General features: G+C 69.8%; 58 protein-coding genes and 1 pseudogene (2 of these 59 cut by a window edge). 44 read left to right on the top strand and 15 right to left on the bottom strand.

Annotation, left to right across the window (positions count from 1 at the left end):
• On the top strand, window positions 1–547 hold the 3' portion of the coding sequence (locus tag OO71_RS25755; protein ID WP_033292460.1) for a PadR family transcriptional regulator. Its footprint begins 35 nt before the window's first position; the window shows 547 of its 582 coding nt (coding positions 36–582); its start codon lies off the left edge, out of view; its stop codon occupies window positions 545–547.
• Between the two features lies 1 nt (window position 548).
• Here OO71_RS25755 and OO71_RS25750 read toward each other — a convergent pair whose 3' ends face one another.
• Window positions 549–1049 (bottom strand): flavin reductase, encoded by a 501-nt coding sequence (locus OO71_RS25750; RefSeq protein WP_033292459.1) that lies wholly within the window; start codon window positions 1047–1049, stop codon window positions 549–551.
• A 183-nt stretch (window positions 1050–1232) separates the two neighbouring features.
• On the opposite strand from OO71_RS25750, the gene OO71_RS25745 reads away from it, so the two are divergent.
• The 23 genes from OO71_RS25745 to OO71_RS25635 all read left to right on the top strand — a co-directional run bounded on the left by OO71_RS25745 (window position 1233) and on the right by OO71_RS25635 (window position 26425).
• Window positions 1233–1667, top strand: coding sequence for a nuclear transport factor 2 family protein (locus OO71_RS25745; RefSeq protein ID WP_033292458.1), 435 nt, complete (start codon window positions 1233–1235; stop codon window positions 1665–1667).
• The gene (locus tag OO71_RS25740; protein WP_033292457.1) at window positions 1664–1921 is read left to right on the top strand and encodes a hypothetical protein; all 258 of its coding nucleotides are present in this window, start codon (window positions 1664–1666) and stop codon (window positions 1919–1921) included. Before OO71_RS25745 ends, OO71_RS25740 begins: the two co-directional genes overlap by 4 nt.
• Window positions 1918–2574: a response regulator transcription factor gene (locus OO71_RS25735; protein WP_245633772.1), complete on the top strand. Its 657-nt coding sequence runs from the start codon at window positions 1918–1920 to the stop codon at window positions 2572–2574. The genes OO71_RS25740 and OO71_RS25735 overlap by 4 nt, the downstream gene beginning before the upstream one ends.
• 9 nt (window positions 2575–2583) lie before the next feature.
• Complete coding sequence (locus tag OO71_RS25730) at window positions 2584–4077, top strand: PAS domain S-box protein (RefSeq protein ID WP_033292456.1); 1494 nt, start codon at window positions 2584–2586, stop codon at window positions 4075–4077.
• Between the two features lie 107 nt (window positions 4078–4184).
• On the top strand, window positions 4185–5297 hold the full coding sequence (locus tag OO71_RS25725) for an acyl-CoA dehydrogenase family protein (RefSeq protein ID WP_051792116.1): 1113 nt from the start codon (window positions 4185–4187) through the stop codon (window positions 5295–5297).
• 25 nt (window positions 5298–5322) lie between these two features.
• Complete coding sequence (locus OO71_RS25720; RefSeq protein WP_033292454.1) at window positions 5323–5676, top strand: hypothetical protein; 354 nt, start codon at window positions 5323–5325, stop codon at window positions 5674–5676.
• A complete protein-coding gene (locus OO71_RS25715) occupies window positions 5673–6917 on the top strand; it encodes an aromatic ring-hydroxylating oxygenase subunit alpha (RefSeq protein ID WP_033292453.1) in 1245 nt (414 codons plus the stop codon). Before OO71_RS25720 ends, OO71_RS25715 begins: the two co-directional genes overlap by 4 nt.
• Window positions 6907–7407, top strand: coding sequence for an aromatic-ring-hydroxylating dioxygenase subunit beta (locus tag OO71_RS25710; protein ID WP_033292452.1), 501 nt, complete (start codon window positions 6907–6909; stop codon window positions 7405–7407). The genes OO71_RS25715 and OO71_RS25710 overlap by 11 nt, the downstream gene beginning before the upstream one ends.
• Window positions 7404–8147, top strand: a complete 744-nt coding sequence (locus tag OO71_RS25705; RefSeq protein ID WP_033292451.1) for an SDR family NAD(P)-dependent oxidoreductase — start codon at window positions 7404–7406, stop codon at window positions 8145–8147. The genes OO71_RS25710 and OO71_RS25705 overlap by 4 nt, the downstream gene beginning before the upstream one ends.
• A gap of 7 nt (window positions 8148–8154) precedes the next feature.
• Window positions 8155–9093, top strand: a complete 939-nt coding sequence (locus tag OO71_RS25700; RefSeq protein ID WP_033292450.1) for a PDR/VanB family oxidoreductase — start codon at window positions 8155–8157, stop codon at window positions 9091–9093.
• The gene (locus OO71_RS25695; RefSeq protein ID WP_033292449.1) at window positions 9090–10280 is read left to right on the top strand and encodes an amidase; all 1191 of its coding nucleotides are present in this window, start codon (window positions 9090–9092) and stop codon (window positions 10278–10280) included. The genes OO71_RS25700 and OO71_RS25695 overlap by 4 nt, the downstream gene beginning before the upstream one ends.
• A gap of 105 nt (window positions 10281–10385) precedes the next feature.
• Window positions 10386–11231: an alpha/beta fold hydrolase gene (locus OO71_RS25690; RefSeq protein ID WP_033292448.1), complete on the top strand. Its 846-nt coding sequence runs from the start codon at window positions 10386–10388 to the stop codon at window positions 11229–11231.
• 18 nt (window positions 11232–11249) lie between these two features.
• A complete protein-coding gene (locus OO71_RS25685) occupies window positions 11250–12125 on the top strand; it encodes a VOC family protein (RefSeq protein WP_033292447.1) in 876 nt (291 codons plus the stop codon).
• The gene (locus OO71_RS25680) at window positions 12118–13722 is read left to right on the top strand and encodes an acyl-CoA synthetase (protein WP_033292446.1); all 1605 of its coding nucleotides are present in this window, start codon (window positions 12118–12120) and stop codon (window positions 13720–13722) included. Before OO71_RS25685 ends, OO71_RS25680 begins: the two co-directional genes overlap by 8 nt.
• A 37-nt stretch (window positions 13723–13759) precedes the next feature.
• Window positions 13760–15421 carry an alpha-keto acid decarboxylase family protein gene (locus OO71_RS25675; protein WP_033292445.1) on the top strand — a complete coding sequence of 554 codons (1662 nt, stop codon included), beginning with the start codon at window positions 13760–13762 and terminating at the stop codon, window positions 15419–15421.
• A 41-nt stretch (window positions 15422–15462) separates the two neighbouring features.
• Entirely contained in the window at window positions 15463–16803 is a 1341-nt protein-coding gene (locus OO71_RS25670) for a purine-cytosine permease family protein (RefSeq protein WP_033292444.1), read from the top strand.
• A gap of 17 nt (window positions 16804–16820) precedes the next feature.
• Window positions 16821–18383, top strand: coding sequence for a hydantoinase/oxoprolinase N-terminal domain-containing protein (locus OO71_RS25665; RefSeq protein WP_033292443.1), 1563 nt, complete (start codon window positions 16821–16823; stop codon window positions 18381–18383).
• Complete coding sequence (locus tag OO71_RS25660; RefSeq protein ID WP_033292442.1) at window positions 18376–19440, top strand: S-methyl thiohydantoin desulfurase family protein; 1065 nt, start codon at window positions 18376–18378, stop codon at window positions 19438–19440. The genes OO71_RS25665 and OO71_RS25660 overlap by 8 nt, the downstream gene beginning before the upstream one ends.
• Window positions 19441–19470: 30 nt before the next feature.
• Window positions 19471–20526, top strand: a complete 1056-nt coding sequence (gene hisC / locus OO71_RS25655; protein WP_425388704.1) for a histidinol-phosphate transaminase — start codon at window positions 19471–19473, stop codon at window positions 20524–20526.
• 13 nt (window positions 20527–20539) lie between these two features.
• A complete protein-coding gene (locus OO71_RS25650; RefSeq protein WP_033292440.1) occupies window positions 20540–21967 on the top strand; it encodes an aldehyde dehydrogenase family protein in 1428 nt (475 codons plus the stop codon).
• Window positions 21968–22005: 38 nt separating this feature from the next.
• Window positions 22006–24021: a molybdopterin-containing oxidoreductase family protein gene (locus OO71_RS25645; RefSeq protein ID WP_033292439.1), complete on the top strand. Its 2016-nt coding sequence runs from the start codon at window positions 22006–22008 to the stop codon at window positions 24019–24021.
• A 21-nt stretch (window positions 24022–24042) separates the two neighbouring features.
• Window positions 24043–25461 (top strand): M20/M25/M40 family metallo-hydrolase, encoded by a 1419-nt coding sequence (locus tag OO71_RS25640; protein WP_033292438.1) that lies wholly within the window; start codon window positions 24043–24045, stop codon window positions 25459–25461.
• Window positions 25448–26425 carry a threonine/serine dehydratase family protein gene (locus tag OO71_RS25635; RefSeq protein WP_084145276.1) on the top strand — a complete coding sequence of 326 codons (978 nt, stop codon included), beginning with the start codon at window positions 25448–25450 and terminating at the stop codon, window positions 26423–26425. The genes OO71_RS25640 and OO71_RS25635 overlap by 14 nt, the downstream gene beginning before the upstream one ends.
• Window positions 26426–26494: 69 nt before the next feature.
• On the opposite strand, the gene OO71_RS25630 is transcribed toward OO71_RS25635, so the two are convergent.
• Both OO71_RS25630 and OO71_RS25625 read right to left on the bottom strand, forming a co-directional pair.
• Window positions 26495–27052 (bottom strand): VOC family protein, encoded by a 558-nt coding sequence (locus OO71_RS25630; RefSeq protein WP_033292437.1) that lies wholly within the window; start codon window positions 27050–27052, stop codon window positions 26495–26497.
• Between the two features lies 1 nt (window position 27053).
• Window positions 27054–27731, bottom strand: coding sequence for a polysaccharide deacetylase family protein (locus OO71_RS25625; RefSeq protein ID WP_033292436.1), 678 nt, complete (start codon window positions 27729–27731; stop codon window positions 27054–27056).
• A gap of 162 nt (window positions 27732–27893) precedes the next feature.
• Here OO71_RS25625 and OO71_RS25620 point away from each other — a divergent pair, with 162 nt between their 5' ends.
• The 8 genes from OO71_RS25620 (at window position 27894) to OO71_RS25585 (ending at window position 35879) form a co-directional block, all read left to right on the top strand.
• Window positions 27894–28631: a GntR family transcriptional regulator gene (locus tag OO71_RS25620; protein ID WP_156096531.1), complete on the top strand. Its 738-nt coding sequence runs from the start codon at window positions 27894–27896 to the stop codon at window positions 28629–28631.
• 25 nt (window positions 28632–28656) lie between these two features.
• Window positions 28657–29502 (top strand): fumarylacetoacetate hydrolase family protein, encoded by an 846-nt coding sequence (locus OO71_RS25615; RefSeq protein ID WP_033292435.1) that lies wholly within the window; start codon window positions 28657–28659, stop codon window positions 29500–29502.
• 13 nt (window positions 29503–29515) lie between these two features.
• Window positions 29516–30445, top strand: a complete 930-nt coding sequence (gene kce / locus OO71_RS25610) for a 3,5-dioxohexanoate:acetyl-CoA acetone transferase (RefSeq protein ID WP_033292434.1) — start codon at window positions 29516–29518, stop codon at window positions 30443–30445.
• A 29-nt stretch (window positions 30446–30474) separates the two neighbouring features.
• The gene (locus OO71_RS25605; protein ID WP_033292433.1) at window positions 30475–31413 is read left to right on the top strand and encodes a VOC family protein; all 939 of its coding nucleotides are present in this window, start codon (window positions 30475–30477) and stop codon (window positions 31411–31413) included.
• A 13-nt stretch (window positions 31414–31426) separates the two neighbouring features.
• Window positions 31427–32827 (top strand): amidohydrolase family protein, encoded by a 1401-nt coding sequence (locus OO71_RS25600; RefSeq protein ID WP_033292432.1) that lies wholly within the window; start codon window positions 31427–31429, stop codon window positions 32825–32827.
• Between the two features lie 71 nt (window positions 32828–32898).
• Window positions 32899–33894: an aldo/keto reductase gene (locus OO71_RS25595; protein WP_033292431.1), complete on the top strand. Its 996-nt coding sequence runs from the start codon at window positions 32899–32901 to the stop codon at window positions 33892–33894.
• Window positions 33895–33907: 13 nt separating this feature from the next.
• Window positions 33908–34429, top strand: a complete 522-nt coding sequence (locus OO71_RS25590; RefSeq protein WP_033292430.1) for a VOC family protein — start codon at window positions 33908–33910, stop codon at window positions 34427–34429.
• A 76-nt stretch (window positions 34430–34505) separates the two neighbouring features.
• Window positions 34506–35879, top strand: coding sequence for a sugar porter family MFS transporter (locus OO71_RS25585; RefSeq protein ID WP_051792109.1), 1374 nt, complete (start codon window positions 34506–34508; stop codon window positions 35877–35879).
• Between the two features lies 1 nt (window position 35880).
• Here the strand turns inward: OO71_RS25585 and OO71_RS25580 are convergent, their stop codons facing one another.
• Complete coding sequence (locus tag OO71_RS25580) at window positions 35881–36408, bottom strand: cytochrome b (protein WP_033292429.1); 528 nt, start codon at window positions 36406–36408, stop codon at window positions 35881–35883.
• Window positions 36405–37451 (bottom strand): catalase family peroxidase, encoded by a 1047-nt coding sequence (locus tag OO71_RS25575; RefSeq protein WP_033292428.1) that lies wholly within the window; start codon window positions 37449–37451, stop codon window positions 36405–36407. The genes OO71_RS25580 and OO71_RS25575 overlap by 4 nt, the downstream gene beginning before the upstream one ends.
• Before the next feature lie 161 nt (window positions 37452–37612).
• On the opposite strand from OO71_RS25575, the gene OO71_RS25570 reads away from it, so the two are divergent.
• The 6 genes from OO71_RS25570 to OO71_RS25545 all read left to right on the top strand — a co-directional run bounded on the left by OO71_RS25570 (window position 37613) and on the right by OO71_RS25545 (window position 43066).
• Window positions 37613–38137 (top strand): sigma-70 family RNA polymerase sigma factor, encoded by a 525-nt coding sequence (locus OO71_RS25570; RefSeq protein ID WP_245633771.1) that lies wholly within the window; start codon window positions 37613–37615, stop codon window positions 38135–38137.
• Entirely contained in the window at window positions 38134–38760 is a 627-nt protein-coding gene (locus OO71_RS25565) for a hypothetical protein (RefSeq protein ID WP_156096530.1), read from the top strand. Before OO71_RS25570 ends, OO71_RS25565 begins: the two co-directional genes overlap by 4 nt.
• 169 nt (window positions 38761–38929) lie before the next feature.
• On the top strand, window positions 38930–40087 hold the full coding sequence (locus tag OO71_RS52380) for an ABC transporter substrate-binding protein (RefSeq protein ID WP_245633770.1): 1158 nt from the start codon (window positions 38930–38932) through the stop codon (window positions 40085–40087).
• Window positions 40084–41073: a FecCD family ABC transporter permease gene (locus tag OO71_RS25555; RefSeq protein WP_033292425.1), complete on the top strand. Its 990-nt coding sequence runs from the start codon at window positions 40084–40086 to the stop codon at window positions 41071–41073. The genes OO71_RS52380 and OO71_RS25555 overlap by 4 nt, the downstream gene beginning before the upstream one ends.
• Window positions 41074–41164: 91 nt before the next feature.
• On the top strand, window positions 41165–41971 hold the full coding sequence (locus OO71_RS25550) for an ABC transporter ATP-binding protein (RefSeq protein ID WP_051792107.1): 807 nt from the start codon (window positions 41165–41167) through the stop codon (window positions 41969–41971).
• 45 nt (window positions 41972–42016) lie between these two features.
• Window positions 42017–43066: a YncE family protein gene (locus tag OO71_RS25545; protein ID WP_051792104.1), complete on the top strand. Its 1050-nt coding sequence runs from the start codon at window positions 42017–42019 to the stop codon at window positions 43064–43066.
• A 4-nt stretch (window positions 43067–43070) separates the two neighbouring features.
• Here the strand turns inward: OO71_RS25545 and OO71_RS25540 are convergent, their stop codons facing one another.
• The gene (locus OO71_RS25540) at window positions 43071–44090 is read right to left on the bottom strand and encodes a bile acid:sodium symporter family protein (RefSeq protein WP_169776569.1); all 1020 of its coding nucleotides are present in this window, start codon (window positions 44088–44090) and stop codon (window positions 43071–43073) included.
• Between the two features lie 96 nt (window positions 44091–44186).
• Between OO71_RS25540 and OO71_RS25535 the strand changes: the two genes are divergently transcribed.
• A complete protein-coding gene (locus OO71_RS25535) occupies window positions 44187–45059 on the top strand; it encodes a LysR substrate-binding domain-containing protein (protein ID WP_033292424.1) in 873 nt (290 codons plus the stop codon).
• Here the strand turns inward: OO71_RS25535 and shbA are convergent.
• Together shbA and OO71_RS52970 are read right to left on the bottom strand one after the other, a co-directional pair.
• Window positions 45033–45719 carry an RNA polymerase sigma factor ShbA gene (gene shbA, locus OO71_RS52375; RefSeq protein ID WP_245633774.1) on the bottom strand — a complete coding sequence of 229 codons (687 nt, stop codon included), beginning with the start codon at window positions 45717–45719 and terminating at the stop codon, window positions 45033–45035. The two genes, OO71_RS25535 and shbA, sit on opposite strands and share 27 nt — an antisense overlap.
• 51 nt (window positions 45720–45770) lie before the next feature.
• A pseudogene (locus OO71_RS52970) lies at window positions 45771–45926 on the bottom strand (sigma factor-like helix-turn-helix DNA-binding protein); the annotation flags it as partial.
• A 712-nt stretch (window positions 45927–46638) separates the two neighbouring features.
• Between OO71_RS52970 and OO71_RS25525 the strand changes: the two are divergent.
• Window positions 46639–46908, top strand: a complete 270-nt coding sequence (locus OO71_RS25525) for a WhiB family transcriptional regulator (RefSeq protein ID WP_033292423.1) — start codon at window positions 46639–46641, stop codon at window positions 46906–46908.
• 197 nt (window positions 46909–47105) lie between these two features.
• Here the strand turns inward: OO71_RS25525 and OO71_RS25520 are convergent, their stop codons facing one another.
• Both OO71_RS25520 and OO71_RS25515 read right to left on the bottom strand, forming a co-directional pair.
• On the bottom strand, window positions 47106–48614 hold the full coding sequence (locus OO71_RS25520; protein ID WP_156096539.1) for an MDR family MFS transporter: 1509 nt from the start codon (window positions 48612–48614) through the stop codon (window positions 47106–47108).
• An 82-nt stretch (window positions 48615–48696) separates the two neighbouring features.
• A complete protein-coding gene (locus OO71_RS25515) occupies window positions 48697–49299 on the bottom strand; it encodes a TetR/AcrR family transcriptional regulator (protein WP_342669949.1) in 603 nt (200 codons plus the stop codon).
• Between the two features lie 224 nt (window positions 49300–49523).
• Here OO71_RS25515 and dprE2 point away from each other — a divergent pair, with 224 nt between their 5' ends.
• Together dprE2 and OO71_RS25505 are read left to right on the top strand one after the other, a co-directional pair.
• The gene (gene dprE2, locus OO71_RS25510) at window positions 49524–50264 is read left to right on the top strand and encodes a decaprenylphospho-beta-D-erythro-pentofuranosid-2-ulose 2-reductase (protein WP_033292420.1); all 741 of its coding nucleotides are present in this window, start codon (window positions 49524–49526) and stop codon (window positions 50262–50264) included.
• A gap of 173 nt (window positions 50265–50437) precedes the next feature.
• Entirely contained in the window at window positions 50438–51649 is a 1212-nt protein-coding gene (locus OO71_RS25505; protein WP_033292419.1) for an LCP family protein, read from the top strand.
• Between the two features lie 2 nt (window positions 51650–51651).
• Here OO71_RS25505 and OO71_RS25500 read toward each other — a convergent pair whose 3' ends face one another.
• The 4 genes from OO71_RS25500 to OO71_RS25490 all read right to left on the bottom strand — a co-directional run bounded on the left by OO71_RS25500 (window position 51652) and on the right by OO71_RS25490 (window position 54393).
• Window positions 51652–53004 carry a sensor histidine kinase gene (locus tag OO71_RS25500; protein ID WP_033292418.1) on the bottom strand — a complete coding sequence of 451 codons (1353 nt, stop codon included), beginning with the start codon at window positions 53002–53004 and terminating at the stop codon, window positions 51652–51654.
• A complete protein-coding gene (locus OO71_RS25495; RefSeq protein WP_033292417.1) occupies window positions 53001–53681 on the bottom strand; it encodes a response regulator transcription factor in 681 nt (226 codons plus the stop codon). Before OO71_RS25495 ends, OO71_RS25500 begins: the two co-directional genes overlap by 4 nt.
• A gap of 51 nt (window positions 53682–53732) precedes the next feature.
• Window positions 53733–53909 (bottom strand): hypothetical protein, encoded by a 177-nt coding sequence (locus OO71_RS51320; protein WP_169776567.1) that lies wholly within the window; start codon window positions 53907–53909, stop codon window positions 53733–53735.
• Window positions 53910–53997: 88 nt separating this feature from the next.
• Window positions 53998–54393: a hypothetical protein gene (locus tag OO71_RS25490; RefSeq protein WP_033292416.1), complete on the bottom strand. Its 396-nt coding sequence runs from the start codon at window positions 54391–54393 to the stop codon at window positions 53998–54000.
• A gap of 135 nt (window positions 54394–54528) precedes the next feature.
• Here OO71_RS25490 and OO71_RS25485 point away from each other — a divergent pair, with 135 nt between their 5' ends.
• The gene (locus tag OO71_RS25485) at window positions 54529–54900 is read left to right on the top strand and encodes a winged helix-turn-helix transcriptional regulator (protein WP_033292415.1); all 372 of its coding nucleotides are present in this window, start codon (window positions 54529–54531) and stop codon (window positions 54898–54900) included.
• 7 nt (window positions 54901–54907) lie between these two features.
• Here OO71_RS25485 and OO71_RS25480 read toward each other — a convergent pair whose 3' ends face one another.
• The gene (locus OO71_RS25480) at window positions 54908–55675 is read right to left on the bottom strand and encodes an IclR family transcriptional regulator (RefSeq protein WP_033292414.1); all 768 of its coding nucleotides are present in this window, start codon (window positions 55673–55675) and stop codon (window positions 54908–54910) included.
• A 157-nt stretch (window positions 55676–55832) separates the two neighbouring features.
• Here OO71_RS25480 and OO71_RS25475 point away from each other — a divergent pair, with 157 nt between their 5' ends.
• Window positions 55833–56327: the 5' portion of a CoA transferase subunit A gene (locus tag OO71_RS25475; RefSeq protein WP_033292413.1), read on the top strand. 216 nt of this gene lie beyond the right edge of the window; only the first 495 of its 711 coding nucleotides appear in the window; the start codon lies at window positions 55833–55835; its stop codon lies beyond the right edge, outside the window.

Below are 56327 nucleotides of genomic sequence, written 5' to 3'. Positions count from 1 at the left end.
CGCCGGGCCGATGACGGGCTACGAGCTGGCCAAGCAGTTCGACCAGTCGGCCAGCCAGATCTGGCACGCCCCGCATCCGCAGATCTACACGGAGCTGCGGAAACTCGAACGCGAGGAGCTCGTGGCCGCGGACGAGCAGCTCCGGGGCACGAAGGCGGTCAAGCGCGCCTACCGGCTCACCGCGGCCGGGGAGCGGGAGCTGCGCCGCTGGGCGTCGGAAGTCGAGGAGCCGCAACGGTTCCGGGACGCGGCCTACCTGAAGGCGTCGTACTTCGAGTATCCGGAACCGGACGTGGTCCGCCGCCAGTTCGAGGTGCACCGGGCCTGCCATGAGGAGCAGCTGCGGCGCTGGGAACGGCACGCGGAGCTGCTGCGGGCCCGGGAACCGGAACTGCTCCGCAAGCGGCTCGCGGGTGCGCCGGAGTCCGGGCACGAGGCGATCGTGGCGTACAAGGTGCACGTGTACGAAGGCATGGCCGAGCGTGCCCGGACGGAAATCGCCTGGGCAGAGCGGGGATTGGCGCTGGTGGCGAAGATGTCCGGGTGAATCAGCTGTGGCCGAGAATCCGGTGGAACTGCCGGTTCACGTACACCAGGCTGTCCACCTCCGCGCGCGTCGTCATGTGCTCGATCTGCACGAACAGCACCGTGTGCGAGCCGATTTCCTTGCGGTCGCAGATGGTCCCGACGGCGGCCACCTGAGCTTCGCGCAGGACGGGCTGTTCCGCGGTGCGATCCCAGATGTCCCACGCGAAGCGGTCGTCCATCGGGGTTTTCGTCGCGCCGGAGAAGTGCACCGCGAGCTGGGCGCCGCGGCCGGTGAGGACGTTCAGGCACACCCGGCCGTTGCCGACGAAGACCGGATGGCTGGAACTGCTGCGGTTCACGCACACCAGCACTGTCGGCGGCGTGTCGGTCACCGAGCACACTGCGCTGACCGTGATCCCGCACCGGCCGTACGGGCCGTCCGTGGTCAGGATGTTCACTGCGGCCGGCAGCCGGGCCATCGCATCGCGAAAGGCACGCCTGCTCACTGCGGTCTGCGTCATGGTGAACCCTCCGGTGTCCGCTGCCACCGACCTTAGGCACGATCGCGGTGGCCGGATATTGCCGACAACCGGACGGCCGTGTCGGCAATCCGCTCGTCGGATAGGGGACTTCTTTACCGTCCCTGGGCACTCTGCCAATGGACGCCCCGCCGGACCCCCGCCGATAGTGGAGGGGTGACGACGATGACCGGCGAACGTGCAGTGGAAACCCTGACCCGGTACCTCCGGCTCTGCGACGAGCCGTCGCCGGAGCGCACGGAATCCGCGCTGGGCGCGCTTTTCACCGAGGACGCGATCTGGGAAGGCACCGGCGCCGAGTACGCGCAGCGGTTCGGCAGTACCCAGGGCCGCGACGCGATCGTGAAGATGCTCTTCGGTTATCAGTCGGCGGAAAATCCGCTCGTGCGCAACGTGCACCTCCTTTTTCCGGGTAGGGTCGCCGTATCCGGGGACACGGCGGAAGGGAGCTGGCAGATGCAGCAGTTGTCGTCCTACGCCGACGGCCGTGCCGAGGTGATGGTGGCCCGGCTCGACGTCGAGTTCCGCACGGCCGGGCCGGACGCCCTGATCTCCCGGTTCGGCACCTGCCGCCTCTTCAGGGCGGAGCTGGGCGGATGAGCCGGATCCTGTCGATGACCTGTTACGCCGACACGCACGAGTACGGCTGGCGGCACGTCGACCTGTTCGTGCACGACCCGGGTGGCCGCGAGCTCAACTGGGTGCACTGGCCCGCCGAGGAGGTCGGTCCGGACGGTGCGGACGTGGCGACGGCGCGGCACGAACCGGGGTTGCACCGCACTTCGCCGTGGCGGCGCGGGATCAGTGCCGACGGCAGCGAGTACTGGACTGCCGACGCCGCATGGAGCGAGTGACGGCGAGTGATGAGGTGACCGCGATCGAGCCCGCAACCGAGGACGGCGTCGTCTACATCGTGGACGACGACAGTGAGCTCTGCACTTCGCTCGCCTGGCTGCTGGAGTCGGTCGGGGTCGCCTCGCGGTGTTTCGGGAGTGTGCGGGAGTTCCTGGACGCCGACCTGGGGACCGTCCCGGCGTGTCTCGTGCTCGACGTGCGGATGCCCGAGATCGGCGGGTTCGAGCTGCAGGAGCACCTGTCCTCGGCGGGGTCGGTGATCCCGATCGTGTTCGTGTCCGCGCACGGCGACATCCGCATGTCGGTGCGGGCGTTGCAGAAGGGCGCGCTCGATTTCCTGCCCAAGCCCTACGATCCGCAGCACATGATCGAGGTGGTGCAGGGCGCATTGCGCACGGCGCGCGAACGGTTCGCCCGCGCGGCCGAGGTCCGGGAGCTGCAGGAGCGGCTGGCCCGGCTCACGCCGCGCGAGCTCGAGATCGTGCGGCTGGTCGTCGACGGGATGTCGAGCAAGCGCATCGCCACCCGGCTCGGGATCAGCGTGAAGACGGTCGACGTGCACCGCGCGCGGGCCCGCGAAAAGACCGGTGCGGAAACGGTCGCCCAGCTGGTCCGTGACGTGCTCCAGCTCGGCGTCGAGCTCCCTGGCTGAGGAGTCACCGTGGACGACGAGATCGCGCCTGCCGACTACCGGGACCTGGTCGATTCGCTGAAGTACTGCGTGATCGTGCACGATGCCGAAACCAAGGCCATCCTCTGGGCCAACCAGGCCGCCTGCGATTTCCTCGGGTTCACGCTGGACGAGCTGAAACCGCTCACCGCGTCGGACATGAGCGGCCGGGCGCCGCAGTACAGCCGCGAGATGGGCCTGGCGTGGCTGCAGCGGGCCGTCGAGCACGGCGTGAGCGCGATCGAATGGTGCACGCGCACCCGCACCGGCGAAGAAATCCTGACCGAGGCGATCGCGATCCGGGTGGCCCTGCGGTCGCGGACGGTGGTGCTGAGCCAGTTCCGGGACATCGCGCAGGAGAAGGAGATCCAGCGCGACCTGTTCCGCACCGAGGGCAGGCTGCGGGCGTTCCTGCAGAACCTGGCCGAGGGGATCGTGGTCCTCGACGAGGCCGCGGTGGTCGAGTTCGCGAGTGAGTCGGCGGCCCGGCTGCTGCACGTGGACGTCGAGCACCTCGGCGGGGCCGATTTCCGCGATTTCTGCGACCCGCCCACGCGCCGGCTGCTGGACCAGCAGCTCGCCAGCACCTCGCGCGGGGCGCCGGTGCAGCGGTCGCGCTACCGGCTCGTCACGCCGGACGGCACCGCGCGGTGGTACTCGGCGAGCTGCCAGTATCTCGACCTCGAAAGCGATCTGCACGGGCATCTGCTGCTGTTCCACGACATCACCGAGCGGGTCGAGGCCGAGGAGCTGCACCGCCAGGACGTGGCGCACCTCGACTACCTCGCGCGGTACAACGCCATGGGCGACATGGCGATGGCGATCGCGCACGAGGTCGCCCAGCCGCTGTCCGCGGCGGCCAACTTCCTCGAAGGCGCGCGCGGCCGGCTGACCGGGGCGGGCCACGAGAAAGTGGTGTGGGGACTGGACAGCGCCAAAGCCCAGCTCGACCGGGCGACCCAGATCCTCACCAGCCTGCGCCAGTTCGTCGTGCGGCTCGAGCAGTCCATGCAGTGCGCCGACCTGAACGACATCGTCGGGGAGTGCCGGTATCTGCTGGACGTACGCGCTCGCGGGCATTCCGTCGACCTGCAGGTGTTCCCGTCCGCCGAACCGCTTCCGGTGCGGTGCGAGCGGGTGCTGATCGGGCAGGTCGTGCTCAACCTCGGCTTCAACGCGATCGACGAGATGGCCCGCTGGCCGCTCGGGCAGCGCTCGGTCGAGATCCGCACCCGGGTCACCGGTACCTCCGCCGAGGTTTCGGTGCTGGACCGGGGACAGGGCATCACCGCATTCCCGGACGGCCGGATCTTCGACGGCGTGTTCACGTCGAAACCGCACGGCAGCGGCATCGGGCTCGCGCTGAGCCAGCGGATCATTTCGCGGCACCACGGCCGCATCTCCGCGCGGGAGAATTCGCCGCACGGCGCGATTTTCGCGTTCGAGCTGCCGCTTTCCCCGGCGGACGACGCCTCCGGCAAGTAGGTAATTTCCTTAGCTGCCGGGGGAAACTCCCGATTGTCGCGCTGCACCGTCCTGCCTAGCGTCGTAGCAAGACGGCGGTGATCAAGCGACGCAAGGAGGTCCGGCCGATGGATCCGACCCTGGACGACGTGCTGGAGCAGGTGGCGAAACGGCGTGAGGAATTCGCGGCCGACCGGTTCGTGCCGCGTGACGTCATCGACGATCTGAAGAAGATCGGGATGTACCGGGCGGCGACGCCCGCCTTCGTCGGCGGGACCCAGCTGCCGCCGAGCGAGTTCCTGCACCTCGTCGAGCGGATTTCCGAGGTCGACGGATCGACCGGCTGGGTGGCCAGCTTCGGCTCGTCCGGGTTCTACCTCAGCGCACTCCCGCCGGACACCATCGCCCGGCTGTACGCCGACGGTCCCGACCTCGTGTTCGCCGGTGCGCTGTTCCCGGTGCAGCCGGCCGTCCGGGTCAAGGGCGGCTACCGGGTGAGCGGGCACTGGAAGTTCTCGAGCGGCTGCAAGGCGGCCGACGTGATCGGCGTGGGCATCGGAACCGGTGACGTGGGCGGGAAGCCGCGGACCGCGGTGCTGCGGGCCGACCAGGTCCGGATCGTCGAGAACTGGGACGTCGTGGGGCTCGAAGGCACCGGCAGCCACGACATCGTCGTCGAGGACGTGTTCGTCCCCGAGGAGGACACGTTCGTCCGCGGCGGCCCGCCGACCGTCGACGACCGGCTGTTCCGCTACCCGCCGCTCGCCTACGCCGCGCAGGTGCTCGCGGCGGTGAACCTCGGCATCGGCCGGGCCGCGCTCGACCACGTGCTGCGGGTGGGCGCGGGCCGCGCCGGGATCACCGGTGCGCCACGGCTCGCCGACCGCGCGTACTACCGGATCGGTGCGGCGAAGGCCGAGGCCGGCTTGCGGTCCGCGCGCGCGTTCTTCTACGAGATCACCGACGAGGTGTACGCCGACATCGTCGCGGGCAAGGAACCAACCGATCGGCAGAAGGCGACCCTGCGCCTGGCCGCCGCGCACACCGCCGAAGCCGGGCTGGCGGCTGTCCAAGCGGCGTATGGGCTTTCCGGGACGGTCGCGATCTACCACGACCATCCGTTGCAGCGTTACCTGCGTGACGCCTCGGTCGTGACCCAGCACGCCTTCCTTTCGAGCGGAATGTACGACAGTGCGGGCGCGGTGATGATGGGCCTGCCCGCGGCCCCCGGATTCCTGTAATCCCCATACGAGCAAAGGAGCTTCGATGGCCGAGGCAACCCCTCTTCGCGTGCTGTTCTGCATCGGGATCAACCAGAACTTCTTCGACCTTCCGCTCGACCAGAGCGGGCAGGTGTGGGCCGGGTTCGGGCAGTTCATGTCCGAGCTGGGCGGGCTCGACGGCGTGACCGTGATCGGCAGCCTCGACGACGACGTGCACCAGGTGGGTCCGTCCGGGAGCTGGCCGTGGACCGCGTACCTGCTGGCCGACGTCGCCGACCAGCCGACCGTCGGCGCGGCCTGCAACCTGCTGCGCACGGTGCGGGTGGGCGAGCACGCGCTGTGGAAGTACGCGCGGATCGAAGCCCGGATCGGGCGGTCGGCCGAGGTGCGCGGATGAGTGCGCTCGTCGACCACGACCGCTTCGACGTCGCGCTCTACACCGACCCGGAGCTCTTCGACCGCGAGATGGAGCGCATCTTCCACCGCACGTGGGTGTGGGTGGCGCACGAGAGCGAGATCGCGAACGCGGGCGACTACAAGACGGCCACGGTCGGCACCCAGCCGGTGATCGTGACCCGTGACCGCCGCGGCGGGATCAACGTGCTCGTCAACCGGTGCCGGCATCGCGGCGCCAGCGTGTGCGAAACCCCGCGGGGCAACGGAAACGGGTTCACCTGCCCGTACCACGCCTGGTCGTACACTTTGGACGGTTCGCTGCGCGGTGTCCCGTATCCCGAGGGCTACGAGGACGTGCTGGAGAAGAAGGACCTGCCCCTGAAGCGGCTGAAGGTCGCCACTTACGGGGGATTGGTGTTCGCCTCGCTGAACCCCGGCGTGCAGCCGCTGGAGGAGTTCCTCGGCAAGGCGCGGTACTGGATCGACCTCTTCCTCAAGCAGGGCGCGGGATACCCGGTGAAAACGCTGGGGGAGCACCGGTTCCGCTTCAAGGGCAACTGGAAGATCCAGCTGGAGAACACCACCGACGCGTACCACTTCCCGATCGTGCACCGCTCGTTCATGGCCTCGGTCGACGCCGAGACCGCGGGCATGCTGTCGTTCATGACCGACGAGAACGCGGTCGTGCGGGCCTTGGGCAACGGGCACAGCGTCGCGCTGATGGTGCCGGGCCAGAAGGATCTCGACGTCGATGACGGCGAGCCGTTGCCGGAACGATTCGCCGATCTTGCCGCCGAGCTGGCCGAGGAGTACGAGCCAGCGGAGGTACGGCGGATGATCCGGGCGCTGCACGGCTGCGGGTTCAACCTGAACCTGTTCCCGAACGTGTCGCTGTCGGTGTCGTTCCTGCGGGTGCTGCGCCCGATTTCGGTGGCCGAGACGGAGATCCGGCACGTCGCGATCGGGCTCGACGGCGGCCCGGAGTCGGTCAACCGCCAGCGGATGCGCATGCACGAGCACTTCCAGGGCCCGTTCGGGTTCGGCACGCCGGACGATTCGGAGGCGTGGGACCGCGTGCAGCGCGGTGCGGCCGGTGGCCCGGAGCTGCCGATCCTGCTCAACCGCGGGCTCAAGCGCGAGTCGCTGGACGGCAACGGGGATCGCGTCTCGCAGGTCACCGACGAGTCCGGGATGCGCGAGGCGTACGCGATGTGGAAGGCGATGATGAGCGATGACAGCTGAGGCGGCGGTGCTCCGCACCGGTGGCAGGTTCGCCGATGCGGTCGAGCTGATCTGGCGCGAGGCGAAACTCCTCGACGACAAGGCGTACGACGAGTGGGACACGCTCTGGACGCCGGATGCCCACTACGTGCTCCCGATCGACCCGGACGCGGCGGATTTCGCCGGTTCCCTCAACCTGATCTACGACGACGAGCGGATGCGCAAGCTGCGGATCGCGCGGATGACGTCCGGGCACGCCCAGTCGGTGCTTTCCGCGGCCCGGACGGCGCGCACGCTCTCGCGATTCGTCGTGCTGTCCGACACTGCCGATGAACTGGAGATCAGCTCGGCGCAGCTGCTGGTCGGGCACAAGCGCGAAGAAACCTTCCTGCTCGGCGCCGACGTCACGCACCGGATCCGGTTCGGCGAGACCGGTCCGCGGATCGCGTTGAAGGTCGTGCGGCTGCTCAACTCCGACGAATCGATTCGCGCGACGGGATTCCTGTTGTGAGCGCGCGGGTTGCGGTGGTGACCGGTGCCGCGCGCGGGCTCGGCGAGGTGATTGCCGGGCGGCTGCACACCGCCGGGTACATCGTGGTGGTCACCGATCTGTCCGCGGAAGCGGCCGATGCGGTGGCCGGGAAGCTCGATCCGGACCGGTCGACCGCGCTCGGGCTTGCCCTCGACGTGCGGGAGAAGGAGTCGTTCGAGCGGGTGCTCGCCGAGGTCACCGGCCGGTGGGGCGGCGCCGACGTGCTGGTCAACAACGCGGCGACGGCCCGGATCGAGCCGGTGCTGGAGATTTCCCCGGAGAGTTTCGCGGCGGTCGTGTCGACGACCCTCACCGGCGTGTTCTTCGGCTGCCAGGTGTTCGGCGCGCATTTCGCGGCCCGCGGGCAGGGGCGCATCGTGAACGTCGGGTCGCTCGCCGGGCAGAACGGCGGGTCGGCGACCGGTGCGCACTACGCGGCGGCGAAAGGCGGGGTCGGCACCCTGACCAAGGTGTTCGGCCGCGATCTGGCGGCATCCGGCGTCACGGTCAATGCGGTGTCACCCGGTCCGCTCGACCTCCCGTCGGTCCGCGAGGCCGTGCCGTCCGAGGCACTGGCGGCCATCGTGAAGTCGATTCCGGCCGGGCAGCTGGTGTCCCCGGAGTTCGTCGCGGACACCGTCGTGCTGCTCGCCGCCGAGCACGCCGGGACGGTCACCGGTGCCTGCTGGGACATCAACGGCGGGCTGTACCTGCGATAGGGGCGAGATGATCACGGTGCGGGTGGCGGAGATCGCCGAGGAAGCCGACGGCATCAAGTCGTTCCGGCTCGAACCGTGCGAGCCCGGCGGACGGCTGGCCGGTTACGAGGCGGGCGCGCACATCGACGTCACCGGGCCGACCGGGATCACCCGCCAGTACTCGCTGTGCGGTGCCGATCCGGGGTCCTACCTGATCGCGGTGAAGCTCGAAGAGAACTCGCGCGGCGGGTCCGCGGCCTTGCACAGCAAGGTGTTCGTCGGCGACGAGCTGAGGATCAGCCCGCCGCGCAACCTCTTCGCGCTCGGCAAGGCGGCGAAGCATGTGCTGCTCGCCGGTGGCATCGGCGTCACGCCGCTGCTGGGGATGGCGTACCAGCTCACCCGGGAGGGCAAAGACTTCACCCTGGACTACTTCGCCCGCTCGCCCCAGTACGCGGCGTTCACCGGGATTCTCGGCGAAAAGTTCGCCGAGCAGGTCACGTTCCACTATGGACTGTCGGTACCCGACCAGGAAAACACCCTCACCGCCATTCTCGGCGGCCTCGACGCGGACAGCCACGTCTACGTCTGCGGCCCGGCTCCGTTCATGACCCAGGTGACCACGCTGGCCGCGGCAGTCCTCACCCCGGAGCAGATCCACCTCGAGCACTTCGCCGCACCCGAGCCGGAAACCACGGAGAGCGGTGCGTTCGAAGTCGAGATCGACACCGGCGAGGTGTTCACCGTACCCGCGGATCGTTCCATCGCCGAGGTGCTGGAAGACGGTGGCGTGCCGATCGACACCTCGTGCCGGGAAGGAATCTGCGGTACCTGCATTGCCACGGTCCGCGAAGGCGTACCCGATCACCGCGACCACTGCCTCACCGCCAAGGAAAAAGCGGCCGGGGACCAGATCGCGTTGTGCGTGTCGCGGTCCCGCAGCGGAAGGCTGGTGATCGAACTGTGAAGCCGAGCGAACGCGTAGCCGAGGCACTCGACCGGATCGAGGCCGCCGACCCCGACGTCCGGGCCTGGGTCGTCGTGGACCGGGAAAATGCGCTGCGGGCCGCGAAGGAACGCGACCGCGACCCGGGGCCGTTGCAGGGAATGCCCTTCGGGGTGAAGGACATGATCGACGTCGCGGGGCTGCCGACCGAATGCGGGTCGCCGGTGCGGCGCGGGCACGTCGCCCGGTCCGACGCCTGGCTCGTCGCGCGATTGCGCGAGGCGGGCGCGATCCCCATCGGCAAGACGGTGACCACGGAATTCGCTTACTTCTCGCCGGGGCCCACCCGCAATCCCCGCGACCTCTCGCGGACGCCGGGTGGTTCGTCGAGCGGGTCCGCCGCGGCGGTTGCCGCCGGGATGGTGCCGCTCGCGCTCGGGACGCAGACCGCCGGATCGGTGACCCGCCCGGCCTCGTTCTGCGGCATCGCGGGTTACGTGGCCGCGCACGGGACACTGCCGCTGCGCGGGATCGTCGGGATGTGCCCGGCGCTGGACAGCGCGGGCCTGCTCGCCGCATCGGTGTCCGACCTGGCGCGGGTGCACGAGGTGCTCACCGGCGAGGCGACGGCGCCGGACCCGCGGCCACCCCGGCTGCTGGTGTGGGACGGGACCGAGGCCGGCGGGGTCGGCGAGGAAATGCTTGCGGCCCTGCACAGAGCGGAGAAAGCCGCGGTCGAGGCCGGTGCTGTCGTCGAACCGTGCCCGGTGCCGATGGCCGAGGTCGTCGACGCGCACGGCACGGTGATGGCGTACGAGGCAGCCCGGTCCCACGTCGGCTGCCTGCGCCAGGAACAGATCAGCACGCGGCTGTCCGGCCTGATCGCGGCCGGGCGGGCGGTTCCGTCCGGAGGTTACCGGGCGGCGCTGCGGACGGCGGCGGAGGCGCGGGCCCGGCTGGCCGCTGCGGAGTACGACGCGATTCTGGCCCCGGCCGCGCTCGGGGCGGCCCTGCCGGGGCTCGGCAACACCGGGTCGCCGGTGCTGAGCCGTCCGTGGCAGCTGCTCGGATATCCCGCCGTCACGGTGCCCGGGCTCAGCGACGCCGCCGGGATGCCGCTCGGCATGCAGCTCGCCGGGCGGCCCGGACGGATGGCCGCGCTGCTGGCCGTCGCCGGTTTCCTGGAAACGGCGATCAGTCCCGGCTAAGGATTTGCTTAGCCCGGTGGCGGACACCGCCAATGGACGATCCCGCATTTCCCGGAGACGATTCTCGACAACCGAATCCGCATTTTCGCAAAAAGGAGCTGGCAGATGGTCGCGGACCTGACCGAAGCGGCGACGAGTGCCACCGTGCAGGCCGGAAACCGGAATCTGCACTACCACGACGCCGGTACGGGACATCCGGTCGTCCTGCTGCACGGCAGCGGGCCCGGCGCGACCGGCTGGAGCAATTTCCGGCCGAACATCGCCGGACTCGCGCAGTCGTTCCGGGTGCTCGCGCCGGACATGCCGGGCTGGGGCCGCTCCGACGTCACGCCTGCCGACGGTTACGACCACCCGGGTACCGTCATTGCTTTCCTCGATGCACTGGGGATCGAAAAGGCCGCACTGGTCGGCAACTCGATGGGCGGGATGACGGCGCTCGCGGTGGCCGCGCGGTACCCGGAACGCGTGTCGCACCTGATCACCATGGGCACCGGAATCCTCTCGACGCGCCGGGTTTTCGCCCCGGGCGACGGCCCGTCGGAGGGGCTGAAGATCCTGCTCGACGCGTACCGCGACCCGTCGCCGGCCACGATGAAAAAGCTCGTCGAGGTCATGACTTTCGACCCCCGGTACGTCACCGACGACCTGGCTCGCGAGCGTTCCGAGGGCGCGCTCCGCGTACCCGAGCACCTGAAGAACTTCCTGGCCAGCTGGGAAGACGGCGGTCCGGTGCGCGGCGGCGCGACGAACGACGAGGCGGCCGGAATCCAAGCGCCGACGTTGCTCATTCACGGCCGCGACGACCGGGTGATGCATTACGAGTATTCACTGCATCTCGTTTCCACCATTCCGGATTCCCGGCTGCATCTGCTGAACCGCTGCGGGCACTGGGCCCAGCTCGAACACGCGGCGGAGTTCAACCGCATCGTCACGTCATTTCTGTCCGAGTAAGCAGGAAAGGATCAGTACATGTCGGCATCTGTCCGGTCGCTGGGATACGCCATCGTGGCGGCCCCCGACCTCACTGCGTGGAAAGAGTTCGCGGCCGATCTGCTCGGCCTGCAGGTCGCCGAGAGCAGCGCGGACCGCCTGCTGCTGCGGATGGACGAGAAGGCCTACCGCCTCGACATCCGGAAGGCCGACCACGGCGGGGTGACCGCGATCGGGTGGGAGACCGCCGGTCCGGCCGAGCTCGACGAGATCGCGGCCCGGCTCGACGCCGCCGGGTACCCGGTCACCCGCGAAGACCCGAAGCTCGCGCAGGAACGCCAGGTGGCCGCGCTGGTGAGCGTCGAGGACCCGGACGGCCAGCGGATCGAGCTCTACTACGGTGCGCAGAACGACAAGACGCCGTTCGCCTCGCCGATCGGCGCCCGGTTCGTCACCGGCACCGGGGGCTTCGGCCACGGCTTCCAGATGGTCAACGACCCGGAGGCCTACCAGCGGTTCTACTTCGAGCTGCTCGGCTTCCGGCTGAGCGACACCATCGCCATGGGCCCGGTCGAGCTCACCTTCGCGCACTGCAACCCGCGCCACCACTCGTTCGCGTGGGGCTCGGTGCCGAACGCTCCGCGCGGGGTCGCGCACCTGATGTTCGAGGTCGACGACATCGACTTCGTCGGCCGGGCGTGGGACCGCGTGCAGGCCGGGGCCGCCCCGGTCGCCTGGACCTTCGGCAGGCACTCGAACGACAAGATGATCTCGTTCTACGCCGTGTCGCCGTCGGGTTTCCAGGTCGAGTACGGCTACGGCGGGCTGCTGATCGACGACGCGACGTGGACCCCGAGCCGCCACGACGTGGCCAGCCACTGGGGCCATGTCCCGACGGACCCCAACGATGTCTGACAGACCGGCGTTCACTCCGGCGACCACCGAACTGGTCGCCGGAGTACGCCGCAACGCCATCGGCGACCTGTTGCGGCGCACCGCGGCGCGGTACCCGGGCAAGCCCGGCGTCGTCGACGGCACCCGCCGGATGACCTTCGCCGAGTTCGACCAGGTGGTGGACCGGTGCGCGGCCGCGCTGGCCGAGCGGGGCCTCGGCAAAGGTGACCGGCTCGCCGTGCTGAGCCACAACTGCTGGCAGTACGCGATGCTCGTCTTCGCCACCGCCCGGCTGGGCGTGGTACTGGTCCCGGTGAATTTCATGCTGGGCGCCAAGGAAATCGCGTTCATCCTCAACCACAGTGGCGCAGGCGGGATGGTCGTGGAGGACGCCCTCGCGCCGACCGCCGAGAAAGCCCTGGCCGAGGCCGGGATCGACCGCGGCGTATGGGGCTGGATCGCACTGTCCGGTGCGCCCGCGAGCGGCCGGTGGGAGGACGTCGACCCGTGGGCGGAGCATCCGGGCACCGCGCCCGAGGTCGCCGTCGCCGACGACGACCTGATCCGGCTCATGTACACCTCGGGCACCGAATCGCTGCCGAAAGGCGTGATGCTGTCGTCCCGTTCGCTGATCGCGCAATACGTTTCGTGTGCGGTGGACGGCGGGATGACGGCCGGCGACGTCGAGGTGCACGCGCTGCCGTTCTACCACTGCGCGCAGCTGGACGTGTTCTTCTCGGTGGACATGTTCCTCGGCGCCACCAGCATCATCCTGCCGCGTCCCGATCCGGCCGCACTGCTGGCCACGGTCGAGCGCGAACGGGCGACGAAGCTGTTCTGCCCGCCGACGGTGTGGATTTCCCTGCTGCGCCATCCGGATTTCGCGCGCACCGACCTGTCGTCGCTGCGCAAGGGTTACTACGGCGCGTCCCCGATGCCGGTGGAAGTGCTGCGGGAACTGCAGGAGCGGCTGCCGGACGTGCAGCTGTGGAACCTGTACGGGCAGACCGAAATGGCCCCGGTGGCCACCGTGCTCGGACCGGACGAGCAGCTGTCGCACGCCGGTTCGGCCGGGCGCGCGGTGCTGAACGTCGAAACCCGCGTGGTGGACGACGACGGCGCCGACGTGGCGCCCGGCGAGGTGGGCGAGGTGGTACACCGCGGCCCGCACACCACCCTCGGCTACTACGCGGACGAGGAGAAAACCGCCGAGGCCTTCCGCGGCGGCTGGTTCCACTCGGGTGATCTGGGCGTGCTCGGCGAGGACGGCTGTCTCACCATCGTGGACCGCAAGAAGGACATGATCAAAACCGGCGGGGAAAACGTCGCCAGCCGCGAGGTCGAAGAAGCGATCTACCTTCTGGACGGAGTGTCCGAGGTCGCGGTGTTCGGGGTCGCGCATCCACACTGGATCGAAGCGGTCACCGCGGTGATCGTGCCGAAACCGGGCGCGGCGCTGGACGAGGAGGCGGTCCACGCGCATGCGCGGGCGCACCTGGCGGGCTACAAGCGGCCCAAGTACGTGGTGATCACCGGCGCATTGCCGAAGAATCCCACCGGGAAAATCCTCAAACGGGATCTCCGCACCCAGTACGCCCACCTGGCGTCGTCCGCCTGAACCGAACCGGCAATCGCCGCAACAGAAAGGCCCTCTCGTGCACACGGTCGCACACCACCTGCTCCAGCGCATCGCCGACGCCGGCGTCCGGCACATCTTCGGCGTGCCCGGCGACTACAACCTGCCGTTCGTCGATGCGATCGAAGCGTTCCCGGGCCTCGAATGGGTCGGCACGGCCAACGAACTGGACGCAGCGTATGCAGCCGATGCCTATGCGCGCACGGCCGGGCTGGGCGTGCTGGTCACGACCTACGGTGTCGGTGAGCTTTCCGCGCTGAACGGCGTCGCGGGCAGTGCCGCGGAATCGGTGCCGGTCCTGCAGATCACCGGCGCACCGGCGATGCGGGTGATCACGCACGGTGCGCCGGTGCACCACAGCCTGCTCGACGGCGACCACCACCGGTTCTCCCGGATCTACAGCGAGGTCACGTGTGCCCACTCGGTGCTCACCGGCGACGACGTGATCAGTGAGATCGACCGGGTGGTGAGCGCGATCCTGCGGGAGAAGCGGCCCGGTTACCTCGCGCTGCCGCTGGACCGGGTCGGCGAGGAGGCCGAAGGCAGCACCGCGGAGCTGGACACCCGGATCGCGAGCGACCCGGAGCAGCTCCAGAGGTTTGCCGAGGCCGTCCGCAAGGTGCTGGGTTCCGCCGAGCGGCCGGTCGTGCTGGTCGACGCGCTGGCGTCCCGGTACGGTCTCGCCGAAGCCGCGCAAGAGCTTGCGGCGGCCGGAAATCTGCCGCTCGCCGCGTTCATCCCCGGCAAGGGCACGGTCGCCGAATCGGCTCCGCAGTTCAGCGGGGTGTACTGCGGTGCGCTGAGTGACGAGCACGTGCGCACGGTGGTCGAATCCGCGGATGCCGCGGTGACGGTCGGGTTCGCCCCCGCCGATCTCACCACCGGCGGGTTCACCCACGTGCTGCCCGGCGAGGGCCTGATCGACCTCCAGGCCGCCACGGCCCGGGTGGGCACGACGCAGTTCAAGGGCGTCGCGATGGCCGATGCGCTCGCTGCCGTGCGCACGGTCGTGGACGAGCGGGTGGCGGCCGGACCGCCGTTCGCGCTGCTGCCCCCGCGACCGGAGCCGAAGGTCGCCTTCCCGGCGGCGTCGGCACCGTTGCAGCAGGACGCATTCTGGGCCCGGCTCGGGGAATTCCTGCAAGGCGGCGACACCTTGGTCGTCGACCAGGGCACCCCGCTGTACGGCGCACTGGGCACCACCTTGAAGCACGACGTACAGCTCCTGGTCCAGCCGATCTGGGCGTCGATCGGGTATTCGCTCCCGGCGCTGCTCGGCACCCAGCTCGCCGCCCCGGACCGGCGCGGCGTGCTGGTGGTCGGAGACGGTTCCTGCCAGCTGACCGTGCAGGAGCTCGGCACCATCGTGAGCCGCGGGCTCACGCCGATCGTGTTCCTCGTCAACAACGACGGCTACTCGATCGAACGCGCAGTGCACCATCCGACCGCCTCGTACAACGACATCGCGCAGTGGAGCTGGCAGGACATCCCTGCCGCCTTCGGTGCCGGTGGCAAGGCCAAGGTGGCGCGCGTGACCACGCACCGCGAACTGGACGCGGTGCTCGCCGAATGTTCCGCGGGCACCCCGCGGCTGACGTTCGTCGAGGTCGTGCTGGATGCACACGACTATCCGCAGTTGCTCGGAAAGCTCAGCGCCTTCCTGGCCAAACGCCCGCACTGAATCCGCGCCAGCGGTTCTCAATGGCGAGAACAGGACAGCAGATGAAGATCGTCAAGGGCGTCGACGACTACTCGTCGGCCCGAGTCCCCACAGCGGCCCGATACTCCTGGCGTTCCCTTGCGGTGCAACGCTTCGGCCAGAACTCCGCCCTCATCGTCGTGATCTTCGGGGCCGAGCTCGGCACCCACCTCACGTTCTGGAAGGCCATGCTGGCGATTCTCGTCGGCATGCTGCTCTTCGAGATCGTCGCGGTGGGGGTCGGGATCATCGGCATGCGGGAAGGCATGCCGACGTACGCACTGGCCCGCTGGACCGGGTTCGGCACCGGCGGCTCGTCGGTGATCAGCCTGGTGATCGGGCTCAGCATGATCGGCTGGTTCGGGATCCAGACCGGCATCGCCGCGCAAGGGCTGACCGCGATCGTCGGCGGCCTGCCGATGTGGCTGTGGGCGGTGGTCTGCGGGCTGGTCGTCACGCTGATCTCGTTCAAGGGCATCCGGTCGATGGCCTGGACGGCCTACATCGCGGTACCCGCGTTCCTGATCGTGATCGCGTGGTCGATCGGCACCGAGCTCGCCCGGCACGACCTCACCGAGCTGCTCCGGTCGGCGCCGCCGAGCACGTCGCTGACGATGCTGCAGGCGATCGCGATCGCGTCCGGACCCGGGGTCGTGCAGGCCCTGATCAGCCCGGACATGACCCGGTTCAACCGGTCGGCGGCGGACGTGGTCAAGCAGACCGTGGTCGGCATCTCGCTCGGCGGGCTCGTGCTCGGCGGGTGCGGGGTGCTCCTCGCGCACGCCGCCCGGACCTCGAACATCAACGCGATCGTGCTGTCGTCCGTCGGCTGGGTCGGGGTCGTGATCATCGTCGCCGGCACGGTGAAGGTCAACGACTGGAACCTGTACTCCTCGGGCCTGTCGGTGATGAACTTCGTGCAGTCGGTGTTCGGCCGCAGGCTGCACCGGTGGACGGTGACCGCGGCACTGGGCATCGCCGGCACGGTCGTCGCCGCGGTGGGCGTGCTGAGCCAGTTCCTCGGTTTCCTCACGCTGCTGGGCGTGGCGATGCCGCCGATCACCGGGATCATGATCGCCGAGTACTTCTTCGTCCGCCGGTGGCGGGCCGACCTGGAGAGCTCACGGGCGAGCGGGCAACTGCCCGCGCACGCCCCGGCGTGGGTACCGGCCAGCCTGGTGATCTGGGTGCTGTCCTCGGTTGCGGGCGCGGTCATTCCGGTCGGTATTTCCAGCCTCAACGCGCTGGTACTGGCGATGGTGCTGTACGTGCTGGCCGCGAAGCTCGGCTGGGTCCGCGGTTTCGGCGGCACGCGCGCCGAACCGGCGGTCAAGGCGGTCGGGCAGCCGGTGGAGCAGCCATGACGGGAAAGGAGACCGGGATGAGGATCGGGATCGACGTCGGCGGCACGAACACCGACGCGGTGCTGCTCGACGGGCGGCGCGTGCTCGGCGCGGTGAAGTCGCCGACCACCGAGGACGTCGTCTCGGGGATCGTGGCCGCGATCCACCGGCTGCAGGAGCAGTGCCCGCACGAGCCGTCCGAGGTCGCGGCGGTGATGGTGGGCACGACCCAGTTCGTCAACGCACTGGTGCAGGGCCGGGATCTGGCGCCGACCGCGGCGGTGCGGCTCGCGCTGCCCGCGGGTGGTTCCACGCCGCCGATGATGACGTGGCCGAAGCGGATGATCGACGCGATCTCCGGGCGGGCCTACATGGTGTCCGGCGGCCACGAGTACGACGGCCGCCCGATCGCCGGGCTGGACGAGGCGGAGCTGGTGCGCGCGGCCGAGGACATGGGCGCGGCGGGGATCCGCAGCGTGGCGATCACCTCGGTGTTCTCCCCGGTGAATGCCGAGTTCGAGGAGCAGGCGGCCGGGGTGATTGCGTCGGTGCTGCCGGACGCGGCGATCTCGCTTTCGCACGAGATCGGCCGGATCGGCTTGCTGGGGCGGGAAAACGCCACCATCGTCAACGCCGCGCTGCGGGATCTCGCGACGCGGATCGTCGAGGGCCTCGGCGCGGAGATCGTGCGCACCGGGATCACCGCGCCGTTCTACCTGACGCAGAACGACGGAACCCTGCTGGATGCCGCGCAGGTGCGCAAGTATCCGGTGGCGACCTTCGCCTCGGGCCCGACGAACTCGATGCGCGGGGCGGCCGCACTGTCCGGATTGGACTCGTGCGCGGTCGCCGACATCGGCGGTACCACCACCGACATCGGCGTGCTGACCCACGGTTTCCCGCGTGAGGCGGCGAGCGACGTCGAGGTCGCCGGGATCTGCACGAACTTCCGGATGCCCGACGTGCTGTCGGTCGGCATCGGCGGCGGCAGCATGATCCGTGAGCAGGGCAGTGATTTCGCGATCGGGCCGGATTCGGTGGGCTACAAGCTGCTGCAGTCGGCGCTCGTGTTCGGCGGTGACACCCTGACGGCAACGGATATCGCCGTGGCCGCCGGGTATTGCGACATCGGCGAGCGGGACCGGGTGGCGCATCTCGCGCCGGAGTTCGTGAAAGCGTGCCTGGAGCGGATCGCCAAGGAGACGGCCGACGCGATCGACCGGATGCGGGTGTCGGCCGAACCGCTGCCCGTGGTGGCGGTGGGCGGCGGTTCGGTGCTGCTGCCCGACCGGCTGCCCGGTCTCGGTGCGGTGCAACGGCCGGAGAACCACGCGGTCGCCAATGCGATCGGCGCGGCCATCGCACAGGTCGGCGGCGAGGTGGACAAGGTGTACGCCACCGATCGCGCGCGCTCGGCGATCGTCGACGAGGCGAAGCAGGAGGCGGTGGACAAGGCGGTCGCAGCCGGGGCGGAGCCGGGCAGCGTCACGATCGTCGACGTCGACGAGATTCCCGTGCCGTACGCCGGTGGCGCGACCCGCATCCGGGTCAAGGCGGTGGGCGATCTCCTGATCGGGTCCCAGGGAGGCGGCAATGCGTAAGATCGACGTGGACGACGTGGCCGACATCGGCCGTGGCGCGGCGATTCTGGGTACCGGCGGCGGGGGAGACCCGCAGTCCGGCTCGTTGCTGGCCACTGCCGCGCTGCGGGAGTACGGCCCGGTGCAGGTGCTCGGTCTCGACGACGTCGAGGACTCCGCGTGGGCACTGCCGGTGGCGATCATCGGTGCACCCACGATCATGCTGGAGAAGCTCCCCACGATCGGCCAGGTCGTCGCCGCGGTGCAGCAGCTCGCGGAGTACGCCAGCCGTACTCCGACGCACGTGCTGTGCGCGGAGGCGGGCGGCGTGAACTCGCTGATCCCGGTGGCCGCCGCCGCGGCACTCGGGCTGCCGCTGGTCGACGCGGACGCGATGGGCCGGGCTTTTCCCGAGATCGACCAGGGGCTGCCCGCCCTCGGCGGGGTCATGGTGACCCCGGCCGCAGTGACCGACGAGAAGGGCAACGGCGTGGTCGTCGACACCGTCGACAACCACTGGGCCGAACGGCTGGCCCGGGCTGCGGCAATCGAGATGGGCTGTGCGGCCGCGATCAGCGCGGCCGCGATGAACGGCCGTCAGGTACGCGAGCTGATGGTGCCGGGAACGCTGTCGCTTTGCGCCGAGCTGGGCCGGTTGACCGGCCCGAACCGGCCGGGGCACGAGGATCCGGTGGCGGCCGTCGCGCGGCGGCTGTCGGGCAAGGTGGTGTTCACCGGCAAGGTCGTCGACGTGGATCGCCGCACCGAGAAGGGTTTCGCGCGTGGCGTGGCCCGGATCGCGGGGCTCGACGCCGACGAAGGGTCGGAAACCGTGGTGCGGTTCCAGAACGAGTTCCTGGTGGCCGAGCGCGACGGCACCGCGATGGTCAGCACGCCGGATCTGATCTGCATCCTCGACAGCGCCACGGGCGCCGGGGTGCGGGCCGAGATCCTGCGGTACGGCCAGCGGGTGTCGGTGCTCGCCGCGCCCGCGGATCCCCGGTGGCACACGCCGGAAGGACATGCATTGGCCGGTCCCCGTGCCTTCGGCTACGACGCCGATCCGGTCCGGGTGTGAACCGGCGCGAGAACGGATGATGGGAGAAGCGTGTCACAGATCAGGATGAACGAGCATCTCGCCGGTGCTCCGGAGTACCGTCCCGGCCGCACGGTCGCGGGGACGATCAAGCTGGCGAGCAACGAGTCCTCCGACGGGCCGGATCCCGCGGTGCTGGAAGCGATCGCGCTCGCGGCGCAGTCGGCGAACCGGTACCCGGACATCCGCGCCGCGGCCCTCACCCGGCGGCTGGCGGAGAAATGCGGGGTCGAGCCGGAGCGGATCTCGGTCGGTTCCGGATCGGTGGCGCTGCTCCAGGGCCTGGCGCAGGCGGTGTGCGAGCCCGGTGACGAGGTCGTGTTCGCGTCGCCGTCGTTCGAGGGATACCCGGGGCTGGTCCAGGCTCGCGGGGCCCGGAGCGTTCCGGTACCGGTCACCGAGGACCAGCAGGCCGACCTCGACGCGATGGCCGCGGCGATCGGCCCGAAGACGAAGCTGGTGCTGCTGGCGACGCCGAACAACCCCACCGGCGGCGCGGTGCGGCGCGCCGATCTGGAACGCTTTCTCGGCAAGGTGCCCGGCCACGTCGTGGTCGGTCTCGACGAGGCGTACCGCGAGTTCGTCACCGACCCCGAGGTGCCGGACGGCGTCGAGATCGCGGAGGGCCGCGGCAATGTCGTGGTGCTGCGGACGTTCTCGAAGGCGTACGGGCTCGCCGGGGTGCGGGTCGGTTATTCCGTTGCGCCACCGGAAATCGCCCGCACCTTGAACCTCACGCGGGCTCCGTTCAGCCCCGGCGCCATTGCGCAGGCGGCGGCGCTGGCCGCGCTCGGCACGGAGGACGCGATGCGCGAACGGTGCCGGAAGACCGTCGAGGAGCGCGAACGTGTCCACCAGGCGCTGCTCGACCACGGTTTCGTGAGCACGCCGAGCCAGGCGAACTTCGTGTGGCTTCCGTTGGGCGAAAACGCACTCGCCTTCGCTGCGCATCTCGAGCAGCACAAGGTGATCGTGCGCCCGATCCCGGACGCCGGGGTCCGCGTGACCATCGGCGCGCCGGAAGAGAACGACGCTTTCCTCGAAGCCGCCCGAAGCTACCAACCCTGACCAGGAGACGATCATGCGTACGGAAATGCTGATCGGCGGCAAGTGGACCGCCGGATCCGGCGGACCTTCTTTTGTGACAAGGAATCCCGCCACCGGCGAAGTAATCGCCGAACTGTCCGAGGCGACCGCGGCCGACGTCGACGCCGCGGTCACCGCTGCCGCTGCCGCATTCGAACCCTGGGCGGCGATGCTGCCCGCCGCCCGCGCTACGTTGCTGTGGCGGATCGCGGACCTGATCGAGCAGCAAGGCGAGGAGCTCGCCGCACTGGAATCCCTCGACCAGGGCCAGACCTTGCCGGTCAGCGGCGGATTCTCGATTCCCAACCTGGTCGAGCATTTCCGGTACTACGCGGGCTGGGCCACCAAGATCACCGGGTCCACCGTCGCCCTGTCGGTGCCGAATGTCGACTACCGCACGCGGCGTGAGCCCCTCGGCGTGTGCGGGCTGATCGTGCCGTGGAACTTCCCGCTGCCGATCCTGGGCTGGAAGCTGGCCCCGGCGCTCGCGACGGGGAACACGGTGGTGATCAAACCGGCCGAGCAGACCAGCCTGTCCACCTTGCGGCTGGCCGAACTGCTCGAGGAGGCCGGGGTTCCCGCGGGCGTGGTCAACGTCGTGACGGGCGGCCCGGACACGGGCAAGGCACTGGTGGCGCACCCCGGGGTCGCGAAGATCTCGTTCACCGGCTCGACCGCGGTGGGCCGCGAAATCGCCGCGGATGCCGGGCGGGCGTTGAAGAAGGTGTCGCTGGAACTCGGCGGCAAGGCACCGAGCATCATCGCCGCCGACGCGGACATCGACGCCGTGATCGAGCCGAACGCGCTGGGCGGGTTGCTCAACACCGGGCAGATCTGCGCCGCGTTCACCCGGTTCTACGTGGACCGCAAGCGGGTGGACGAGTTCACCGCGAAGCTCGCCGGGGTCGCGTCGCACCTGCCGGTCGGGCCGGCCACCGATCCGAATGCGCTGATCGGCCCGCTCGTGTCGGAGGAACACCGCGCCTCGGTGGAGCGGTACCTCGAAACCGGGACCGCCGAAGGCGCCCGGCTCGTCACCGGCGGCGGCCGCCCGGAAGGCGGCGGGTACTTCCTCGAACCGGCGGTGCTGGGCGGCGTCACGCAGGACATGCGGGTCGCCCGTGAGGAGATCTTCGGACCGGTGCTTTCCGTGCTGGCCTACGACGATCCGGAGGAGCTCGCGCCGCTGGCCAACGACTCCGAATACGGGCTCGCCGCGGCGATCTGGTCCCGGGACATCGGCACCGCGACCCGACTGGCGAACGAGGTCAAAGCCGGTACGGTGTGGATCAACATGGCGCCCGCACAGGACGCCGCCGCGGCGTGGGGCGGGATGAAGTCATCCGGCCTCGGCCGCGAGATGGGGTGGGCGGGCATCGACGCCTACACCCAGGTGAAGAGCATCTGGACCGCGCTCGCCTGAGCGCGGCCGAATTCCGGAACCCACTCCCGAGGAGCGCAATGGGCAACGACTCCACGCAGGCGACCACGTTTTGCCGGTTCTGCGCCAGTTTCTGCGGCGCGGTCGTCGATCTCGACGGCACCACGGTCACCCAGGTGCGCGGTGACGAGGCCAATCCGTCGAGCCGCGGGTACCTGTGCCCCAAGGGCCGCTCTCTCGGTGCGTTCCACCACCATCCGCAGCGGCTCGACGTGCCCGCGGTCCGCGGCCGTGCGGGAACCTGGGACGAGGTTCTCGGCGACGCGGCCGAAGGGCTGCGGCGGATCGCCGATGCCGGAAACCCCGACGCGATCGGGTTCTACCTCGGCAACGCGGGCCAGTTCGACACGCTCGCCCTCTCCGCCGTCGCCGGGTTCATCCAGGCGCTCGGCACCGGGAGCAGGTACAGCACGATGAGCGTCGACTCGCCGTCGGTGCTGCTGGTCGCGGAGGTCGTCACCGGGTTCCCGATGCTGCTGCCGGGCCCGGACCCGGACGCGCGTCTCGTGTTGTGGGTGGGCGGAAACCCGGTCGTGTCGCACGGGCACAACCGGTCCATGGCGATGCCGGTCCAGCAGCTGCGGAAGTGGGCTTCGGAGGGCGAGCTGTGGGTGGTCGACCCGCGGCGCACCGAAACGGCGGACCTCGCCACCCGGCACCTGCCGATCCGTGCGGGCACCGATCACGCGCTGCTCGCGTACCTGGTCCGCAGCCTGCTCGAAGAGGGTGCGGACAACGAATACCTCGCCACCCGGGCCAGCGGGATCGAGATGGTCCGGGCCGCGGTCGCTCCGTACACTGTGGACCGCGCGGCCGCGGAAACCGGGCTGCCGAAGGAAGATCTCGAGGAGCTGCTCACCGCGATCCGGCGCGCGGGCCGGATCGCGGTGCACTCGAGCACCGGGGTCAGCTTCCAGGCCGGGGCGAACGTGTGCGTGTGGCTGGTGTGGGCGCTCAACGTCATCACCGGCTCCTGCGACCGGCCCGGCGGCATGTTCTTCAACCCGGGGATCGTCCAGCGGCTCGACCACCGGGTCCTGCCGAAGCTGGACGGTACCCCGGGTCCCGGCCCGGCGAGCAGGCCGGAACTGCCCGCGCGGCTCGGCGAATACCCGTGCACGGCCATCCCGGACGAGATCGAGGCCGGGAACCTGCGCGCGCTCGTCGTGCTCGGCGGCAACCCGATCACGGCGTTCCCGCAGCCCCGCCGTCTCCGGGAAGCTTTGCAGCAGCTCGATCTCCTGGTGGTGTCCGACGTGATCTCGACCCCGGTCACCGAACTGGCCACGCACGTCCTCCCGTCCACCGGCCAGCTCGAGCGGGCCGACGTGTGGCCGACCGACTTCATCAACATCGCACAGGCGAACCAGTACGTGCCCGCGGCGGTCCCGCCCGGCGGCGAACGGCGCCCGATGTGGTGGCACCTCGCGCAGCTGGCCCGGCGGATGGGCCATTCCGTGCTGCCCGGCGGGGCCGACCCGGACGTGGCCACCGAGGAGGAGCTGCTGCGGGCGATCGTCGAGTCCACCGGCGGCGATTTCGACGAGCTCCTCGGCGCGCCGCACGGGATGACCCACGAACCGCGGCGGTACGAATGGGTCCGGCAGCACCTGCCGGACGGCCGCTGGCGCCTCGGGTTCCAGCCGTTCGCCGACCAGCTCGCGCAGCTGGCCGCGGAGCCGGTGCGGCAGGGGCTGCGGCTGGTGTCGGCCCGTCAGCGGCGCCATCTCAACTCGCAGCTCGCGGACGGGACCGGGGCCCGGAACGCCGACCGCGCCGCCGTTTCCGTGCACCCGCTCGACGCGGACGAGCTCGGCGTCGCCGACGGGGGAGAGGTCGTGGTGACCACCCGGCATGGCAGCCTGCGCCTCACCGCCAGCTTCGACGAGCGGGTGTCGCGGGGCACGGTCGCGATCCCGCACGGGTTCGCCGACGCGAATGTCTGCGAGCTGACCTCCGAGACGCACGACGTCGACGATCTCACCGGACTGCCCATCATGACCGCGCTGCCGGTCGCGATTGCGCCCGCCAGCTGACCCCCGCTCGAACGGAGAAGCATGGACATCGACATCCTGCAGGGCACTGTCGACCGGCACTGGAACGAGGAGGTTCTCCCGAGCCTGTCCGGGCTGGTCGAGATTCCCGCGGTGTCACAGTCTTTCGACCCGGAATGGGCCGCCCACGGCCACCTCGACGCGGCGGTGCGACACGTGCTCGCGTGGATCGAGGCGCAGGCGATCCCCGGCCTGAGCGCGGAGGTCATCCGGATCGAAGGACGCAGCCCGCTGCTCCTCGTCGACGTCGGCGCCACGCCGGACGCGGCGGATAACGGCACCGCCCTCTGCTACGGCCACCTGGACAAACAACCTCCGCTGGAGGGCTGGTCGTCCGGGCTGGGGCCGTGGACCCCGGTCGTGCGGGACGGCCGGCTGTACGGCCGGGGCTCGGCCGACGACGGGTACGCGGGATACGCGGTGATCACTGCCCTGCAGGCGGTGCATGCGGCGGGTGGGCGGCACGGGCGGGTGGTGCTGCTGCTGGAAACCGGCGAGGAGTCCGGGAGCCCGGACCTCGCCTGGTACCTGGAACACCTCAAGCACCGGCTGGGACAGGTGAAGCTGGTGCTCTGCCTCGATTCCGGCGGCTACGACCACGATGCGCTGTGGCTCACCACCAGCCTCCGCGGCCTGGCCCGGCTGGAGGTGACGGTGCGGGTGCTGAACGCGCCGGTGCATTCCGGGGTGGCCGGTGGCGTCGTCCCGTGTTCGTTCCGGATCCTGCGGCATCTGCTTGGCCGCATCGAGGACTCGGCGACCGGCGAATTCCTGCTGCCGGAACTGAACGCGGAGGTGCCGCCCGCCCGTCTCGCCGAGGCACAGGCCATGGTCGCCGCGGCCCCGGCGAACGCGTCGGCCATGTTCCCGTTCGTCGCGGGGATGCGCCCGGTGTCCGAGGACCCGCTCGAAGCCGCGCTCGGGTCGACCTGGCAGCCCGCGTTGTCGGTGATCGGCGCGGCGGGTCTACCCGATCCGGTGAATGCCGGAAACCTCCACCGCGCGTACACCACGGTCGCGCTGAGCCTCCGGCTACCGCCGACGGTCGAGGCCGACACGGCTTACGCGGCACTGAAACGGGCGCTGTCGGTGGATGTGCCCTATGGCGCCGAGGTCACCGTCGAGCCGGGTGAGCTGGCCACCGGCTGGGATTCCCCGCCGCATGCACCGTGGCTGGTTGCCGCGCTCGAAAAGGTTGGCAAGACCGCCTTTTCGGCACCTTGGCAAGGCGTCGGAGTGGGCGCGTCGATCCCGTTCATGGGCATGCTGGCCGAGCATTTCCCGGACGCCCAGTTCGTGGTCACCGGCGCGATGGACGCCCATTCCCGGATGCACGCGCCCGATGAGTCCCTGCATCTCGGCCTGGCCAGCCGGGTCACCGCCGCCGTCGCCGTCCTGCTCGACGCCCATGCTCGGGCATGACGACGAGCGGCTCGGCGCCTGCCCGCTCACCACCGCCGCCGACATCGACGCCGCCGAACAGTCCATCCGGCCACACGTGCACCGCACCCCGGTGATGACCGGCCGCGCGATCGACCGTCTCGTCGGCAGCCCGGTGGTGGTGAAAGCCGAGCTGTTCCAGCGCACCGGAAGCTTCAAGTTCCGCGGCCTGCTGAACCGGATGCTGCAGCTGTCCGAGGACGAACGCGGCCGCGGGGTGGTTTCGCTGTCCGCCGGAAATGCCGCCGCCGCGGTCGCGTGCGCGGCGCAGATCGTGGGTACCCGGGCCACGCTGTGCATGCCGTCCACTGCCAACCCCGCGAAGATCGAGGCGACCCGGAGCTACGGCGCCGAGGTCGTCCTGGTCCAACCGGCGGAGCTGCTGCACCGGGTCGAGGAGCTGACGCGCACCCTGGTCCTGATCCATCCGTTCCACGACCCCGCAGTGATCGCAGGCCACGCGACGCTGGGCCGGGAACTGCTGGACCAGGCCGGTGATGTGGGTACCGTGATCATCCCGGCCGGAGGTGGCGGGCTCCTGTCGGGAGTCGCGGCCGCCGTGAAGCTGGCCCGCCCGGACGTCCACGTGATCGGCGTGGAACCGGAAACGGCCGACGTGCTCGCCCGCGCAGTCCGGGCAGGCGAACCGGTGCTGGACGAGTCAGTACGCAGCGTCGCGGACGGACTTGCCGCACCGACCACCGGGATCCTGAACCTCCGGCATGTCCAGTCCTTTGTGGACGAACTGGTGACGGTCTCGGAGAACGACCTCCGATCGGCGACCCTGCTGGTGTGGTCCCGCTTGAAGCTGTTCGCCGAACCGTCCGGCGCTGCGGCATTGGCGGCCGCCCTCAACGGCGCCGGACGGCCGAGCCGCGGCCGGATCGCAGTGCTGGCCAGCGGCGGGAATGTGGACCCGGTGAAGTTTCTCGCCGACGTGAGCTGACCCCGTCCGGGCTTGGCCGCGGTGACGATCCGCTCCGCCACCGCGGCCAGGCGAGCCGGGTCCGGCCCCTCAGCCCCAGCTGGCTTCGGTGCTGCGCCAGTGATTGTTGCTCGTGTGATCCCCGCGCAACCACCGCGCCAGATCCGCGTGCGCCGTCTCCCTGCGCTCCGCGTTGATCTCCTCGATCGCCGGGTGGTCCACCGCGAACTCGACCATCAGCCCGTCCGGGTCGGTGACGTACAGCGAAACGCAGTACCCGTGGTCGGTGACAAAGCTGTCCTTCCACCCGACCGCGGTGAGCCGCTTCTGGATGCCTTCCTGGGTTTCCTGGTCCACCTTGAACGCGACGTGGCTGCGCGGCAACGTGTCCGGCACGATTTGGCGGTCGCGGGTGAACTCCTTCTGGTCCTCGGGGTCGGCGAACTGGAAGAAGGCCAGCGCGCTGCCGTCGGCCATGCCGTAGAACGTGTGGCACAGCACGCGTTCCTTGCCCAGGATCTCCTCGACCTCGGTCCACGTCGCGAGCAGCGGCAGGCCGATCAGGTCCTCGTAGAAGTACCGCGTGGCTTCCTGGTCGTCGACCGTCCACGCGTGGTGGTGCAGGCGGAGCGGGAGCTTGTCGTCCATGTCAGTCAACTCCATCGGTGAGGTGGGACAACGAAAACTGCAACCGGCCCTGCTTGATCGGCACGCAGGAACCGGGGTACTCGGTGACGGTTTCGGCGCCCAGCGCGGCGAGCCCGTCGAGGAACTCCGGCAGCCGCGTCATCGCGCCGGTGGCGAGGTCGTGCAACACGACCACCGGCCATTCGGTACGGGCGACGGCGGCGAGGGCCGTTTCGACCCAGCCGGTGGGGTCTTCCCAGTCGCGCGGCACGGTGTTCCACAGCACGCACGTGTAGTGGTGCTCCTGGAGATACCGGATGGCCGCGGTGCTGAACACTCGTTTGTCCAGCACGCCTCCCGCGGCGTAAGGGCGGAAGAGCCGTTCGCCGTGCGTCGCGCTGGTTCCGGCGACGGTGTCGACGTCCGGCTCCACCGCGGCGATTTCCGTGCGTACCGCGGCTTCGGCGTCTTCGGCAACGCCCAGTTGGAGGGTGTGCGTCGCGGTGTGGTGCCCGATCCGGTGTCCTTCGGCGGCCGCACGTTCGGCCAGTTCCCGTCCACCCGGCTGGCGTAGCTGCGAACCGACGACGAAGAACGTGGCGCGGGCGCTGTGGTGCGCCAAAGCGTCCAGGACCTGTTCGGTGACGCCCGGCGTCGGCCCGTTGTCGAACGTGAGCGTGACCCGCTTCGTCACGGCCATCTGTGCCTCCTGGGGGTCCGGTGGTGCCACTGCCGAAGGTAGCCCCCGGATGTTCGGGAAAACAAGAGATTCTCGAAAATTTCTGTATGCAGATCTGGCGACCAAGTGCCCCGAAGATGCGAGGTCTTGAAGTTTCGCGAGAGAAATGTGTACAGTTCGGCGGTGACCACGATCGACGAACCTGCGGCGCCGGAGACGAGCATGCAGGCCGCGCACCGGTACCTGCGGGACGAAATCCTGTCCGGACGGCTCGAACCGGGCAGCGTCCTCTCCCAGGTCCAGCTCGCGCAGGAGCTCGGCGTGAGCCGGACTCCGCTGCGGGAAGCCCTGCGGCTCCTCGAAACCGAGGGGCTGGTGGACACCGAGGCGCAGAAGCGGGTCCGCATCGGCGCGCTCGACCTCGACGATCTCGAGGAGCTGTACGCCATGCGGATCGGCCTGGAGCCGCCCGCGGTGAAGGTGACCGTGCCGCTGCTGGACGAGTCCGATTTCGTCTTCCTGCGGGAATCGCTGGCGGCGTGCAACGCGGCGGTGGGCGAGGGCCGTTATTCCGACGCGCACCAGCCGCACCGCGCCTTCCACGGCCGGTTGTTCTCCGGGGCGGGACGGCGGCTGGGCGAGTCGGTGTCCGGTCTCTGGGACCACGCCGAGCGGTACCGGCGCTGCTACCAGACGGTCGCCACGCCCGAGGACATCGAGACCTCGGGCCGCGAGCACGCGGCCATTCTCGCCGCGGCCGAGGCGGGGGAGGCAGGCCGGTGCGCCGTGCTCGTCGCCCGGCATCTCGCGCACACCGGGCTTTCGGTGCTGGCCGCGCAGGACGGCGGCCACAGCACCGCGTTGATCACCGAGGCACTGCGCCGGATCGTGGTCGGGGAGGCCGCCGAATCGGTGCGGTGACCCAGTTCTTGCCTGAGGAGGCTTTGTGCGGTACGCGAATTTGTCCGGACGGCTCGTACTCGTCAGCACTGACGGGACCGAGGCCGTCGACGTCGAAAAGGCCAGCGGCGGGTTGTTCGGGCCCGATCCGCAGGCGGTGTACGAGAGTTTCCCCGAGTTCCGCAAATGGGCGGACACGGCGGACCTGACCGGCGGCGAACCCTTCCGGCCCGAACAGCTCGAAACCCCGGTTCCCGCGCCGCGGCAGGTGTTCGCGATCGGGCTGAACTACCACGGGCACGCCGCGGAGGCCGGGCTGCCCGTACCGGACGAGCCGATCCTGTTCACCAAGTGGATGTCCTCGCTCACCGGCCCGGTCACCACGGTGCAGCTGCCCGAGGGCGGGAAGGTGGACTGGGAGATCGAACTCGTCGCGGTGATCGGGAAACTCGCCTACCAGGTCCCGGAAAGCGAGGCGTGGAGCCATATTGCCGGGCTCTCCACCGGACAGGACATCTCCGAGCGCGACCTCCAGCGCCGCGGCCCGGTGCCGCAGTTCGGCCTCGGCAAGTCGCTGCCGGGGTTCTCGCCGGTGGGCCCGTGGGTCGTCACGCCCGACGAGTTCGCCGACCCGGACGACCTCCAGCTCGGCTGTTCCGTCAACGGGGAAACCGTGCAGCAGGGCCGTACCGGCGACCTGATCTTCAGCGTGCCGTCGCTGGTGGCGAAGCTGTCGGCCAACCTGCCGCTGCTGCCGGGGGATCTCGTGTTCACCGGCACCCCGGCGGGCGTCGGGGTCGTCCGCACGCCGCCGCGGTTCCTGCGGCCGGGTGACGAACTCGTCAGCTACGTCACCGGAATCGGCGAGCTGCGCCAGCAGTTCACCGCGTGAACGGAGGCATTTCATGAGGACTTCGCCGAACACGGTCATTTCCTGTGCGCTGACCGGTTCTGTGCACACCCCCACGATGTCGGACGCCTTGCCCATCACCCCGGCCGAAATCGCCGGACAGGGCCGGGACGCGGTCGCCGCGGGTGCGTCGATTCTCCACGTCCATGCGCGGGATCCGGAAACCGGCGCGCCGACCCCGGACCCGGCGGTGTACGCGCAATTCCTGCCCGCCTTGAAAGCAACCGGCGCGGTCGTGAACATCACCACCGGCGGCAGTACCCGGATGCCGGTGGACGACCGGCTGGCGGCAGCGCGGAAGTTCCGTCCGGAGCTGGCGTCGCTGAATCTGGGGTCGATGAACTTCGTGTTCTCGGGTCCGGCGGGGAAATACGCGGAGTGGAAGTTCCCCTGGGAGAAAGAGCATCTCGCCGGGTCGGCGGACGTGATCTTCGCCAACACGTTCACCCAGATCGAGCGGACGCTCACGGAGCTGGCGCAGGCCGGGACGCGCTTCGAATTCGAATGCTACGACGTCGGGCACCTGTACACCCTGGCGCATTTCCTGGATCGGGGCCTGGTGGACGGGCCGTTGCTGATCCAGGGCGTCTTCGGCGTGCTCGGCGGAATCGGGGCGGATCACGAGAACCTGTCGCACTTCGTGACGATTGCGGACAAACTTTTCGGGGACGCGTACGTGCTCTCGGCATTTGCGGCCGGACGGCGGCAGATGGATTTCGTGACCCATTCCGCGCTCGTGGGCGGGCACGTGCGGGTCGGACTGGAGGACAACCTGTACCTGAGCCGCGGCCGGATGGCGCAGGACAATGCCGAGCAGGTAGCAAAAGTGGCCCGGATTCTCACCGAGCTCGGCCGGGAAATTGCCTCGCCCGCACAATCGCGCGAACTCCTGAACCTCAAAGGCGCCGACGCCGTCGATTTCTGAGTAACCAACCCTTCAACGGAGAACGGACCATGGGACTGCATCGGCTTACTGCACTCACCATCGGCGTCCCGGACGTCGAAACGACGGCCGCGTACTACACGGAGTTCGGCCTCGCGCCACTCAGCACGGAAACCACCGGGGAACGCCGGTTCGGCACCGCCGACGGCGGCAAGCAGCTGCGGTTGCGCCACAGCCCGCACCGGCGGCTGATGTCGCTCGGCACCGGGGTCGACGACCCGGACGACCTGGACCGCATTGCCACCCAGCTCGCCCGCCTCGACGTGACCTCGCACCGCAAGGGCGACCAGCTGCACGCCGCGGACCCGGTGACCGGGCTCGACGTCGTCGTGTCGGTGGCGCCGCGGATCGTGCAGGACCCGACACCCGCGCCGCCGTACAACACCCCCGGCTCGATCCAGCGCCCGCACACCCGCGCGCCGGGCATCCTGCGGCCCGACCCGGTGCGCCCGCGCAAGCTGGGGCACGTCGTGTTCGGCTCGGTCGATCAGGCCGCCACCCAGCGGTTCTTCATCGAGGGCCTCGGCTTCAAGGTGAGCGACGAGGCGCCGGGCCTGGCCTCGTTCATGCGCTGCTCGACCGACCACCACAACGTGCTGGTACAGCAGTCGCCGGTGAACTTCCTGCACCACACGTCGTGGGAGCTCGACGACGTGGACGAGGTCGGCCGCGGTGCGACGAGCATGCTGGAGGGTCATCCGGAGCGGCACGCCTGGGGTCTCGGGCGGCACTACATCGGGTCGAACTTCTTCTGGTACCTGCGTGATCCGGCGGGCAACTTCGCCGAGTACTACTCGGATCTCGACTGCATTCTCGAAGACCAGCTTTGGGAGCCGGGCGTGATCGCCTCGGACAAGAGCATGTACTCGTGGGGCCCGCCCCCGCCGCCGTCGTTCCTCGCGCCCGAGGACCTGGCGGAGCTCATGACCGGAGCCCACGGGGGATCCTGAAGGAGGAATCACCATGCCCGAGCGCAACGAGGCGCTTGACCAGCTGGTGTCCGATCCCGGTGGCCGCGTGCTGGTCCGGGGCGCGACGATCGTCAGCATGGACGATCAGGTGGGCGATCTCCCGCGCGGAGACATCCTGATCGACGGCAGCCGGATCGAGGCGATCGGCCCCGACCTGAGCACGGCGGCGAACGTGGGCCAGGCGGTGGTGGTCGACGCCGCCGGATGCATTGCCATTCCCGGTTTCGTGGACGGGCACCGGCATTGCTGGCAAACGCAGATCCGCCGGTACCTTTCCGACGCGGTCATCGCGGAATACAACGATCTGCTGCATTTCCGGCTCGCCCCGATCTACGGGATCGAAGACATGGCGGTGGGCACGGAACTGGCGGCGCTGGGTGCGCTGGATTCGGGCGTCACCTGCATCCTCGATTTCAGCCACAACATGCGTTCGCCGGAGTATTCCGACACGGTGGTGCGCACGTGGCAGGAATCCGGCATCCGCGCTGTCCTCGCGTCGTGCGCGCCACTCGGCGGGGAATGGGACCAGACGTGGCGAAGCGATTTCGCCCGGGTCCGGGCAGAACATTTCCCGTCCGACGACAGCCTGGTGACCTTGCGGATGGGATTGTTCCCGAAGGTGATTCCGGAATTGCACGGCGACGTCTGCCTGACCGCGGAAGCCATTAGCGAGGCGCGTGAGCTGGGCGTCGGGGTCACTGTGGACGGCGCGCTCGGCCCGGTCGCTGCCGCTGAAATCCGGGCGCTGGGCGACGAGCTCGGCCCGGATCTCACCTGGATCCACTGCGGTGGTTTCGACGACGAGACATGGAAAGTGCTCGTCGGTACCGGCGGGCGCATCGTGCTCGCGGTGACGTCGGATCAGCAGCTCGGCATCGGCGGATCGATTGCGCCCATTCAGGAAACGCTCGACGCGGGGTTGCGGCCGGGACTGAGCGTCGACGTCGAATGCTCGCTCACCACCGATATGTTCACGCAAATGCAGGTATTGCTCAACACTCAGCGCATGCACGCCGGGAACCGGCGGTTTCGCGGGGAGGCGGACGCCCCGGCGCCGCTGACCGTCCGCGACGCGCTCGAATTCGCCACCGCCGGATCGGCGAAAGCGAATGGGGTATGGGACCGGTGCGGTTCCCTCACCCCGGGTAAAGAAGCCGATCTCGTCCTGATCGACGCGGACGCCATCAATACGATTCCGCTCAACAATGCGGTCGCCACAGTTGTCCTCGGTTCGGACAGCCGCAATGTGGACACCGTTTTCGTGGCCGGACAGCCGCGGAAATGGGCCGGGAAGCTCGTGTCCGGTGACACCACCGGGCTGCGCAGCCGGGTCGTCGCTTCCCGCGACCGGATCCTCGAACGGATCGGCCACCGGCTCGACATCACCGCCTGAACCCGCCTGAAACGCGCCCGTCCCGGACCCCGGGACGGTGGATCAGGCATGCCGCAAACCTGGGAGGCAGCATGAAATCTCGTCGGAAACTCGGTGCGTACGGCCCGGAAATGACCCCGGTCGGCTTCGGCGCCGGGGCGATCGGCTACACCGAGGACTGGACCGAGAAGGACGACGGCAACGCCGTGCGGGCGATCCGGCACGCGCTCGACCGCGGCGTGAACTGGATCGAGACGGCGGCCGTCTACGGGATCGGCCATTCGGAACGCGTGGTGGGACAGGTGCTCCGCGCCTTGCCCGCCGCCGATCGCCCGATGGTCGTGACCAAGGGCGGCCTCGCGGTCGACCCCGGGAATCCCGGCGAACACCCGGGTTTCTCGGCCAGCCCCGAGCAGCTCCGCCGCGACTGCGACGAATCGCTGACCCGGCTGGGCGTGGACGTCATCGACGTCTACCTGATGCACTGGCCCGGCGACCACGTCCCGGTCGAGGAGTCGTGGGCGGCGATGGCGGAGCTGGCGCCAGCCGGCAAGGTGCGCTGGATCGGGGTCTCGAACTTCTCGGCCGACCAGCTGCGCCGGTGCCAGGAGATCCGGCACGTCGACTGCCTGTCACCGCCGTTTTCGCTGATCAAACGGGAGGCCGCGGCCGAGGTGCTCCCGTGGTGCGCGGCCAACGGGACGGGGGTGCTCTGCTACAGCCCGCTCGAGGTCGGCCTGCTCACCGGGCGCTACACGCGGGAACGGGCCGCGGAACTGCGGCAGGTCAACTGGCGCAGCGATTGGCGCAGCAAGTCCCCGGAATACCGGGAACCGCGGCTCAGCCGCAACCTCGACCTCGTCGACACGCTCCGCGGGATTGCCGGTGACCTCGGCACGTCGGTGGCCGCGGTGGCGCTGGCGTGGGCGTTGTCGTGGGGGATCACCGGGACGATCGTCGGCGCGAAATCGCCGGAACAAGCCGAGGACTGGCTCGCCGCGGGCGATCTGGTGCTCGCGGCCGACCAGCTCGTGGCCATCTCGGAAGCCGTGGTCACCACCGGCGCAGGCGACGGACCGGTTCACTGAAGAAAGGGAAGACATGGGAATCACGTGGGAACTGGGGCACATCGCGTACGCGGTCGCCGACCTGGACGCTGCCATGAAGCAGTTCCAGGAGGCCTACGACGGGCATTGGGCCGATCCGGTCGAGCTGAACACGGACTGGAAGTCCGCGCGGACCGGTGCCACCGAACACGTCACCGGCACCGCGGTGTGGCTCGTCGGGCCGCAGCCGCCGATCGAGCTGTGGCACGGGCCCGCGGGCGGGCCGTTCGACGTCGGGTCCGCCTCGATCGTGCAGCACCACATCGGGTACTTCTGCCCGGACCTCGCCGGCCAGATCCAGCGGCTGCAAGGACTCGGCTACGTCGTCGAGTTCACGCCCGCGACCGGGCCGGATTCGCCGCCGACCGACGGTGACTTCCGCGGCTGGGCGTACCTGCGGCATCCGGACGGGTCCCGGATCGAGCTCCAGCGGGCGGCCGACAAACCGGGGATCGAGCGGTGGCTCGCGGGCGGTCCGCTGCGCCTCGACTGGAGCGAGGGTTTCTTCGCGGAGTGAGCAGGGGGCCAGGGGCGGGCGGACGGCGACGGGCCGGTCCGGCAGCAATCGTTCGGGGGCGGAGAAGGAGGATGTCGTGAAACCGGATTCGCAAGCGGAAGTGGTCACCGGCCGTCCCGTGCGGGCCACCCTGACCGCGAGGACCGGCGCCATTGCCGCGATGGTCACCATCGGCGGCCTGATCTTCGGGTACGACAACGGGATCATCGCCGGGGCACTGCTCTTCATCCAGCCGGAGTTCGGCCTCGGCGCGCTCGCCCAGGGCGTGACGGTGAGCTCGGTGTTCGTCGGCGCGATGTTCGGCGCGGGGACCTCGGGGTACCTCACCGACCGCTGGGGCAGGCGCCCGATGATGGCTGTGGGCTCGGTGGTGTTCATCGTTTCGTCGGTGCTGGGCGCGCTGGCCGCCGATGCCGCGCTGCTGACCGTGAGCCGGGTGATCCTCGGTGCGGCGATCGGCATCATGTGCATGACGGTGCCGGTGTACCTGTCGGAAATCGCCCCGGCGAACCGCCGCGGCGCGCTCGGGGTGCTCTTCCAGGTCGCGATCGCGCTCGGCATCGTGGTGGCCTACATCGTCAACTACCTGCTGTCCGGCACGGGCAACTGGCGGCTGATGATCGGCCTCGGCGCGGTGCCGGCGGCGATCCTGGTGTTCGGCCTGATGGGGATGCCGGAAAGCCCGCGCTGGCTCGTCGGCAAGGGCCGGATCGACGACGCGAGGGCGGTGCTGCTCCGCCTGCGCTCGGCGGAGGCGGCCGGGCCGGAGCTGGAGTCCATCCGCGAGACGGTCTCGCTGCGCACGGTCGGCTTCCGCGGCCTGTTCCGGCCGGGCTTGCGGCCGGCCTTGATCGCGGGGGCGGGGATCGCGGTGTTCATCCAGTTCACCGGGGTCAGCGCGGTGGTGTACTTCGCGCCGACCATCCTGAAAGCCGCCGGTTTCGGGGTGAGTGCGGCCCTGATGGGCACGTTCGGCATCGGTGTCCTGACGTTCCTCGCGACGGTGCTCGGCGTGTTCCTCGTCGACCGGTTCGGCCGCAGGCGGATGCTGCTGATCGGCATTCCGGCCATGGCGGTGAGCCTCGCGGTGATCGCGCTGATGTACGGCAAGCCCGACCTCACCGGCGGACCGGCGCTCACCATCCTCGTGATGACCGGCGCGTACATGATCTTCTTCTCCTGCGGTCTCGGGGTGGTCACCTGGGTGATCCTGCCGGAGCTGTTCCCGCTGGCCGCCCGCAGCGCGGCGAACGGCCTGTGCACGCTGGTGCTGTGGGCAGGCAACTTCGTGGTGACGCTCATCTTCCTGCCGGTGGTGAACGGCGCCGGCGAGGCCGCGACGTTCTGGATCCTGGCCGGAATCAGCGTCGTGGCAACGCTTTTCGTCCTGGCGAAGGTACCGGAGACGAAGGGGAAGTCACTGGAGGAGCTGGAGCGCGCGTTCGCCTGAGTCATCGTTTCCGGAAGGTCATCCGGGACAGGAGACCGTCTCGCAGTACGAGCGCGTGGAACAGCACCGCGAGCAGGTGCGCGGTGAAGGTCAGGAACAGCGCGTACGCCAGCACCGTGTGCGTGGTGCGGAGGACGGCGTAGAGGTCGGCGTCCGCGGGGGTGATGGCGGGCAGGCGGAGCGAGCCGAACAGCACGACCGGGGTACCCGCCGCGCTGAGCATCGCCCATCCGACCAGTGGCTGGGCCACGAGCAGGGCGTACAGCAGGAGTTCGGAACCGGTGGCGGCCAGCCGTTCCAGCCTGCCCAGCGGGGCGGGCGGGGGACGGCGGCGCAGCCGGTACGCGATCCGGACCACCGCGAGCGCCAGCACCAGCGCGCCCAGCGGCCGGTGCACGGCCTGCAGGAACTGGTAGCCGCCAAGGGAAGTGACCATGGCGAACCCGATCGCCAGCATGCCGAGCACGAGCACGGCCATCACCCAGTGCAGGATCCGGGAGACCAGCGGGAACCGCTCCGGCGTGCTCATGCGGGTACCTCCCGGACCTGTACGGCGCTCGGGTGTTTCGGTTCGCCGGTCCGCCGTTCGTAGGACCGGGCGTACACCGCCGAGCGGGCGCTGAGCAGGGGGTCGTCCGAGACGGCCAGCCCGGACGGGAGCACGGTCGGGTCGAAGTTGACGTCGCGGGCGTTCCCGGTGGCTTCGGTTTCCACTGTGGACAGAGTGAGGGTGCCCGCGGTGATCCGGCGGCGGTTGCCCGGCCACGGGGTGGTCGCGTCGCCGGTGGGGTCACCGGGTTCGGCGATGGTGAGGACCAGCTGCCAGCGCAATGGTGCGTTCCGGACCGCCTCGACGGCAGCGTCGAAGAGGTGGTTGCTGCCGGTGGCCTGCGTGGTGGTGAGGCCGACGGGCTCGAAGGTCCACCGGATCGGGACGGTGTTTCCGTCGTCGTTGGTGGCGAGGAATGCGTTGAGGCCGTGGAAGGTGCTGTCCGCGAACCCGGGGGAGGGCGGGTGTGCCTTGACGTACGCCATGGCCTTGACGGTTTCCGGGTGCTGCCGGAGGAATTCGGCGGTGCGCTGCGGGTCGGGTTTGCCGGTGGCCGGGTCAGCGGCGTAGGCGACGATCCGGTCGGCGAAGCCTTCCGGCGTGCGGTCGAGGAACACCGGGATGTTCACCATCGCGGTCCGCCATTGCTCGCCGTGCGGGAGCTCGACGCGCAGGCCGAGGCCGCGCACGGTGGCGGCGGCATCCGGCGCGTACGGCATGCCGCCGGAGAGGGAGAACCGGCCCGTCACGGGGTACTCGCCGGTGCGGAATGCCGAGCAGACCTCGGTTCCCGCGCCGTTCGACTCGAACCTGCCGGCCACGCTCACGCCTTTCGCGTGGTTGCGGCGGAAGCCCTCGTGCTTGCCGTACACCTGCTCGAACCTGTCGGCGAACGCCGCGGGAGTGAGTTCCGGGGTGCCGAGGCGGCCGGTCACGCCGAGGAACGCACCGACGTCCACCGCCGCGATCCCGGCAATCCCGAGCAGCGCGTTCCGCCTGGAGACCAGTTGTTTCTTTTCCATCCCGCTCTTCCATCCGGTGATCCTTTTCCGGGGTTACGCACGACGCGGCCGGGGTGTTGACGCGAACGGATGTGATGGCCGACACATGCCCTCGGTTCAACGGCTGCGCGACGGCCCGCGTATACCCCAGTGGTACAGCGAAACGGGGTGGACGATTGCGAGTGCGGCGAGCCGGAGACGAGGCCATCCGCAGCGAGGGCGACGTGCGGGCGGCGTACGACCGCTATGGCGGCGAGCTGTTCGGCTTCGCCCTCAATGCGCTCGACGACCGGCATCTCGCCGAGGACGTCGTGCAGGAGACGTTCGTCCGGGCGTGGCGAGCGGGCCGCCGCTTCGACCCCGCACGGGCGAGCCTGCGGACGTGGCTGTTCGGCATCGCCCGCAACCTGGTGATCGACGCCCACCGCCGGCGCTCCACCCGCCCCGCCCCGACCGAGACCCCACCCGACCAGCGCACCGACGACCCCTTCGACCGCCTCCTGCTGAGCATCCAGCTGGACGAGGCGTTGCGCCGCCTGAGCGACGACCACCGGGAAATCCTGCAGGCGGTGCACATCGAAGGCCGCACGTGCGCGGAGTACGCCGCGGCGCAGGGTATTTCGGCATCGACGGCACGCAGCAGGCTGTACTACGGCATCCGCGCGCTGCGCCTGGCGCTCGAAGAGAACGGGGGTTTGCCGCGATGAGTGAGCAGTGCGTGCAGGTACGCGGCGAGATCGCCGAACTGGTCATGCTGGGCCGCCCCCTGCCCGAGGACTTGCGGCGGCACGTCTCCGGCTGTGCAGCCTGTACCCGGGACCTGGCGGAAATCCGGGAAGTGGCGGGCGTCTTCGCCGCCGCCGAAGGCGATCCCTCGGCTGGGAGCCCGGACCGGCTTGTCCCGGATCCGGTCCTGGGCCACCGCATCGGCATCCGGGTCCGAACAGCCCGCCGCACCCGCCGAATCACCGTCGCCGCTGCGGCCGCGGCCCTGGTGACAGCAGTCGCGCTGGGCGGGGTCGCCGTGTCCGGGTCCGACGCGCCGGTCCAGGAGGTGGCACTGTCCCGGGACGGATCGATGGTCGCGCACCCATGGGGCACGGAAGTCCCGATCACGCTGAACGGCCTCCGCACGGGCGAGACGTACCAGCTGATCACCGTCGGCAGGGGAGGGCACAGCCTCCCGGCCGGAAGCGTCCGTGCAGACAGCGAGGGCCCAGTGCGAACCCACATGGTCACGGGAATGAGCCGCGATTCGATCACGGGGCTACTGGTGAAGGACGGAAACGGGCGAGAGGTGGCACAGGTACCGGTTGCCCCTCCACGGTGACGTGGGCGGCGGCTCCGCTGGTATCGCTGCGCTGCCGTGGTGCGCGGGGGTACTCCAACGCCTGTTCCAAGCAACCCTTCGCCGCGCCGCTGTCGTGATCATCACTCGGGGGAACTTCCTCGCCCGCCGCCCGACTTCTCTTCCGAACCCGACCTCGCAGGAGGAGACTGTGCGGCTGCCCCACGTTGTGCGCCGAGTGACCGTGGCGCTCGCCGTCGCCCTGGCGGCTGGTGGTTGTACCGCAACCGAGGCGGCCAAGGCCCCGACGCCCTGTCCGCCCGTGCCGCAGCCGGCCTCGGCGCCCAAGCGGATCGTCACGATGGACGGCGGGGCGGCGGCGCTCGTCAGTGAGCTCGGGTTCGGGGACAAGATCGCCGGGACCGCGGCGCCACAGTTCTTCGCGGCTTTTCCTCCCGACCGGCGCGCCGAGCTGGCGAAGATTCCCGTCCTGGATGCCGGGTCGGGGAATGCCGAGAAGGTGCTTGCGGCGCATCCGGACCTCGTCATCGGCACGTCGAGCTACAGTTTCGGCGGCTTCGACGGCACTCCGACCGTCGACCGCCTCACCCAGGCAGGCGCGGCGGCCCTCGTGGCGTGCCGACCGCCGGGCCTGGTCAAAGACCTCTCCGCGACCACCAACTTCATCACCGACACCGCGCGGGTCCTCGGCGTACCGGAGCGAGGGGCACAGCTCGCCGCGCGAGTACAGTCCGATGTGGACCGTGCAGTCCCGGCACCGGGCCGAGTGCGTGTACTGGCGCTGTCCGGTGCCCCGGCGGCAGGCCAGCCCGTACAAACCCGCGGCGGCGCCAGCCTCGCCAACGGCGTGATCACCCTCGCCGGCGGACAGAACATCGCCGAGGGGATATCCGCGGACTTCGCATCACTCAGCGCAGAGGAGGTAGCGGCACGGGATCCGCAGGCGATCGTGGTGGTGTCCGGCTACACCTCCGCCGACACACCCGCCGACCCCGCCGGTGGAACCCCCGCCGACGCTTCCGATGGAACTCCGGGGGCCACCTCTGGTGGAAGGCCTGGCGGCACGCCCGCCGACACGTCCGGCAGTCCTCCCGCCGCACCCGGCAGCACGCCCGTCGATAGCCCCAGCGGCGCGCCGGGAGCCACCTCTGGTGGAAGGTCCAGCGGCACCCCCAGCATCGACCGCCTGCTGGCCGCCATCCGGCAAAGCCCCGTCCTCGCCAGAACCACCGCCGTCCGGGAGAATCGGATCGTGGTGGTGCCGCTGAGCATCATCCACACGCCGAGTGTCCTCAATGGACAAGCCGTGGCCACCGTAGCCCAGGCTCTGCGCCGACCCGCGGCATGAAGACAAAAATCGCTGCCCTGGCGGTAATTCTCCTGATCTCCATGATACTCGCCATCGGCCTCGGACCGGTGGCCGTGCCGCCAGGAGACGTGGTGCGAGCGCTCTACGTCGGACACGGCAGCCCCGGTCAGTTCGACTTCATCGTGACCCAGCTGCGGGCACCCCGCGTCCTGGAGGGCGCGTTCGTCGGCGCCGGGCTTGCCGTCGCCGGGTTGCTGACTCAGGCGGTGACCCGAAATCCGCTCGGGGAGCCGTACGTGCTCGGCCTGTCGTCCGGTGCGGCGGTGGGGGCTGTGCTCGTGCTGACGACCGTTGGGCCGATCGTCGCAGGGTTGCCTCTCGCGGCGTTTGCCGGGGCGCTGGTCACTGCGGTCGCCGTGATGTTGTTGTCCCGCAACCGTTCCCCGGGGCGGATGGTGATGACCGGCGTTGCGGTCGGTCAGCTGCTGTCCGGTGTCGTCTCGTTTCTCCTTCTGCGCACCGACGATCCTCAGGCACAGCACCAGGTGTTGTTCTGGCTGCTGGGAAGTCTCGCCGGCGCGCAGTGGCAGCTGGCGTGGGTGACTTGCGCTGTGGTGACCGTCCTCGTCGCCGCAAGCCTGATGATGGCCGGCCGCATCAACCTGCTCGTGCTCGGCGACGACGGCGCCGCGGCACTCGGCCTGCACGCCGGACGGGCGCGCGCCGTGCTGCTGGTCGTGGTGACCCTGCTGACCGGGACGGTGGTCGCGGTGTCGGGCAGCATCGGTTTCGTCGGCCTCGTGGTCCCGAACCTGGCCCGCCTGCTGGCCGGCGCGGATCACCGCCGCTCGCTGCCGGTGACCGCCCTGCTGGGCGCGCTCCTCGTGGTGTGGGCGGACACCGCGGCCCGGCTCGTCCTGGCCCCAGCCGAGCTGCCGATCGGCATCCTCACCGCGGCGATCGGCGTCCCGGCGTTCCTGCTGGTGTTGCGGCGCAGCCCGGCCGGGGCGGTGGGACTGGCGTGACGATCAAGTCCTCCGGCATCACCACGGCGATCGACGCCCGAATGTACCTATTGGCGCTGCAGCGCAACCCAGCCAAGACGGCAGGATTGGCATGAGGATCGACTTCTCCGGCATCACCGTGGAATACCGCGGCGTCCCGGCCGTACGCGAAGCACACCTGACCGTCCCCGACGGTGCCTTCGTCGCAGTCGTCGGACCCAATGGCAGTGGCAAATCAACCCTCCTCAAGACCCTTTACCGCGCAGTGACACCACAATCGGGCACCGCCAGGCTCGACAACCACGACATCCGCACCATCCCCCGCCGCACGCTCGCGCGTACCGTGGGCGTGCTCGGACAAGACCAGGCAGGCGGTTTCGACTTCACTGCAAGAGAATTCGCGACGTTAGGCCGCCAACCCTACCAGACCACCTGGGGCCGCCCAACCGAAATCGACCGATCCGTGGTGGACCAAGCACTGGACCGATGCGGCTGCACGGAATTCGCCGACCGTCCACTGTCGACCCTCTCCGGCGGCGAACGGCAGCGCGTGGCCCTCGCGCAGGCGCTGGCACAAAACCCGCGCCTGCTGGTCCTCGACGAACCCACCAACCACCTCGACCCGCACCACCAGATCGCCGCACTCGAACTCGCCACTTCGCTCGGGGTCACCGTGCTCGCCGCGCTTCATTCCCTCGACCTGGCCGCGCAATACGCCGACACCGTCGTCGCCCTGCATCAGGGACGGGTGGTTGCCTCCGGTACTCCGCACGACGTCTTCACCGAACCGTTGCTGCGCGAGGTCTTCGGGGTCGCCGGGTCCATGGTGGACGACCCGGTGACCGGCGCGCCGAGAATTCTCCTGCGGCCGCTCGAAACCGATTCAACACTCCGGCCCCCGCGCGCGTATCCCCAGTAGCGAGCGTCCACGACGGATGCCCCGAACGAGGAGACAACACTGGTGATGCAAGCCAAATCCGCCCGCCGGATGATCCTGGGCGCCGCCGCGGCCGCCGTGCTCGTCCTGCCCGGCGCAGTGGCCACAGCAGACCCAAACCCGGTGGCTCAATTACGCAGCTTCGGCGCCTACGAAGGCACCGTAAACGGCGTACCCACCCCATTCGACGGCCAGATCCACAACAACACCCTCGCGATCAGCCCCGACCAACGCCTCGCCGTGGCAGCGAAATCCCAGTCGGGCACCCTGGTCGTGATCGACCTGCACACCGGCCGCAAGATCACCGAAATCGGCGGATACGTCAGCCCGCGCAACATCCTCTTCGCCCCGGACGGCCACAGCTTCACCGTTTCCGACAGTACCCTAGGCGTCCTCGACCGCCTCTCCACCTGGACCTTCCGCCTGGAGAAGCGCCTCCCGCTCGGCGCGGGCGTCTTCGGCACCGCCCAGACCAGCGACGGAAAACGCTTGTACGCCAACAATCAAGCCTCCGGTACCGTCACCGTGGTCGACCTCAAAGCCAGCCGCCCGCTGACGGTCATCACCGGCTTTTCCCAGCCCCGCCAAGGTGTGAAGCTCTCCCCGGCAGGCGACAAGGTGTACGTCACGAACTACGAGGGCAACCGCATCACCGTGGTCGACACCGCAACCGACAAGCCGATCGGCAACATCGGCCCGTTCAACGAAGTACGCGGCCTCTCGGTCAGCCACGACGGCACCCGCCTGTACGTCGCCGGCAGCGGCGACAACACTGTGTCCATTGTGGACACCGCAACAAGGGCGATCGTGCAGAAGGTCACCGTGGGGGAGAAGCCGTACGGCGCAGCCCTTTCCCCGGACGAGAAGGTGCTGTTCTCCGGTAACCTCGCCGGGAACTCCCTGACCGCGGTCGACCCGGCAACCGGCACCGTGCTCGGCACCGTCACCGGACTGAAGGGACCGCGCCAGGCCATCAGCTTCAGCGCCGACTCCACCACGGCCTGGGTGCTGAACGAAGACCTCACCGTTGCCGAGGTCGACGTCCAGGCCCGGCAGGTGAAGCGCGTGCTCGGCTGAACCGTCAGGCCGCAACGAGCTCCGCGGGAGCAGTGCGCGCGTACCGGCGGGCCAGCGCAGCGCACACGATCAGCTGAATCTGGTGAAAGAGCATGAGCGGCAACACGATCAGCCCGACCTCGGCGTGTCCGAACAGGACGGTCGCCATCGGAAGGCCGCTCGCCAGGCTCTTCTTGGACCCGCAGAACACGATGGTGATCCGGTCGGCGCGGGAGAAGCCGAGCAGCTTCGCCCCGCCGCCGGTCACCCCGAGCACCACGGCCAGCAGTACGCAGCACACCGCGAGGAGCACGAGCAGCGGGCCGATTTCCAGCGTGTGCCAGATGCCCTCGGTCATGCCCTCACTGAACGCGGTGTACACCACCAGCAGGATCGACCCGCGGTCCACCAGCTTCAGCGGTGCGGAATGCCGTCGCACCCAGCCGCCGATCCAGCGGCGCGCGAGCTGCCCCGCGATGAAGGGCACGAGCAGCTGCAGCACGATGTCCAGCACCGCCGACCCGCTCACCCCCGGTCCGTTCGCCGACAGCAGCAGCGCGACCAGCAGCGGCGTGAGCACGATGCCGAGCAGATTCGACAGCGACGCACTGCAGATCGCCGCCGCGACGTTGCCCTTCGCGATCGAGGTGAACGCGATCGACGACTGCACGGTCGACGGGAGCAGGCACAGGAACAGCAAGCCGGTGTACAGCGGAGTGGTCAGCAGGCCGGGGGAGAGGAACGACGTGGCCAGCCCCAGCAACGGAAACAGCACGAACGTGGCGCAGAGCACAGTGACGTGCAGCCGCCAGTGCCGCATCCCCTCCACCGCCTCCTGGCTGGAAAGGCGCGCCCCGTAGAGAAAGAACAGGAACCCGACGGCGACCTTCGACGCGATCCCGAACCCGGCGGCGGTCGTGCCGGAGGCAGGCAGCAGCGACGCAATGCCCACGGTGACGAGGATCGCGGCGATGAACGGGTCGATCCGCAGCTTGGCCAGCAAGGCCGAGACGGGACGGGTGAGCGAGGCGAGCACGGAGGTCATGGCGCTCCTTTCCCGCCCATCTTCCCGTCGCGCGGGATCATTGGGAACCCCGATCACCATACTGACTGTCATTTCAAAATGCGATAAGGTGGACCCGTGCTGGACCCCCGACTGTGCCGCTCTTTCCTTGCCGTGGCCGAAACGCGCAGCTTCACGGCCGCGGCGAAGCGGCTCGGCGTGGGACAGCCCACCGTCAGCCAGCACATCCGGCGGCTGGAGAGCGAAACGGGCGGCCAGCTGTTCGCGCGTGACACGCACACGGTCGAGCTCACCGCACGCGGACAGGCCATGCTCGGGTTCGCGCAGACCATTGTGGACACCGAAGACCGCGCGGCCCGGCACTTCCACGGCGCGCAGGTCCGCGGCCGGGTCCGGTTCGGCGTGTCCGAGGACTTCGCGCTCGAGGAGCTTCCGCCGATCCTGCGGCGGCTGCGGAAAAGCCATCCACTGGTGGACGTCGAACTGCACGTGGAGCTGTCCGACGTGCTCGCCCGCCGGATCGCCGAAGGCAGGCTCGACCTGGTGCTCGGCAAACGCCGTCCGGGCGCGGCCGGTCCGGGACGGCTGCTGCGCCGCGAACCGCTGGTGTGGATCGGGTCCGCGGCCACGGATCTGCCGCCCGGCGAGCCGGTGCCGCTGGTGCAGTACCCGATGCCGTCGGTCACCCGGCAGCTGGCGGTCGAAACGCTGGAACGCGCGGGCCTGGAATGGCGGGCGGCGTGTCTCACGTCGAGCCTCACCGGGTTGCGTGCCGCCGCGGCCGCGGGGCTCGGCATCACGGTGCACGCGCGCAGTCTCGTCCCGGCCGACCTCGTCGAGCTGCCCGCCGAGCTCGGCCTGCCCGACCCGGGCGACGTCGATTTCGTCCTGCTGTCCCGGGACGGCACCGAAGGACCGATCACCGCGCTGGCGGAGTTCGTCGTCGCGCAGATCGGGGATGCTTCAGCCGCGTCTTCGCTCCAGCGCTGAGCGCAACCGCAGCAGCGCGCGGTGCTGCGCGACCCGGACCGCACCCGGCGTGGAATCGACCGCTTCGGCCGTCTCCTCCGCGGAAAGCCCGACTACCACGCGCAGCACCACGATCTCCCGCTGTCGTTCCGGCAGCAGCTGCAACAGCCGGGACAGGCGGTCGTTCAGCTCGTCGCGCAGTGCATGTTGTTCGGGGCCGTCCGCCGGATCGGCGGTGTCCGGCAGATCCGGCGTCGCGTCGGCCCGGTTGCGCGCGGCGGCGCGGTGGGCGTCGGCGACCTTGTGCTGCGCGATGCCGTACACGAACGCGAGGAACGGCCGCCCCTGCTGGCGGTAGCCGGGCAGCGCGGTGAGCAACGCGAGACAGACGTCCTGTGCCACGTCGTCCGCCGACGCGTAGGCGTTCTCCAGCCCGCCGAGCCGCGCCCGGCAGTAGCGCACGACCAGCGGCCGCACCGCGCTGAGGAGTTCCTGCGCGGCGTCCGGGGCACCGTCGATCGCGGCGCGGACCGGGCCGTCGAACCCGGGCCGCTCGGCCGGGAACCGCGGCACGGCCAGCGCGGCGGCCGACGTTTTCACCCTGGTCAGCGCGTCTTCGACGGCCAGGGTGGAGCGCAGCGCGCCGACCAGGGCAGCGTCGGCTTCGAGCAGTGCGGTCATCAGTGCCTCCTCGTGGCCGGCCGGTTCGAGCCGGCCCTTCAGCCGTTCCCGTGCGTGCCGCAGGTTCGAGCGGACCGTGCTGCCCGCCATGCCCAGCGCCGTGGCGATGGCCGCGGGCGGGAACCCGTCGAGCGACCAGGCCAGCACCGTGCGCTGGGTATCCGGCAGCGTCGCGAGCAGCTCGACCCCCAGTGCGTTCCGCTCCACGACTGCCGCCAGCCGGTCGCCCGGCTCCCCGTACGCAGGGTCGAACCACGCCTGTTCGGCGGCGAGGCGGACCGCGGTGAGCCGGACCGCCGCCCGCGCGTCCCCCGGTGGCGGCCACGTCCCGGTCTCGTGGACGAACGCCTCCACCGCCACCTCGCGCGCCGCGGCAGGCCCGAGCCCGGTGGCGCACAGGAACGCCACCAGCCGGGGGAAATCGGCGCGGAAGAACCCGTCGAACCCCGACACCTGCCACCTCCTCCGAACCCGGACCTGTCGAAACAGGTGCAGTGAGGCGGCCGGTGGGTGTAACGATTCGATCACGGAACCGTGGGTAATCCGCCGGATACCGGGTACCCGGAGGTGGCGGCGGATCGCCGGGACCGCTTCGGGGGAGGAGGGAAGCCGTGGCAGGCAAGAAAACCGGCCGAGATGGCCGGCCGGGCACCGCTGCTGCCCGGAAACCGCGCCCGCGGTGTGAGCTGAATCGAAATTCTCGGCGCGGACGGTGATCGGTGGTAACTTGGAAAGTCGGTCGTCGTCGGCCCCCTCTCGTATCGGGTGGCACGGACGGTGCGGCCGGAAGCCCACCGAACACTCTCCGCAGGTGCGTCGTGCGCGTGCGCGCGAAGAACTCGGTTGACCACGTTTCGACAATGGAATCACGAGGAATCACGATCGAATGCACCGAGAATGGAGGAGGTGAAAAGCACCAATGGAACTCACGGCCACCGGCTGGCTCGCCCGCGCGGCGTGCCAGGACGAGGACCCGGAACTGTTCTTCCCGATTTCCGCGATCGGGCCCGGAGCGCGTCAGGTCGAGAAGGCCAAGGCGGTCTGTGCACGATGCCCGGTCCGCGCGGAATGCCTGACCTACGCCCTCGACAACGGTCTCGACAACGGGATCTTCGGGGGAACCACCGAGCTGGAGCGCCGGAAGCTGGTTCGCGCCGGCTCCGCCGCCGCACGGCATCGAGCCGCCTGACCGCGAGCCGGTGCCCATTCCCGGCGGCGAGGGCGAGCGTTTTCCCCACCACGACCGGCGAATCTCCGGAACCGGTGGTGCGCCCGGGTGGCGACCGTTTTCCACGGTCGCCACCCGGGCGCTTTTTCATTCTCCGGAGCGTTTCGGCACTGCCATTCCGCACGCCGCGCAGGCAGCCGGGTACGGAGGGTTCCGGCTCACGCGGCTTCGTCCGCGAGCCGTTCCATGCCGCTCTTCGTCTTGAGCGGCAGGTGCTTCAGGAACGCCACCGCGACCAGGACAAGCAGCGCGAGCGGAGCGCTGACCAGGAACAAGTCGCTCGTCGCAATGCCGTAGGCCTCGCGGATCACGGTGACGACGGGCGCGGGCAGCCGGGTCAGGTCGGGGATCTTCCCGCCGCCGGACGTCGCCGCCGCCGGGCCGAGGCCCTCGGAGATCAGCGTGCTGACCCGGCCGGCGAGCACCGAACCGAGCACGCTCACCCCGATCGACCCGCCGAGGCTGCGGAAGAACGACAGCATCGACGTCGCCGCGCCGAGGTCGCGCGCGGGTACGTCGTTCTGCGCCACCAGCACCAGGTTCTGGTTGAGCATGCCCATCCCGGCGCCCAGCACGAGCATGAAGAGACTCAGCTCGACGATGCTCGTGTGTGCGTCGAGCAGCCCGAGCAGGCTGAGCCCGCCGACCATCAGCACGGCACCGAGCAGCAGGAACGGCTTCCACCGGCCGGTCCGGCTGATGAGGTGGCCGGACACCGTCGACGACACCAGCAGCCCGAAGATCATCGGCAGGCTCATCAGCCCGGCCACGGTCGGTGACTTGCCGAGCGCCAGCTGGAAATACTGGGAAAGGAACACGGTGCCGCCGAACATCGCGACGCCGACGAAGAAGCTCGCCGCCGTGGCGAGGGTGATCGTGCGGCTGCGGAACAGCCGCAACGGCACCACCGGCTCGCGCACCTTCGCCTCCACCCACACCGCAAGCGCCAGCACGACCACCCCGGCAGGCACGAGCACCGCGGTCTGCCACGAGCCCCACGCGAACGTGGACCCGGCGAGCGACGACCACACCAGCAGCGTCGACACCCCGAGCATGATGAGGAACGCGCCGAGGTAGTCCACGCGGACCTTGCGGCGCAGGGTCGGCAGGTCCAAGGTGCGCTGCAGCAACAGGATCGCCGCGACGGCGAACGGCACCCCGATGAAGAAGCACCACCGCCAGCCGAGCCACGAGGTGTCGACGAGCACCCCGCCCGCCAGCGGCCCGGCGACCGTGGCGACGGCGAAGACCGCACCGAACACACCGGAGAACTTGCCGAGCTCCCGCGGTGACACGATCGCCGCCATGATCACCTGGGCGAGCGCGGTGAGCCCGCCCCCGCCGATGCCCTGCACGACCCGGCTGAGGATCAGCACGTCGATGTCCGGGGCGAACCCGGCCACCAGCGAGCCCGCGACGAACAGCCCGAGCGAGATCTGGATCAGCAGTTTCTTGTTGTACAGGTCGGAAAGCTTGCCCCAGAGCGGGACGGTGGCGGTCATCGCGAGCAGCTCGGCGGTGACGACCCAGGTGTAGGAGGACTGGCTGCCGCCGAGCTCGGACACGATCCGCGGCAGCGCGTTCGAGACCACCGTCGACGCGAGAATGGCGACGAAGATGCCCATCATCAGGCCGGACATCGCCTGCAGCACCTGGCGGTGGGACATCACCGCAGGGGCTGATGGTTCGTCCGTGGACAGGGACATGGAACTCCTTTCGGTGCGTGGGGTTTCGGATGCTCCGCTTGCTTCAGTGCAAGCCGGGCAGAGTCGCGACGGTCGCCATCGCCTCGTCGAAGATCTCGGTGAGCGACCGGCCACCGTCCAGCGCAGACCAGTGCCCGAGCGACGCGTTGACCGCCCCGCTGACCACCGACAACAGCAGCGAAGGAAAGAAATCCTTCTCCGGATCGGTCCCGGTACGCCGCGCAATCGCCGCAATGGTCGAAGTCCGCGCCGCCGAACTGAGCGCCGTCGCCCGCACGAGCAAGGCCGGGTCACCCTCGATGATGCGCAGCCGGGCCAGCCATTCGTCCCGCTCCCGCTCGATCTCCACCAGGTCCTCACGCATGGTGGCCACCAGCGCCGCAAAGGCACTGAGCCCGGCAGGCTGCGCAGCAAGCCGCGCGATGACGGCCTCCCCACGCTCAGCCTGGTCCGCATGCGGAATCAACACGGCGTCCTCTTTGGCCGCGAAGTAGTTGAAGAACGTGCGCGCCGACACCCCGGCCGCCGCGGCAATGTCGTCGACCGTCACCTGGTCCAGACCACGCTCGTCAACCAGCCGGATAGCCGCAGCCGCCAAGGTCCGATGGGTCTCGAGCTTCTTACGCTCACGCAGTCCGGAAGACACCACACCAAAGGTAGCCAAACTTTGCAGACCCTGCAAATTTGCAGATCCTGCACCCACCCAGACCGTCCGTGAAGGCCACCTTCACGGAATCAGATTCCCTCATGGTTCCCTTCACAGCCTTCACAGCCCACCACCACCCAGGCCGCACGCGCGAACCCAACTCAAGCCGGGCAGCCAGCCCCCACCAGCCGCTTCACCAGGACACACCTGGCACACTCCGCGAAGTGACCGGAACAGCCCTCATCCTCGGCGGCAGAAGCGAAATCGGCACCGCCCTTGCCCTCCGCCTCGCCCGCACCCACATCGACACCTTCGTCCTGGCCGCCCGCCCCGGCACAGACCTCACCCCCCAAACCGCCGCCCTGCAGGACGCAGGCGCCACCGCAATAACCGAAGACTTCGACGCCGACGACCTCTCCACCCACCGCCCCCTGCTGGACAAGGTCATCACCCGACACGGCCCCCTGGACACCGTAATCCTGGCCTTCGGCATCCTGGGCGACCAATCACGAGCCGAAACCGACGCCGAACACGCCACCGAAATCATCCACACCGACTACGTAGCCCAGGTGTCGATCCTCACCCACACAGCCCAGCTACTCCGCACCCAAGGCTCCGGAAACATCATCGTCTTCTCCTCCGTAGCCGGAATCCGCGTACGCCGAGCCAACTACGTCTACGGCTCCGCGAAAGCAGGTCTCGACGGTTTCGCCTCCGGCCTCTCCGACGCCCTCCACGGCGCCGGCGTGCACCTCCTCCTCGTCCGGCCGGGGTTCGTGATCGGCCGGATGACCGACGGCATGGCCCCGGCCCCGTTCTCGAGTACTCCGGACCAGGTCGCCGATGCGGCAGCCGGAGCATTGCGCCGCCGCCGTCCGGTGGTGTGGGTACCGGGAGTGCTGCGCCCGGTGTTCGCCGCGATGCGGTTCGTGCCGCGGGCACTCTGGCGCCGGATGCCGCGGTAGCGGAACTCCCTGTGCCCGAAGGGGTACCGGCTGTTGCGGTGGAACGCCAAGCGATCGGCCGAATGGGCAGCATCACAGCATCCCGACAGGTTTCTCAGGCTATTCCCAGCTAACGCGGTGATCCTCGAATACGGGGTCGAAGTCCGTTCCGCGGGGAAGCGAGGGAACCGGCCGTGCTGTTCACGTCCCGGAGCCGCCGAATCGGCGGGCGTGCCGTGCTGGGGGTGGTGTCCACCCTCGTGCTGGCCGCGACCGGGTATGCGTGGTCGCAGCTGCACCGGCTGGACACGGGCCTGGTCACGGCCGACGTCATCGCGCCGTCCGCGCGGGTGCCGGACACGCCCACCGGGCAACCTCTCACCGCCCCGCAGAACATCCTGTTGGTGGGTCTCGATTCGCGCACCGACGCGAACGGCAAGCCGTTGCCCCAGAACGTGCTCGACGAGCTGCATGCTGGCGGCAGCAGCGAGGGCGGCAACACCACCGACACGATGATCCTCGTGCACGTACCGGCAGGCGGTGCGGCTGCCACGGCGATCTCGATCCCGCGGGATTCCTATGTGGACATTCCGGGGTACGGCAAGCACAAGATCAACTCCGCGTACAGCCGTGCGCGGCTCCAGGCGCACGGCAGGCTGCAGCAACAGGGCCTGAGCGGTCCGCAGCTGGAGGTGGCCGCCGATGCCGAGGGCGCGAAGTCCGCGATCGCCGCGGTCGAAAAGCTCACCGGGCTCACCGTCAACCACTACGCGGCGGTGAACCTGGCCGGGTTCTCCGCGCTGAGCCAGGCCGTCGGCGGGGTGCAGGTGTGCCTCAAGGCGCCGGTGCACGATTCGTACTCGGGGGCCGATTTCCCGGCCGGCGTGCAGACCATCTCCGGCGCGCAGGCGCTCGCGTTCGTGCGGCAGCGGCACGAGCTGCCGGGCGGCGACCTGGACCGGATCGCGCGGCAGCAGGCATTTCTGTCCGCGATGGCCCGTTCGGTGCTCGGCTCCGGCACGTTCACCGACCCGGTGCGGCTGTCCGCGCTCATCGACGCGCTGCAGGGCTCGGTCGTCCTCGACCACGGCTGGGACCTGCTGAGTTTCGCGCAGCAGCTGCACGGGCTCAGCTCGGGCTCGATCGGGTTCGTGACGATCCCGGTGCAGAGCCTGTCGCTGTCCACACCCTCCGACGGCGACGCAGTGAAGGTCGACCCGGTGCAGGTCAAGGAGTTCGTGCAGGACCAGATCAGCTCGCCGGGCGTCACGGCTTCCAGCGGTTCGGGCACGGAGCGCCCGCCGTCGAACGGCGTCCGGCCGATCGCGGTGACCTCGGTTCAGGCGCCGCCCAACGGCACCCCGGCGCAACCGAAGGCCACCACCGCGACCGGCTGCGTCAACTGACGTCAGGACAACGGCAGGCCGATGGTGAACGCGGCGCCTCCTTCGGGGGCCGGGCCGGCGGTGAGCGTGCCGCCCATCCGGGTCACGAGGCCGTGCGCCAAGGCCAGCCCGATGCCGGAGCCGACCGGACGGCGGTCGCGGTAGCGGGCGGTCAGTACGCCGCGTTCGAAGGCCACCGGGTAGTCCTCCGGGGCGAGGCCAGGCCCGCCGTCACGTACGGACAGGTGCGCCCGGCCGTCCGCGGTGTCGAGCGCGAACACCATCGGCGCACCCGCGGGCGTCACGCGCAAAGCGTTCTCCGCCAAGCCGTCCACCACCTGGTGCAGGCGCCGGGCGTCCGCGGTGACCAGCACGGGCGTCGACGGGATTTGGGCTGACAGCGGCACATTCTCGCGGGCACACCGCAGCTGCCACACTTCGGCGCAATCGCGGACGAGCGCGGCGAGGTCAAGGGTGCCGAGGTCGAGGCGGAACTCGTCGGCGCCGAGCCGGGCGAGTTCGAGCAGATCGGTGACGAGCCGCTCCAGCCGCTGGGCCTCGCGGTGGATCGTCTCCCCGGCACGGCGGGCATCGGGACCTTCGGCGACGCCGTCGGCGATGGCCTCGGAAAACCCGGTCACCGCGGTCAACGGGGTACGAAGTTCGTGCGACACCGACAGCAGGAATTCCCGTTGCCGTGCTTCGCTGCGGGCAAGGGCGTCGGCGAGTTCGTTGAGGGAACCGGCCACCTGCGCGACCTCCGCCGGACCTTCGACCGGCACCCGGACATCCCGCCGCCCGGCCCGCAGACTCGCGGCCGCCGCTGCCGCCCGGCGAAGCGGACGGCCGAGCAACCGTCCGGAAACATATCCGGCTACGGCGGCCACCAGGAGCCCGATTCCCAGCGCCAGCAAGATGTTTCTCACCAGCGCCCGTTGCGTCGCCTCGCCGCTGCGCGCGGGTTGCACGAGCGCGAACGCGGCCCGCGCACCGACCGAGCGCACCTCCACCAGGTAGTCGACCTTCCCGACGGCAATCCGTGCCGACCGATCCTGCCCGGACGTCAGCCCCGCGCGCTCGGCCGCCCGCACTGCGTCGGCCGAGCCGACGTCCTGCCCGCCCGCGCGGTGCACGACGACCTCGATGCCTTGCCCCCGGACGACATCGGCCACCTTGCCGACCGCGAGCCGGTTGCCGATCCCGGTGTCGCCGAGCTGCCCGGCGACGACGTCAGCCTGGTCGCGCAACGACTGCTGCAGCACCGAATCGGCGGTGGTCCGCACGAGCCGCGACGCGACGAGCCCGGCCACGAGCACCGCGATCCCGGCGACGGCCAGGCACACCACGGTGATCCGGAGCGCGAGCGTGCCCTTCATCCGGCATCCGCCGCATACCCGATGCCCCGCACTGTCCGGATTGGACTGTGCGCGCCGAGTTTTGCCCGCAGCTGAGCCACATGGACGTCCACGGTCCGGGTGCCGGCCGCCGCGGCGTACCCCCAGACCGAGCTGAGCAGCTGGTCGCGGGACAGCACCTGGCCGGGGTGCCGCAGCAGGTGGGCGAGCAGGTCGAACTCGGTGGAAGTGAGCGTGACCTCGGCCTCGCCCGCCCAGACGCGGCGACCGGGTACGTCGATGCGGACGCCGCCGCAGGTCAGCGCCGAGACCGGACCACCGGACGCCCGCCGCAGCACCGTCCGCACGCGCGCGGCGAGCTCGCGCGGGCTGAAGGGTTTGGTGAGGTAGTCGTCGGCGCCGATTTCGAGGCCCAGCAAGCGATCGAGCTCGTCGTCGCGAGCGGTGACGAACAGCACCGGCGTCCAGTCGCCGGCCGCGCGAAGGGCCCGGCAGATCTCGATCCCGTCCATTCCGGACAGTCCGATGTCGAGCACCACGGCGACCGGCCGCAACCGCCGGACCGCCGCGAGCGCGTTCCCGCCGTCCGCCTCGATCGCCACTCCGAACCCGTCGCGCCGCAAATACAGCGCGGCGAGTTCGGCGATCGCGGTCTCGTCCTCCACCACGAGCACGAGACCGCGGCCAGCTGACCCCATCACGGGCTCCCGTTCCTCCGGCCGGCTACGTCGGGGGAAACGGTACGCGGGTCACTGCGACCCGTCGCCCGCCATGTCGCTCTCGACCGAGTCGAGAGTGGACTGGATCCCGTCGAGCTGACTGGTGACCGCAGGGCCGCTGGACGGTGCCGGGTCGCTGTCGCCACAGGCCGCGCAGCCCAGCCCGATGACCGCAACCGCCGCAACCACGGCGGCGAGGCGCTTCACCGCGGGCCTGCCGGTGGCGCCTCGCGACGCGGCTGGCTCTCACCGGCGCGGATCAGCAGCCCCGCCCAATCCGGCCTCCCGGTCCGGCTCACTTGGGGGCCGCCGGTTGACAATGCGCGGCAGTGAACGCGTCCAGCTGCTTCGCCGCATCCGCGACCTGCCCCAGCCGTCCTTGCCGCTTGTCCGCGCGCTTCTGCAGCCGGTCGGCCTGTGCGGCGTGTCCCTTCGTGCGGGCGTCGTCGGCTCGGGCCTTCAGGTTCGCCACCGACCCCGCGACCTCCGGGCCGCCGTTGATCCGGTCGGTCAGCCGCTGGGCCTGTTTGCGCAGTTTCGGCACCCACACCGTGCACACCTGCTGCGCCTCCTGCGGGCTCAGTGTGATGGGACCCTGGTCGGCGGCGGCCAGTGGGGCGGCCACCAGCAACCCCGTGGCGACGCCGCAGGTCGCCAGTGCCAGCCGGCGCGGCCAGCTCGTTCCTCGCATCGTTCCGTCCTCCCGTTCGGTGGTTCCGGGGCCAACCCTCGCGCGCGGGTGTACGAGGGGTGTGGGACGAATGTTCGGGCTTCGTAAGAAGGCCGCGGGGAGTGTTACTCTCTTCGGGAGAGTGAGGAGACCGCCGTGCCGGGAAACCCGTACGACCGCGACTGCCCGACGCGCCAGCTGCTCGACCGGATCGGTGACCAGTGGACGGTGCTGATCGTCGGCGCGCTGGTGGACGGCCCGCTGCGGTTCACCGAGGTCGGCAAGCGCGTGGAGGGCATCTCGCAGAAGGTGCTCACCCAGACGCTGCGCAGCCTGGTCCGCGACGGCATCCTCGTCCGCACGGCGTACCCGGTGATCCCGCCCAAGGTCGAGTACGAGCTCACTCCGCTGGGGCGCAACCTCGCCGAACCGCTGGAGCTGCTCGACATCTGGGCGCGCGGTCACATGGACCAGGTCACCGCCGCGCGGGCGGCCTACGACGCGGAGAACACCCCCGCCGCCTCGTGACCGGCGCTCACGACGGGCTGCGGAGCACGTTCGTGAGCGCGTGCGCCTCCTTCAGCAGCAGAGCGCCGAGTTCGGCACGGCGTTCGGCGCGGAAACGGGACTCCACGCCGGTCAGGGTGAGCGCCCATGCCGGTTCGCCGGACGGCGTGAACACGGCCGCCGCCATGCCCCAGCTGCCTTCGACGACCAGGCCGGGGTTCGTCGAATAGCCATCTTCCCTGGTCCGCGCGATGCGGCCGCGGATCTGGCTTGTGTCGTGCGCCGGACCCCATTCGGCGGTGAGGTCCACTGTGGACAGATACTCGCCGACCTCCCGGTCGGGCAGCATCGACAGCACGACCAGCCCGGCCGACACCACCCCGAGCGGGAACCGCGCGCCCTCGTACAGCACGAAGGACCGGATCGGGAAGTCGCCGTCCTCGCGCACCAGGCACACGGTCTCGTCGCCGCGGCGGGCGGAGAAGAACGCGCTCTCCCCGGTGGCCGCGGCCAGCCGGTGGACACTCGCGCGGGCCTGCTGGGTCACGTCGTACCGCGGCGCCGCGGCTTCGCCGAGCAGGTACAGCTCCGGGCCGAGGTACCAGCGGCCGCTCTGCCGGTCGCGGTCGACATATCCCTCTGCCGCCAATGCCGACAGCAGCCGGTGCACCGTCGGCCGGGCGAGGCCGCAGCGCCGGGCGAGCTGCGAGGTGGACGCGCCGTCCCGGTAGGCGGACAGCGCCCGCAGCGTCGCCGAGACGCGGCCGACGACGTGGTCCGGAGGGGAGCTGGTCATGGCTCCGATGGTACGTCCACTGAGTGAACACCTGATCCGCAGATGTTCGGTCCGCGAGAGATTTCGGGGCGATTTTCGACCCGCCATTGACCTGTTTCCCCTGCACTGGGTTCGATACGGAGACTGACCACTCACCGGACGAAGTGGAGAGGACGCCGTGCCGAAGAAGTACCGCAGCGCCGCGGAGGCCCTTGACGGGGTGCTCGAGGACGGGCTGACGATCGCGGTCGGGGGCTTCGGCCTCACCGGGAACCCGAACGACCTCATCGAGGCGATCCGGGACTCGGGCATCCGCGATCTCACGATCGTCTCGAACAACATGGGCGTGGACGGCCAGGGCCTCGGCATCCTGCTGGAGAACAGTCAGGTACGCCGGGTGGTGGCGTCGTACGTCGGGGAGAACAAGCTGTTCGCGAAGCAGTACCTCGACGGGGTGGTCGAGGTGGAGTTCACGCCGCAGGGCACGCTCGCGGAGCGGATGCGCGCCGGGGGTGCCGGGATTCCGGCGTTCTATACCCGGTCCGGGGTCGGGACGCCGATCGCGGAGGGGAAGCCGCATGCGGAGTTCGACGGGGTGACGTATGTGCAGGAGCGGGCGATCGTGGCCGATCTTTCGCTGGTACACGCCTATACGGCTGATCCGGTGGGGAAT

It is taken from the genome of Amycolatopsis jejuensis (assembly GCF_000717335.1).
GTDB classification, from domain to species: domain Bacteria; phylum Actinomycetota; class Actinomycetes; order Mycobacteriales; family Pseudonocardiaceae; genus Amycolatopsis; species Amycolatopsis jejuensis.
The sequence above is the reverse complement of the archived record's forward strand: the minus strand, read 5'-3'. Positions and strand labels throughout refer to the sequence as shown.

Excerpts from the sequence above, each read along its gene's own strand:
- OO71_RS25650 (WP_033292440.1), top strand. The coding sequence starts at position 20,540 with ATGCGTACGGAAATGCTGATCGGCGGCAAGTGGACCGCCGGATCCGGC.
- OO71_RS25690 (WP_033292448.1), top strand. The coding sequence starts at position 10,386 with ATGGTCGCGGACCTGACCGAAGCGGCGACGAGTGCCACCGTGCAGGCC.
- OO71_RS25540 (WP_169776569.1), bottom strand. The coding sequence starts at position 44,090 with ATGACCTCCGTGCTCGCCTCGCTCACCCGTCCCGTCTCGGCCTTGCTG.
- OO71_RS25520 (WP_156096539.1), bottom strand. The coding sequence starts at position 48,614 with ATGTCCCACCGCCAGGTGCTGCAGGCGATGTCCGGCCTGATGATGGGC.
- OO71_RS25660 (WP_033292442.1), top strand. The coding sequence starts at position 18,376 with ATGCGTAAGATCGACGTGGACGACGTGGCCGACATCGGCCGTGGCGCG.
- OO71_RS25600 (WP_033292432.1), top strand. The coding sequence starts at position 31,427 with ATGCCCGAGCGCAACGAGGCGCTTGACCAGCTGGTGTCCGATCCCGGT.
- OO71_RS25670 (WP_033292444.1), top strand. The coding sequence starts at position 15,463 with ATGAAGATCGTCAAGGGCGTCGACGACTACTCGTCGGCCCGAGTCCCC.
- OO71_RS25605 (WP_033292433.1), top strand. The coding sequence starts at position 30,475 with ATGGGACTGCATCGGCTTACTGCACTCACCATCGGCGTCCCGGACGTC.
- OO71_RS25580 (WP_033292429.1), bottom strand. The coding sequence starts at position 36,408 with ATGAGCACGCCGGAGCGGTTCCCGCTGGTCTCCCGGATCCTGCACTGG.
- OO71_RS25725 (WP_051792116.1), top strand. The coding sequence starts at position 4,185 with ATGGATCCGACCCTGGACGACGTGCTGGAGCAGGTGGCGAAACGGCGT.
- OO71_RS25625 (WP_033292436.1), bottom strand. The coding sequence starts at position 27,731 with ATGGCCGTGACGAAGCGGGTCACGCTCACGTTCGACAACGGGCCGACG.
- OO71_RS25665 (WP_033292443.1), top strand. The coding sequence starts at position 16,821 with ATGAGGATCGGGATCGACGTCGGCGGCACGAACACCGACGCGGTGCTG.
- OO71_RS25750 (WP_033292459.1), bottom strand. The coding sequence starts at position 1,049 with ATGACGCAGACCGCAGTGAGCAGGCGTGCCTTTCGCGATGCGATGGCC.
- OO71_RS25745 (WP_033292458.1), top strand. The coding sequence starts at position 1,233 with ATGACCGGCGAACGTGCAGTGGAAACCCTGACCCGGTACCTCCGGCTC.
- OO71_RS25635 (WP_084145276.1), top strand. The coding sequence starts at position 25,448 with ATGCTCGGGCATGACGACGAGCGGCTCGGCGCCTGCCCGCTCACCACC.
- OO71_RS25565 (WP_156096530.1), top strand. The coding sequence starts at position 38,134 with ATGAGTGAGCAGTGCGTGCAGGTACGCGGCGAGATCGCCGAACTGGTC.
- OO71_RS25715 (WP_033292453.1), top strand. The coding sequence starts at position 5,673 with ATGAGTGCGCTCGTCGACCACGACCGCTTCGACGTCGCGCTCTACACC.
- OO71_RS25590 (WP_033292430.1), top strand. The coding sequence starts at position 33,908 with ATGGGAATCACGTGGGAACTGGGGCACATCGCGTACGCGGTCGCCGAC.
- OO71_RS25595 (WP_033292431.1), top strand. The coding sequence starts at position 32,899 with ATGAAATCTCGTCGGAAACTCGGTGCGTACGGCCCGGAAATGACCCCG.
- OO71_RS25555 (WP_033292425.1), top strand. The coding sequence starts at position 40,084 with ATGAAGACAAAAATCGCTGCCCTGGCGGTAATTCTCCTGATCTCCATG.
- kce (WP_033292434.1), top strand. The coding sequence starts at position 29,516 with ATGAGGACTTCGCCGAACACGGTCATTTCCTGTGCGCTGACCGGTTCT.
- OO71_RS25680 (WP_033292446.1), top strand. The coding sequence starts at position 12,118 with ATGTCTGACAGACCGGCGTTCACTCCGGCGACCACCGAACTGGTCGCC.
- OO71_RS25575 (WP_033292428.1), bottom strand. The coding sequence starts at position 37,451 with ATGGAAAAGAAACAACTGGTCTCCAGGCGGAACGCGCTGCTCGGGATT.
- OO71_RS25490 (WP_033292416.1), bottom strand. The coding sequence starts at position 54,393 with ATGCGAGGAACGAGCTGGCCGCGCCGGCTGGCACTGGCGACCTGCGGC.
- OO71_RS25720 (WP_033292454.1), top strand. The coding sequence starts at position 5,323 with ATGGCCGAGGCAACCCCTCTTCGCGTGCTGTTCTGCATCGGGATCAAC.
- OO71_RS25685 (WP_033292447.1), top strand. The coding sequence starts at position 11,250 with ATGTCGGCATCTGTCCGGTCGCTGGGATACGCCATCGTGGCGGCCCCC.
- OO71_RS25545 (WP_051792104.1), top strand. The coding sequence starts at position 42,017 with ATGCAAGCCAAATCCGCCCGCCGGATGATCCTGGGCGCCGCCGCGGCC.
- OO71_RS25740 (WP_033292457.1), top strand. The coding sequence starts at position 1,664 with ATGAGCCGGATCCTGTCGATGACCTGTTACGCCGACACGCACGAGTAC.
- OO71_RS25550 (WP_051792107.1), top strand. The coding sequence starts at position 41,165 with ATGAGGATCGACTTCTCCGGCATCACCGTGGAATACCGCGGCGTCCCG.
- OO71_RS25645 (WP_033292439.1), top strand. The coding sequence starts at position 22,006 with ATGGGCAACGACTCCACGCAGGCGACCACGTTTTGCCGGTTCTGCGCC.
- OO71_RS25700 (WP_033292450.1), top strand. The coding sequence starts at position 8,155 with ATGATCACGGTGCGGGTGGCGGAGATCGCCGAGGAAGCCGACGGCATC.
- OO71_RS25525 (WP_033292423.1), top strand. The coding sequence starts at position 46,639 with ATGGAACTCACGGCCACCGGCTGGCTCGCCCGCGCGGCGTGCCAGGAC.
- OO71_RS25500 (WP_033292418.1), bottom strand. The coding sequence starts at position 53,004 with ATGAAGGGCACGCTCGCGCTCCGGATCACCGTGGTGTGCCTGGCCGTC.
- OO71_RS25640 (WP_033292438.1), top strand. The coding sequence starts at position 24,043 with ATGGACATCGACATCCTGCAGGGCACTGTCGACCGGCACTGGAACGAG.
- OO71_RS25710 (WP_033292452.1), top strand. The coding sequence starts at position 6,907 with ATGACAGCTGAGGCGGCGGTGCTCCGCACCGGTGGCAGGTTCGCCGAT.
- shbA (WP_245633774.1), bottom strand. The coding sequence starts at position 45,719 with ATGACCGCACTGCTCGAAGCCGACGCTGCCCTGGTCGGCGCGCTGCGC.
- OO71_RS25495 (WP_033292417.1), bottom strand. The coding sequence starts at position 53,681 with ATGGGGTCAGCTGGCCGCGGTCTCGTGCTCGTGGTGGAGGACGAGACC.
- OO71_RS25480 (WP_033292414.1), bottom strand. The coding sequence starts at position 55,675 with ATGACCAGCTCCCCTCCGGACCACGTCGTCGGCCGCGTCTCGGCGACG.
- OO71_RS25630 (WP_033292437.1), bottom strand. The coding sequence starts at position 27,052 with ATGGACGACAAGCTCCCGCTCCGCCTGCACCACCACGCGTGGACGGTC.